The sequence below is a fragment of the Pedobacter sp. A2324 genome (genome assembly GCF_059693705.1).
The window spans coordinates 288,357-346,027 of sequence record NZ_JCASSK010000005.1; the positions used below are offsets into that span (position 1 = coordinate 288,357).

The window sequence follows — 57,671 nt, forward strand, 5'->3', positions numbered from 1 at the left end:
CTGTAAGTATGCGCTACCGCACATGTGTGGATGTGGTACTTGCTGGTAATACAACCAGATTCAACAATGTTTGGGAAATTATTTGTAAAGAACCGGTTCCGGCAAGTTGTAGCTCAGAACTCCCGATTTATGCAGAGGGTAGCACTGGTCTTAATCAATATTATGCATATTCTTATCCATACCGATATGATTATACTATCGTAGAAGGTTATTCGGCAAATACTCAGCCTCCCATGTCTTGTCCTAATTTCGGGGAGGTTCCGCAATTCTGGGGTTGTGTAACCATATACCTTAACGGCCTAGAGCAACATTATTCCAATGTTTGGGTAAATGTTTGCCTGACCAATCTTTATACCAATCCTGGAGGCGGAGGAAATCCATGCGACGTGCCGGTATATACTTTAACGAATGCCGTAGAATATAATGTGAACCAGAACGAGGTTCAACCTTGTGAAGAAACCATGCAATTGCAGGCTGCAAAAAGTGAAAATGACGTAACTGTCGCAGACTATAACAGCAAAACCATTTTTTCTATAAGTACAGAAGAAGTTGAACCTGCAACAGTTTCCAAAGCTGCTGCGCGGACAGCTAAAACAGAACGCCAGCGTTTTGGTGATTATGTTTTAAAACCATATTTTGTTGTAAAAGATACTAAACACAGTTACCGCATTTACAGGAATGTTTATGTGGCAGAATATATCCCGCAGAAAAATTCGGTTAAGGATAAGCTGATCAAAAAACGTGATAGTTTGCAAGCCCTCGCTTCCAGTTATAGCACTTCTGCTGTGGCTTCAAAAAGTAATAACTTATCCGGCGATAGTATTCCTTTAGCATCGAAATATTCGGCGAGAACTGCGTCTGCTATGCGTACCCAACCTGTTATTTCCTGTGAATCAGATTATGTAGTTGATCGTATCGATAATTTTACCTACTCCGTGTCAATGGCATCTGGTTTTTCATGTGCTCAAGATGCCACAGCTAATATTTGGGTGAGCCCCGATGACTACTCAGTGCCTTACGTTTATGCGACTGTCGTTATTCCGGCAGGTTACTATGCTGTAATTGTTAATTCTCCGTACCTCGATAATAATGCCTTCTTGTTTGCGTGTGGTACAACCAATTGTACGCCACCTGTCGATCCACCTGTTGATCCAGGAACTCCATCAGCTAACTGCAGTACACTATACGCAGGGAAAACAAGTCATTTTGACCCGGTAGTTACCCAAACTAATACTAATCCCTATCAGGCCGAAGCCGAGCAGCAGCAAGCCCTTATCAACCAGGTAGCAACAGCAAGCCAGTATCTTTCGGAAACGTGGATGGAAAGGTTAAAGAAGGGCCTTGATTCTTTAGGGGTTGATGAGACTACCCGAAGCATGTTAAGGGCAAACCTGATTGCCTTAAGCAGCAAAGCTGCCGATACACAACACCCCTTTGGTGCAAGTACGCTGGCTCCCGATCAACCTTCAATTGGTATAAACGGAAATCAGGTCAGGAGTTTTGCTGATATTATCCGTTTTTCAGTCCCGGTTAGTCATTTCGATAACCTTATCAACCCCTGGTTGCTTGATGCGCCTTATCCGTATGAGCCGCTTCAGCAATCAACAGCGCTGGTAATTTCCAATGTGAGTGAGGTCCTGCGGATTAAAATTGAATCGTTGCGAAGCTCGGCTGATAATCAGGTATTTTACAACAACCTGAAAGCTACCTATGGCGCTGCCATGGACATGTCGTGGGACGACTTCCAGGTGTTGATTAAGGGTACTACTACCTGCCGTTACCTGCTCGACAAAGACATTAAACTGCCAGTGTTTATGCAGGATGGTACCAAAGGCTGTATTACCTATACTGAGTACATAACGGCGATGCAGGAGCTTAACGCAGCTTTTTACGGCAATATTCAAAGCAGCTGGAGCAATTACCAGACTATTGTAACCAATTTTCTTAACCACAGGTTTGGTTTTTCGCTCACCTTTGATGACTATGCTGCTTTCGCAACAAGACAGGGTACTCTTTGTAATGTAACGCCGTATGATACTGTTGCTGAAGACCCATACTTCTGTGTTAAAGAAGCCATCCAGGCAGCTTATGGCCTGGGCAGCAGGACTTATGATACCTATATTGCAGAAGAACGTCGTAAATTTACGGACTCGTACATTGCCACCTGTGCGTCGGCCAGTGCAAATGTATCCCTTAATGCCAGACAGCAAACTTATCACTACACGCTGTATTATTATGATCTGGCGGGTAACCTGGTTCGTACCGTTCCGCCAGATGGGGTAAGCCCGATCGAAAATGAGGAGGCCCTGGCAGCAGTAAAACGTAACCGTGCGTTCAAAAGCTCCGAATGCGATAATGCCCCCAATAAGCCCGAATCAGATCAGAATACCGCACTCCAGAACCTGAGTAATATTTTCCAAAAAAGCAGTAATAATGCAGTTGAAATGTGGCTGTACTCGGGGCTTGATGGTAGCAAACAATTTGTTGCGGCCACACCAGATATGAAGTATATGCTTCAGGCCTGTGTGAATGGTAACCTGGTTAATGTAGATATTTTTACATTGCACCAAACCGCTACCGATAATGTGAGCATTACCCTTAGCAACCACGTTACGGCCGATGTTAACGGATTACTTCCGTTGTCGCAATGGACCCATGTGGTGGTTCAGGGTGCCGACCTTTCACACGGTGCTTTACAAATATGGGTAAACGGAAAGCAGTTTACTCCGGTTGCTGGAGCACCAACTGCAGGTTGTGGATGGGCCATTTCCAGCAATCCGATTAATATGCCACGAAACTTTACTAACATCAAACACCTCCGTACCTATCACGACAGGCTCATGTCGGCGGGCGAAATTGTCACCAATGCCGGGAGCCCATGTTTTGCTGCGGTGAATGAAGATGCTATTGCCTGGTTTCGCTTCAACCTGCCAATAGCCGGTAGCCCTACACTCCTGGCCGAAAACAGTACACAGGAAACACAGTACACAGGCATGTACCCTGCGCATGTACTTACTACCACTTACGCCTACAATGCCACCAATCAGGTGTTGCAACAGCAAACACCCGATGCTGGTAAAAGTAGCTTCTGGTACGATTACCTGAGCCGCCTGGTGTTTTCTCAAAATGCAAAACAGCAACCAAATAATGATTATAGCTATACCATTTACGATAACCTGGGCAGGATTAGCGAAGTAGGCCAAAAAAATATTACCAGCAGCAGCTATCGGCCTGCCGTACCCTATTTAGACGATGCTACTTATCGTGCTATATTGCAATATCAGGCAGCTAACGACCAGCAGATTACCCAAACTTACTATGATGAGAACCCGCCGGGTTATGCGGGCATTAATTATTCATTGCAACAGGATAACCTGCGTAAACGCGTATCGGCCAGTGTGTACCGCAACAGCCGTAGCGATGCCGGCATTAATGCCAGTTATTACAGCTATGATATTGGGGGCAATGTAAAGCGCCTCTATCAGCAGGTAGCCGGACTGGGATTAAAAACCCTCGATTATGAATATGATCTTGTAAGTGGCAAGGTGAACCTGCTGGCCTACCAGCATGGCGCCGCCGATCAGTTTTACTATCAGTATTTTTATGATGCAGAAAACCGGTTGCTGGAAGCGTGGACAAGCACGCAGGCCAATATCAAAAACTATGGTTTTGGCAGCGAGCTGAACAACAGCTACAAAAGGCTTGATGCCAGTTACCGCTATTACCTGCACGGTCCGCTGGCCCGGATGGAGCTGGGCCGGATGGGCGAAAAAGTACAGGGAGTAGATTATGCCTATACCCTGCAGGGCTGGCTCAAGGGCGTAAACGGAACCTCGTTAAACGATCCTGCGAAGGATATGGGACATGATGGTTCCGAAATCGGGCGTGATGCACTGGCTTATAGCCTCGGTTACTACAATGGGGATTATACTCCTATTATGGGTACACCGGCAGCTTTTGACCATGTTTTTGAAGGTACTAACGGACAGTGGGGCAGCCAGCTGTTTAATGGAAACATCAGCAACAGTACCTATGCCATTTCCGGGTTAAACGATGGTGCAACTTTTGGCTACAGTTATGGATACGATCAGCTGAACCGCATTACGAGTTTCAGGCAGCATGGCCAGCTGGGTAACGGTACCTGGTACCCGGGCAGCGCAACCAATAAATACCAGGAAGATTTTAGTTACGATGGCAACGGAAATATCCTCTCGCTGCAGCGGAACAATGGCAATGGCAACCTGATGGATAACCTGAGCTATGTTTACGAACGTAATGCAGGCCGGTTAAAAACCAACAGGCTTATGCAGGTAAGTGATGCACAGGGGGGCAGTGCAGGTGATTATGACCTGCCTTCCGGACAAATATCGGGCAACTACAGTTATGATAACATCGGCAATATGACCGGCGACAACCAGAGTGGTATTCATGCCATTAACTGGTCTGTTTACGGAAAAATCCTTTCCATCAATAAAGGTAGCAAGGGAATCATCAGTTACAGCTACGACCCATCAGGAAACCGTGTAAGCAAAAATTTTGTAAATGGTGAGACCAATACTTCCAAAACAGAATGGTACGTTCGTGATGCGCAAGGCAATAACCTCGCTGTTTACGACAATGCCAACGGCACTTCGAACTGGAAGGAACAAACACTTTATGGCAGCAGCCGTTTGGGAATGTGGACACCTAATGTTAACTTAGCCTCAGGCAACGGTACCGGTAACTGGAATACCTGGGGCCTGAAGTTCTTTGAGCTAACTAACCACCTGGGTAATGTAATGAGCACCATTACCGATATAAGGGTTAACGATGGTGGAACCTACAAGCCTGCCATAAGCAGTGCAAGCGACTATTATGCTTTTGGCGGACAGATGCCGGGTAGAAGCCTGAGTGCTGGCTACCGTTATGGTTTTAACGGCAAGGAAAATGATAATGAGGTGAAAGGAGCGGGTAACCAGCAGGATTATGGCATGCGGATCTATGACCCGAGGATTGCGAAGTTCTTGAGTGTGGACCCATTGGCAAAAGATTACTCTTTTTACACTCCGTATCAGTTTGCAGGGAATACTCCTATTCAAGCTATAGATCTAGATGGCGCCGAACCGATGTATGTTTTGGATTATAAAAGTAATCCGACTGATTACACAACAAAGGAAAAGAGAGATGGTGGAAAAGCTGCCTTGGTTCAAGTGTTGACAGCCTCCGATGTGAACGATGCTGCTGTATTAGTAACTTGGTTAACAAGAGGTGGGAATGCGATCAATGTTGATGGACAAAAAGCAACTAATTGGGATAAAGGATTTGCGATAGGTGGTGCAGTGATCCCATTTGTCAGCGGTAGCAGTTTGGTTAAGTTAGCCAAGCAGTTCCGCGTCGCTCCGCAAGCAATCTCAAAAGTTGTCAAGTTTGCAGGATTTGGTGGCGATATAATAGCAAGAAATGATAAGATTACCACTGTATTAGGAAGATTCGTTGGAGCAATAGATGGACTTAAGGAAAGTGGTGTTTTTAGAGAACATGGTCTGAGATTTTTAGATGTGCCTAATAAGATTGCCGAAAAAAGCATGGATTTTTTTAAAGAGTTTAATATTCCGTTTTTGGAAAAAGCTATTGAAAAAGGCCAAGATCTCAGGTTTGTTTCAGATCCTACCAATGCGAAAGCAATTTTTCTAAATGGCAAAGATGGAGCCTTAACGACTTTTGGTAAAGAAGTAGAGTTTTTAAAAAGCGAAGGATATGAAATTAAAAAAGGAACTACAAAAATAGATCTCTCAATAAAACCGAAAAAATAATGAAACAACTGTTTGTTGAGGAATATTATAGACTCTTAGACTTATATAAGGGAAATACTTTTTCCGAAATGAATCTACTTTACCATAAACTCAAAGATATCAAGTCCTTAATACCTGTTTCCATTGTAAGACTGAATAGAGGCGAACATGTACTTATGTGTAATGACTTGACGGATTTTTATTTATGGATTAAATTGGATTTTCCTAAGATGGAAAACTATCTGGAGCAGGAGGGTACCCCAACCGTCTTCCGAAATGAACTTTCAAAGTTCGAAGAAACTTCAATTACACCTTTTGAACTAGTGGGAAAAAACTTTGGCAGAATTAAGAAGATAACAATATGGGGCCAAAAACAAAACCTAAAACAAAATTATCAGAAAGTTGAAGAAGTTATTTTTGAAAGTGGTATACTAACCTTTTGCTTGTCCGATAATGCCTTTATGCAAGCATGGGCGCCTAGGATATTGTTGGATAGCGATTATTCATTACAAATAAAGGGATCAACAAAGGTAGTTATTGCGTTGCCAAAGAAAAAAATCATTGAATTTAACATAAGGGAAGACCTCCAAGCGGAAGTTTTTATTAATAAGGAGTTTGAGTCAACTATTGATTGTAGTTCTGTTTTTGCAACAGCAATTGAGATCAGAAAGTAAATTAAATACACTCAACTGGACTAATGGAAAAGAAAAAGGGAGCTATCTAGTTTAATGCCTGAACAGCGGTATCAGGAAATTTCCTACAACTAAAAACCGGTAATGTTACAGATTTACTGATGGCCTCTCTATGGTACTTTAGAAGAGGTTTGGAATTCCAATTGGGTATTAAATAATACAAATTTAAGGTGGGCGGTTGTCCACCTTTTCTATTTCAGATGAAATTACGGATGCTAAATGCTGGTTTTTTCATGTAGTGTTACAGAATTACTGGTGGGATAAAATGGATGGTGTTTTCTGATTAAAATTGCAAGGAGAAATTATAATTAAGTGGCAAGAAAGCTAATTATTTGTTGCCTCAAATGGGATAGTGGATTGATCGAAAGCACTAAAGAATTTTGAGCATTTTGCTTAGGCATAACGGTCTTCAGCCTTCCAACCCTCAGCCTTCTATCTCCACCCCAGCCGTTTGGGAATATAAACACCTAATGTTAACTTAGCTTCTGGCAACGGTACCGGTAACTGGAATACCTGGGGCCTGAAGTTCTTTGAGCTAACTAACCACCTGGGTAATGTAATGAGCACCATTACAGATATAAGGGTTAACGATGGTGGAACCTACAAACCTGCCATAAGCAGTGCAAGCGACTACTATGCCTTTGGCGGGCAGATGGACGGCCGGAATTATGTGTTAAGCGGAGCTACAGGTTACCGTTATGGTTTTAACGGACAAGAGAAAGACAACGATATCAAGGGAGTTGATAATGCCTATGAATTCAAATATAGAATGTATGATAGTAGGTTAGGTAAATTCTTTAGTGTTGACCCTTTATACAAATCTTACCCATGGAATTCAAGCTACGCTTTTGCAGAAAATAGACCTATTGATGGAATAGACTTAGAAGGAAAAGAGTGGAAGGCTAAGACGGGTAATAATGGTCAGACAAATGTATCCGTTAATGTTGACTTTAGCCTAAGTGGGGGCTTGAAATTATCTGAAGAAAAAATCAATGATTATAAATCTGCAATTAGTTCAGAACTAAATAGAGTACTCCGAAACTCATCTGGAGGAAAAGTTACAGGGGAAGTTACTTTTGAGGGAGGAGATCAAAATAAAGTCGGGCGAGTAATTCCTAGTATTTAGCTTGCAATTAAAAATCACGGTAAAAATGCTAAGTATATTATTTCTGCTCAAACCTCAGATCAAAGTATTGGAGTTAATTTAAATAAAAAAGATGGAACACTAATGACTCCAGCGGAGTTAGCTTTGATCTTTACATCAGCTTGTAGTAATGATTCAAGAAATTCTTTTCAAGATTCTTGTTCAAAATCTTTTGAAAATAATCAAAGCATTTATTCTAATGTTGATAAGATGCCTATGTGTAACCCTCCCGGATTTCGAACCGATCTGTTGACGAGAATTCAAATTTATAATATCTGTTCAAATTAATCCAACTTTTTTCAAGTTGGATTAATTTGAACACGCCGCCGGCATGGCTTTATATTCCATGGGCGTTTTACCATTTAGCGCTTCATGCGGTCTGCAATAGTTGTAGTCATGCATCCATTCTTCGGCCAGTACCTGTACTTGCATGGTGTCCTCGAATAAATAGGCATCCAAAATATTTTCCCGGAAGGTTCGATTGAACCTCTCGATATAACCATTCTCCATCGGCCTACTCGGCTGTATGTATTGAATCTCAATATCTTTTCCCGCACACCAGTCCCGAAATTCTTTACTGATAAATTCTGGCCCATTATCTGTCCTAATACGCTTAGGTTTCCCTTGTTCCCTGGTAATTCTTTCCAATAATCTGGTTACCGTAGTTGCGGGCATACTATGGGCAATTTCCACCGCAATGGCCTCTCGGTTATAATCATCTATAACATTAAATGTAATAAACTTTCGCTTGTTGGTTAATACATCACTCATAAAATCCAGGGACCAGGTTACTCCTGGCCCTTCAGGCTGCAACAATGGTTGTTTTACACGCCCGGGAATTTGCTTACGAATTTTCCTGCGGCGGTTCATGCCCAATAACAGATAAACGCGGCGTACCCGTTTATAATTCCATATCAAGCCTTCCCTACGGATACGGCTATAATACAAATCCTGCCCTTCAGTTGGACGCTTTTCCGCGAGTTCCCGAAGCTTCAGAATCGTTGCGTTGTCATCCTTGATTTTCTTATAATAATACATGGACTTAGGCAGGCAAATTACCTTGCAAGCCCTGCAAATGCTTGTATGATGTTGAGCAATCACATAAGCAGCCATATCCTTTCGCTGGCAGGGCTTTAGAACTTTTTTGACAAGACATCCTTAAGGATTTTATTGTCCAAGGCGAGTTCAGCATACATATGTTTTAATCTCCGGTTTTCCTCCTCAAGCTCCTTGAGCCGACGAAGCTCCTGATTATCCATCCCTGAATATTTCTTCTTCCAGTTGTAGAAGGTGGCCTGGTGTACCCCAAGGCTACGGCAGATATCAGCTGCTGTTTTACCTGCTTCATGTTCTTTGATTGCTGCTACGATCTGAGCTTCACTGATTTTTGACTTTTTCATCTTACTGTTTTAAAGTTACGAATTTTCGCCTCTTAAACAGTCCGATATTTAGGAAGGGTTACACATTAAATAATACAAACGGCTTAAATAATTCTGTTAACAGAAGCTTAGGTAAACAGATAAATAATGCAATTAAAAATTTGTCTAAGGGAACGAAAGTAGATAAAGTCATAATAAATTAGTATATTATATATATGATAAATAGTTTTTTAAATCATTTTGACTTTGATGACGAGTCATTAGATAACACTTACTTACCTGGATTTAATGAGATGGTAAATAATGCGGATATACTCTATTTGCTAGAAAATATCGGGGGAAAATCTTTTAACAATGGGATTTATAAAGTGCATTCTTTTGCTTCTTCGAAACAGTGGACCGATCTTGTCAAAGACGCATACCCCGAAGCAACAAATACCTGGATTTTTGGTTATGATTGGCTAGGTAGACAATTTGGAATCTCATTAGATCAGGGAAGACAAATTTCTTTTTTTGATATAGCAACAAATGAAATGTTTAATATACCATGTAATGATATTTTTGAATTTCATAATGTAGAATTGGTCGAATATGAAGATGACGCCCTCGCAAAAATGGATTTTGAAAAATGGATGGTAAAGTGGGTGAAATGTATAGGACTGGAAAGTTGTGTGGGGTACAAAATACCTTTGTTTTTAGGTGGCAAGGATGAGTTTGAAAATTATGAAATAGTAAATACAGAGGTTTTTTGGGATTTAAACATTCAAATAATTAAACAAATAAATAAACTTCCTCCTGGTACTTAAATAGGTGAGATTAAATTAAAGTAACTTTCCTCCCCCTGCTAGTCCGAGCGTTGCAATTAGATAAATTGTGGTGGTGCGTGCTTTTAACTAGTACCAATAAAAAGCTCGATAGCGGTAATGTTACAGATTTACTGATGGTCACTCAAAATACTTCAGAAGCTGTTTTGAGTTTTGATCGAGTATTAAATAAAACAATTTAAAGGTGGGCGGTTGTCCACCTTTTCTATTTTAGATTAAATTACAGGCGCTAAGTGCTGGTTTTTTCATCTGTTGTTACAGAATTACTGGTGATCTGTAATGGGGTATGTTTTCTGCTTAAAATTGTAAAGGAGAAATCATGATTAAGTTGCCTGAAAGCTATTATTTGTTACCTCAATCCGGATAGTGGATTTGGCGCATTTTGCTTAGGCCCTTACCCTAAACCTTCTACCTTTATCACACAATTACTAACGATATGAAATATACTATTTTCGATGGAATCTCCCTGATTAAAAATAGAAAGACAAAACGTGGTAAACAAAAAATGATATGTAGAATTTGCGGTACGTCATCGCTTGATGTTTATATCTATGTTGATTGTCAGGGAATGATTAATCCTTTAATTAGTGTTTTATTTAAAGAAGGTGCGGGTATCAGAAGTAACGACGGCTGTTCTGAACGTCATTGCGAAGCTGGAATTGAGCAAGCTGAAGAAATCCCTTCGATTAAAAACCTTCAAGCATAATTTTATAACTCAAACTCAAGTTGATAGTTAGTTGGTCATTGGAGCAATTGTCTGGGAGCATACCATCTCGAATTTAACAACTTCCAAACCCTTTCATCCAAAAGTCTTCCCCATTCGTGTGTCAGAACCCTCACTTTCGTCAATCCCTGTTTTTTTTATGATTATAAATTTGGATTTTACATTGGTTTGATGTGTTTCGGCATTTTTTTGTAATGTGAGAAGAGATACATGGACCAACCGAATCAAACAAACAATTAGGATGAAACGCATACTCTGTATTGGATTATTTCTAATCCAACCGATGATTTTATTTGCACAAAGCCAGATCCGTGATGATGCTGGACAGCAAGGAGGGATTGCCGGATTTTATGAAACCTACAATCCGATCAATTTTCCGGTTGGTGCAGCAGGTTGGTGGCATTGGCTCGACGTGAGGCACGGCAATGTAAATAATAATTTTTCCATGCAGTTTGCGGGTAGCTTTTATGATCAGAATCTTTGGTTTAGAAAAACTGATAACCTGGCCAACCGTGAATGGTCACGAGTGATTACGGAGACAAATGGCGTTCTTAATGGAAAACTTTATATGAGCACCCCTAATGGTCAGAGCTTTTATGTTGGTCACCAGGCGGGGCCAAACTATACTTATCCGAATGGTATCTTCCGTGCCGAAATGGATAATCCCAGTGGGTTAAATAACACTTATTTCGAGGGGCTTTCGGCGGGGGTAAGACGGTTTAGTGTCAGGGGTGATGGACAAGGCTTATTTGAGGGAAGTGTAGGGGTTGGAACGGATCATCCGGTATATAAACTGGAAGTAGCAGGTGGTGATATCAAAGCCTATAATTACGATCACGCTACAGGCATTTCAATCGGAGCAGAAAGCACCGAACGGCCAAGAATCGGGTTCCACGTTTCGGATAATTCCAGGAGATTTAAACTTGAAGTAAACGGTATCAACAGTACATATGAGCGTTTAGGCGTTTTCTCCACCAACGGTGGGGCTGGAGGCGATACAGAATTAATGAGTTTCAATAAAACTGGTAAAATTGGCATCGGCGAACAAAACCCTCAGTCTGGCTTGCATTTAACTACTGACGGTTCTGGAAAAGATGGCGGAAATAACTATGCATATAACGGCGATGGATTAGTGATTGAGGCTAAAACAGGAGGCCGGAAAATAGAAGCAGGTGCCCAACTCGAGTTTTTGATACCCGCAGGCAGTGCAGGGGATAACCCTTGGGGGCAAGGCAGGATTATTACAGTTGCCGGAAATCCAGATAACACAAATGCCACAGGAAAAATGATCTTAGGTACACGAAGAATGTTCGACAAACTCCATAGCGGACAACAATGGTATTACGGTGATGACATTGTAATCGATGGTTCAGGTAATGTGGGTATAGGAACCTTGCTTCCAAAAGAAAAGCTCTCCGTTTACGGTGGGATTAGAGCAACAGAAGTAAAAGTCTCTGCAACAGACTGGCCTGATTATGTTTTTAATGAGGATTTCAAAGTTGAAAGCCTTATAGACCTAGAAAACTATATTAAAGTAAATAAGCATCTACCGGAAATTCCCTCAGCAAAAGAAGTAGAGAAAGAAGGTGTCGCACTTGGAGAGATGAATAAACTGCTGTTGAAAAAGATTGAGGAGCTAACTTTACATTTGATTGATCAGCAAAAGCAGCTGACTGCTCAGCACGAATTATTAGTAAGGCAATCAGCCCAACTGACAACTCTCGACCAAAAACTCAACAAGAGACTTAAGAAACAATGAAAGATAGACTTATCGTTTGTATAGCCTTGATAATAGGGTGGTGCACAAATTTAGAAGCGCAAAATTTAGGACTGAATCAAGGCAATTATCTCGAAATTTCACAAGTATCGGGGTACACCAACAACCATTTTATGAATAAAAAATGGTTGTATAGAAGCTATTATGGTGATGGATGGACCAGCACAAGATTAATCGACGGAATTAGCGTGGATGTTTCATTTTTAACACCGGGAGTAGATGCACGCACCTGGTGGGATCGCGACCCCACCTCAGAAACCCACAGATGGGGGACTCGTAACTTTACATTTATGACGCTGAATGGTGGCTCCTCGATGCTGGATTTGGAATCGTATAGTGGGGGCTGGACGATTAACAGCAGAACAAACGCAGCTAGTCCCGGTTCTATTAATGGTTTAAAGCTCAGTACTGGTTATCTTGGTGAAGAAAAATGGGCTGGTATTTCGGGAACTGCTGAAGATATACATAGTAATAATACTGCGCTATCACTGTACGCAGGGCAAAGCGAAAAAATGCGAGTTCTTGCTAATGGAAATGTAGGTATTGGCACATTAAATCCTCAGGAAAAACTATCAGTATTTGGCACCATTCGTTCTAGTGAAGTAAAAGTTTCCTCTGCTAACTGGCCTGATTATGTTTTTGAAGAGGGTTTTAAAATTGGCGGGTTGGCCGAGTTGGAAAAGTATATCAAGCTTAATAAGCATCTGCCCGAAATGCCTTCAGCAAAAGAGGTAGAGATAGAAGGGATCGCACTTGGAGATATGAATAGTCTACTATTGAAAAAGATTGAGGAACTCACACTGTACCTCATAGAGAAAGATACACAGATTAATTCGCTACTGAACGCCAATAAAAAAACCAATGAACGCCTGCTTCAACTAGAAAAGCATGTTGTATCAAAAGGAGGAACAGGTAAATGAATAAATGGTTTTTATTGGGCTTTATTTTATTGACATGGTTTGCTGCTCCTACCTGGGCCCAGCAGCGTCCACAATACACCCAATATTTACTTAATCAGTACCTGCTGAATCCGGCGCTTTCTGGTATTGAAAATTACACTGATGTAAAGCTAGGGTACAGGCAACAGTGGAGTGGTTTTGAGGATGCGCCCAACACATCTTTTGCTACTATACACTGGGCTTTGGGTGATGAATATTTGTGGCAGAATCCACTTTCGATGGGTGATGATGGTAAAGACCCAAGATCCCGAAGCTACCTTCAGGATTACAGCGCCTCTCCTTCACATCATGGAGTTGGCGCCTCGCTTGTTAGTGACAAAGCCGGGCAACTTAATATGACCATTATGAACCTCAGTTATTCCTATCACATGCAGATTGGCCAGCGGTTAAACCTCGCCGTCGGAGCTGCGGCCGGTGCAAGCCTAACCGCTATCGATGTAAATAAGCTAATGATGGAAAACCCTGCAGATCCTGCTTTGGCAAATGCACGCAAAACGGTTACCAATCCTGATCTATCAATTGGTTTATGGTTGTATGGTCGCGATTTCTTCGCCGGCTTTTCTGCACAGCAACTGATTCCTGCTAAACTGAATTTCTCGGGTGATGAACTTTACAATACCGGTCGTTTGGTCCCTCATTATTTCCTTACTTCTGGTTATCGGTTGCCGCTGGGAGAAAATATAGATATCATTCCTTCAGTAATGCTAAAATATGCAGCAAATACCCCATTATCAGCTGATTTAAATGTGAAACTAACGTTTGACAAGCGCATTTGGTTAGGGACAGGTTACCGACAGGGTGATGCACTAAGTGTTATGGCTGGTATAAATGTGAGTCACCTGATTAACGTTACCTACTCATACGATTCGACTACTTCTGGCATAAACCGTGTGAGCAATGGGAGTCACGAAATAGTCCTGGGCCTATTGCTGAATAACGTATACAAAGTGGTTTGTCCGCAACGTAACTGGTAATTAATGTTTTAGCGGATGAGGGTTATTGAACCTTTATACCTTACTTCTTTTCCAAAAAGATCGACTCCATCAAATACATAAAAATAAGCACCTACCGGAACCGGGTTGCCCTTTAAGTCTCCCTTCCATGAATCAAAAATATTTTGTGTGAAAAATACCTGATTACCTAAACGATTAAATATCCTCAGTGAAAAATGCTTGAGGTTTGTTACGTTGATATTCAACTCGTCATTTATTCCATCGCCATTGGGAGAAAAGGAATTTGGAATGAGCAGTGCTGCAGCATCTAATAATACCAGATCGTTTAGAATTATACTGTGTGCACACCCGTTTGTAGTGAAGGCGGTTAATGTTACTTGATATTTTCCTGGTTTGGTAAAGGTATGACTGGGGTTAGCTTCTTCTGAATGCTCTCCATCCCCAAAATTCCACAGATAATAATCAGCATTTTTGGAATGGTTAATGAAACCGATAGGCGCCGGAACGGAAAATTTACCGGGAACAACCGGATTTGTAGTAAAAGAAGCTACGGGATTAACGACAATGTTTGGAATAAATATGGAGGCAGTTTCGCTGGCGCAGCTGCCAGAAAAGGCGGTTAATTCGTAATGTCCCCCTTTGGACAGGTTACTTACAGGAAGACGGACATATGACGTATCGGCTTCGAAACCGTCAGGTCCGGTCCAGTGATAACGAAAGCCTTCAACTGGTGTGGTTTGCAATTCGATAACCGAGCCCAGGCAAAAGCTTTCTTGATTTATCCGAATGGCAGGCGTTTCAGGCTTGGCCGATACCTCAAAAGTAAATGTACTGACAGTGGTACATCCCCTCGGGCTTGTGGCCTCGAGGCTTACTGTTTTTATACCGGGACTATTATAACTGAGGCTGAACGGCCCAGGTGTGGAAGCCGTCGCGATACTGGCGCCCGGGCCGAAATTCCACAACAGGCTATTATATCCGGTTGCTTCTGCAGTAAATTTAAAACGCTGATCAGTTGTGCAGGCTGCCTCTAATTCCATGTTTACTGCTGCTTTAGGTCCTATAAATGTTCCGCTCCCATTGAAGGCTAGCGTGAAACCATTATTGCCATTGGAAAAATTATCGATTAACAAAGCATACTGATGACCCGTAATCATATCGATCGATTTCACGAAGCCATCCTGTCCGGCTACACAACCTTGTTGTTCACTAAGATCTGTAGATGAGCTATTCATTCCTGTAACATAATAGCGTGGCACACAATTAACACCGCTTCCTGCTGCACACCTCAAAATATTAGTAGAGCTGGGTAATAACGCGGTATTTGACGGTCCTAAATCAAACAATACCCAGTCGATGTCATCCGTTATGGAAGTTGGGGTAATACTGAAACCAAGGTCGCCATCATTGGCTGCAATCCAGGTATACCATGCTGTATTAGATTCTGTGCTGAGGCAACTTCCCAGGGCTTCGCGATTATTTTCTCCTGCACCACTTACCCTTTGCTCCGTGAAAGTCCTCGTATCACAAAGTAATGCCGCTGTAGTGAAATCTTGCCCCGGCTTTTTTGGAGGAAAATAGTTGTTAGCACAGAGCTTAAATGTGCCTGTCGCATCCTGCTCGGCACTAACCCGGATATAATAAGTTTCACCAATTTCCAGGCCGCCCTTATAGCCTGTGGTAATGTTATTCCCGGTGGTCATTGCGCCAATCTGTTCTGTAAGGGAGTTGTTTTTATAAGTGTAAAAAGCAACCAGTGGATTAAGCAACGATGCTGAGTTAACTGTCGATTTACCTGTAATAGTTACCGTAACGTCGGTTGCAATCGCGGTAAAGATATACCAAACGTCCTTGCCCTCAGAATTCCAGAAGTTTGACTTTTTAAAACCACTTGCCGTTGCGCCTATATTACTATATTGTGTTTCACCAGAACAATAGCCCATAACTGATGGAAGCAATGTTGCATTTTTAACATCATCATTTGCCGGTGCCTGTGCCCTGGAGCTGGAACCGGCAAGGCAAAATAGCATAACAAGAATAGTGTATAGATACCGGTGAATCATTAGAGCATTAAATAATCTTCAAATAAACAAAATTTCTGTGGATTTGGGGTAAGCGCTTGTTTAACTCAGATGGTTGGAGGTAGTTATTTGATCGTTTAAACCCATATATCTTATAAGTAAAATCGGTTTCGTCAAAGGGTTTCCAGTGTTCGTGTGACAGATAGTTGAGTTTCATCAAACTGCATTTTATTTCCAAAACTTTTAGCTCATCTTTAATTGGTTAAATGTTGATTTCAAACAGGTTTCGAATACATATAAGCCAGACCAAACAACACGATGATGAAAAGAATTTTATTAGCGATAGTATCGCTGATTTTGCCATTGCTTAGTATCGCCCAAACTCAAAGCCGGGATGACGCCGGGCAAATCGGAACAACTTCAGGCTTTTACGAGACTGTAAACCCAGTAAACTTTCCTGCAGGTGCATCCAGCTGGTGGCATTTACTAGACGTCAGGCACTCTAATAGAGGAAATAATTATGCCATGCAGTTATCGGGAAGTTTCTTTGATCAGAACTTTTTTCTAAGGAAAACTAACAATAATGCACAGCAACCCTGGGTAAAAATTGTTACCGAAAGCGATGGGCGGGTTGGGATCGGAACCAACCAAGCCCAATCAGCGCTACATGTAAATGGAAACATTTCTTTAGCAGCCTCCACAGATCCGACAAATACTTATCTACAGTTTCAACGCCCTTACGATGGGTACATAGGAGCCAGGCTAGGGAATGTTTATAGCATGAACGGATTTGGTGGACACCTTGTTTTCGAAACTAATAACGGTCTAAACACCGAAAGTATGACAGAAAGAATGAGAATTACGAGCGCTGGTTATGTAGGAATTGGCACCACTAACCCAATCACCTCATTTCATGTTCTGGGCAATAGTTATTTAGATGGAAATTTAAAAATTCAGGCGAAAGGCGAGGCGTGGGCAGAAGGTATAGTGATAGTGAGGCCCAATGGATGGTCGGGTATTCGTTTAGCTAGAAACGATCCTGGAGCGGGGGAGTTTGAAGGGAATTGGGCAATGGGATATTCCGCATTTTCAGGAAATGATTTTACCATTAGTAACAGTACAGGAGGTGTTCAACATGATGCGCTATTACATATACGTTCTGACAATCAATTTGTTGGTATTGGAACATCCACCCCAATGACACGCCTGAACGTTGTTGGCGGCGATATCAAAACCGGTAATTTTGGGAATTTCACAGGCGTTCAATTTGGTGCAGATGCAAATGAACGGCCAAGGATTGGCTTTCATGCATCAGATAACTCCAGGCGTTTCAAGATGGAAATGAACGACATCAATAGTGATGCGGAGCGTTTGGCTGTATTTTCCAGTGGTGGTGGCGCTTACGTCTCCGATACGGAAGTGTTTTCTGTTGGAAAGGGTGGCAGGGCAGAGGTGACTAGCGGTGCCGCCCTTGTGGATGCAAATGCCATGGTGAGTACAGAAGGACTGGTAGTTAAAGCAAAAACCGGAGGGCGCTTTCAAAACATGGGTGCACAAATTGAATTTGTAATACCGGCAAACAGTGACGGAAGCAATTTCTATGGGCAAGGGCGAATTATAACTGTTCCAGGTAACGATCATAATAGTGATGCAACCGGCAAGATGATTCTTGGTACGAAAAGATTAAGTAACAAAGTAAATGCAGGATTGAGCTGGTATTATGGGGATGACCTGGTTATTGATGGAGGGGGTAGAGTGGGAATCGGAACACTAAGCCCTAAAGAGGCCTTATCAGTTAATGGAACTATTCGCTCAAAGGAAATCAAAGTTGACGCACAGAACTGGCCGGATTACGTTTTTGCAAAAGAATATGAACTTAGGCCTTTAGCAGAACTAGCAGCCTACATTAAAACCAACAACCATCTTCCTGAAGTGCCAACCGCAAAAGACACTGAAGAAAATGGTGTTTCGTTGGGAGATATGAATAAAATCCTTTTGAAGAAAATTGAAGAGCTTACACTTCACATTATATCATTAAGCGAAAAAGTAAATAAATTAGAGGGGACATTAAGAAAAAAAACTGATAAATAAGATTAAAGCAACTTATCTGGTGTAATAGGTAGAGACCTTATTCTTTTTCCTGTCGCATTGAAAACTGCGTTGGCAACTGCGGCAGCAACCCCAACGATCCCCACTTCACCAATTCCTTTTACGCCCATTTTATTTGGGATTAAATCTTTCTCATTGATAAACATGGCATCTAAGCTTCCGATATCTAAGTTGGTGGGTACGTGGTAATCAGCAAAGGAGCGTGTGGCAAAATTTCCGTATCTGGGATCGATTACTGATTCTTCTGTTAAAGCCATGCCGATTCCCCAAACGTTTCCGCCGATAATTTGCGATCTGGCAGTTTTTGGGTTCAGTATCTTTCCAGCGCCTGTAACGGCCAGGAAGCGTGTTACCTTTACCATTCCGGTGATGCTGTTTACTCTTACTTCGGCGAAATTAGCGTTGAAACTATGTGCAGAGTATTTATCGGCTTCGGACGGTGCTTTGGAATCAGAACGGGTTTGAAAATCAGGAAAGTTTTCTGAAACCATGAGTTGTGCTGCGGTTGGGCGGACAAAAAACTGCTTGCCCGATTTAGCTAATAGTACGTCGGTGATTTTGATACAGGCATCGTTAACGGCATTTGCGAAACTGGAGGCGCCTACAGAACCAACTGAACCTGCAGCAGGGGGAAGATCGGAATCTCCAAGTTTAACGGTTATCTGGTTTACGGGTACGCCTAACCCGTCGGCAGCGGTTTGTGCCAGTATGGTATTTGTTCCTGTACCCAGATCGGATGCTGCAATTTCTACTGTGGCATATACTATTTTATTTTTTATTGTCAGTTTAATGATCGCCGAACTGTCCCGCTGTCTTGCAGGATAGGTTCCGCAGGCCACGCCATAGCCGATCCAATCATCACCGATTTTATTGGTGCCTGGTTCAGCTTTTCGTTCGTCCCAACCGAATGCTTTTGCGCCTTCTTGTAAACATTTTACCGTTGTTCTGGATGACCATGGTTTTCCGTTTGACGGATCTTTGGACGGTTCATTTTTAATCCTTAATTCAATGGGATCCATTTTGAGTTTGTAAGCCAGCTCGTCCATGGCAGATTCCAAAGCGAAGCTTCCGGTAGATTTTCCGGGTCCGCGGGTATAGGTTGGCAGTATGATGTTCATGGGCACTACCCGGTAAGTGATCAGGCTGTTCGGAACATCATACATGATCTTTGTACAATCGCCACAAGGTTCAATGTATTCATCATTTATTGCGGTGTGCGATATGATTTCATGTGCAAGTGCAACCAGTTTTCCTTCTTTTGTTGCACCAATACTTAATTTCTGCATGTTTCGCTGCCTCAATCCTACAGAGTTAAACATCTGTTGCCTGGTTAGGGCTAACTTTACCGGTCTGTTTACCATTTTAGCAGCCACTGCGGTAAGTACAAGGTTTGCCCATTGACCACCCTTTGAACCGAAACCACCGCCAATAAAAGGAGAGATGATACGTACCTGCTCAGGTTTCATGTTCAATGTAGCTGCTGCTGCCGTTTGCGCGCCGTTAATGATTTGTGAACCATTGTATAGTGTGAGTTTATCGCCTTCCCAAATGGCCACGGTAGAATGAGGCTCCATGGGATGGTGGTGCTCAATAGGGGTTTCGTATAGTTCCTCCACCGTTACTTCCGCGGTTTCCATAGCCGATTTTCCTACGCCCCGCACCTGATCGGCCAGCTCTTTTCCTTTAGGCATTACGGGATTTTCTGCCAGCTTTTCAAAATCTGTTTTTTCTGCTTTCTGATTGTATTCAACTTTTATGAGGTGTGCGGCAGCTGTTGCCTGCTCAAAAGTTTCGGCTACTACCATTCCAATATGCTGACCATGAAAAGTAATTTCGGGTCCTTGCAACAATGCACCGCCTCTCAGGCCACCTTTTACATTTAACTGTGGTGCGTTTTCATGGGTAATTACCTTAAGTACCCCAGGATAAGTTTCAGCCTTGCTGCTGTCGATTTTTGTAATCTGACCGGCGGCAATGGTGCTTTTAAACAACACGGCATAAGCTATGTTTTTGGCCGGATAGTCGGTAGCATAAGTGGCTTTACCTGTGATTTTGAGTATACCATCGATCCGGTCGATACCTTTACCGATAGATTTGGTGCTGTTTTCCATGTTTGATTGTTAATTTATCCTATAAGTGCTAACTGAAGGGCATTGATCAGGGTTTTTTTGCCCATTTCTATTTTAAACTTGTTGTGGGATAAGGCTTTGGCTGCAGTCATTTCCAGTTCTGCGGCTTTGGTAAAGTTGGCGCTTGTTGCTGGTTTACCCTTTAAAAAATCTTCTGCCTGTAACGCTCTCCACGGCTTATGTGCTACTCCTCCCATAGCCAGGTGGGCAGATTGAATGATGTTTCCATTAAGGTTTAAACCTGCAGCAACAGAAACCAGCGCGAAGGCATAGGAATTCCGGTCTCTTACCTTCACATAGGCTGAGTGTGCAGCAAGGTTATTATTTGGAATTTCAATTCCCGTTATGAGTTCGCCATGCTCCAGGCTATTGTCTTTTTCAGGATGGTTAGCGGGAAGCAGGTGAAAATCTTTGAAGGCTATGGTACGTTCTGCATCATTGGTTTTTACTTTTACCGTCGCATTTAATGCCGATAAAGCTACGGCCATATCGGATGGATATACGGCCACGCAATGTTCCGACCAGCCAAAGATCGCATGCATTCTATTGAAACCCTCCAGAGCAGCGCATCCGCTTCCGGGCACCCGCTTATTGCAGGGCATCGAGATATCATAGAAGTAACTGCATCGGGTGCGTTGCAAAAGGTTTCCACCATTAGTGGCCATGTTCCGGATTTGTGCAGAGGCGCCGGCTAATATTGCTTTGCTAAGTAATGGTAAGTGCTTACGTATCAGGGGATGATTAGCCGTTTCTGTATTTTTAGCCAAAGCGCCTAAATGAAACCCGGTGGCAGTGGCTTTAATTTCTTTTAGCGACAGGTTTCCGATATCGATAATTTCATTGGGAAGGGATACATGCTCTTTCATTAAATCGAGCAGGTTGGTTCCTCCGCCCAGAAAAGCAGCTTCTGAATTTTTAGTAAGCCTTGCAACCGCATCGCCTGGGTTAGTTGCCGAAATAAAGTGAAATGGTTTCATAATGGTATGCGGTTAATCGGTAAACAACCAGTTTTGTGGAACATTTTTACCGGTTTGAGCTTCTTTAATGGCTGCTACAATATTGGGATAGGCGCCACAGCGGCAAATATTTCCCGACATCCGCTCTGCGATTTCTTCATCGGAAAGGAGGATAGGTTTCGCATCAGCGCTGATGTGCGTTGTAGCAAAGCTTGCCTGACCTTCTTTTGCTTCTTTCATGAGTGCTACAGCTGAGCAGATTTGTCCAGGTGTGCAAAATCCACATTGAAAACCATCGTGCTTAAGAAAAGCGGCTTGCATGGGGTTCAGCTCATTTTCCTTCGCTAGCCCTTCAATGGTAATCACTGATTTCCCCTGGCAAGTGGCTGCTAAAGTAAGGCATGACAGTACCCGCTGTCCATCGACAATGACCGTGCAGGCACCGCACTGGCCATGATCGCATCCCTTTTTTGATCCTGTGAGACCTATTCTTTCCCGAAGGGTATCGAGTAGGGTCATTCTGGAATCGATAAGTATGCTTTTGGAGCTTGAATTGACTTTGAAGGTAATATTTATTCCATTTTCTATAGCATTGGGGATGAGGTCGGGAATTTCATCTGTTTCAACTGCCCGGGCAAATAGCTGCTCGGCACCTAACGCATAACTCGCCAATAAGCCGGCGCTGGCTAAGCCCATTAGTTTGACGAAGTGGCGTCGGTTGAAACCTGATTGAATGACCTCTTCCAGTTCTTCGGGCATTAGATCGCCGAAGAGCCTGTGTTCTTCAGGGGTAAGCTGTGTTTTGTTTTGTTTCATGTTGCTGTTTTGAAGTTAAAACAGTTAAGATATAGTGAATTAGCAACTATACTGAGATTTAAACAACAGCAAGTAGCTTATGGTTTTGGTTTGATTGAAAAACTGGGAGCTTAATTTTTGGATGCCATGCCCGCATAGGTAAATGTCATATTATTCTCAAACTTACCTTATTGTACTGATCGGTCTAATTAACTTATTATGTTTGTCGACCAATTGGTACAATATATGAAAAAATTAGAAAATAAGGTTGCTCTGGTAACAGGCGCTTCGAAAGGAATCGGGGCAGCAATAGCGAAACAGTATGCTGAAGATGGTGCAGCAGTGGTTGTAAATTACGCCTACTCCAAGGGAGACGCAGAAAAGGTAGTGGAGATCATTAGAGGTAAAGGTGGAAGTGCAATTGCTGTGCAGGGTGATGTTTCAATCGCAGAAGATGTGAAAAGGATTTTGGCAGATACCGTGGAGGCATTTGGCAGAATTGATATTTTGGTTAATAATGCTGGAGTTTATGAATGGGGTCCACTTGAATCGGTTTCTGTTGAAGGGTTTCATCGCCAGTTTAATATCAATGTGTTGGGTTTGCTTCTTGCCTCTCAGGCGGCGGTAAGTTATTTCGCAGAGAATGGCGGTAACATTATTAACATCGGATCTGGTGTATCGACATCTCAGCCGGCCGGGAGTGCTGTTTATACGGCAACAAAAAGTGCTGTAGACTCTATAACAAGGGTACTTTCCAAGGAACTGGGATCAAAGAACATTAGGGTAAATTCTATAAATCCTGGTATAGTTGATACGGAGGGATCAAGGGCAGGTGGGTTTATTGGAAGTGAAATGGAAAAGATGTTTGTGGGGATGACGCCGCTACAGCGTGTTGGAATGCCAGAGGATATTGCATTAATTGCTTCGTTTCTTGCTTCGGACGAGGCCCGTTGGCTGACAGGGGAAATCGTGTCGGCAAGCGGTGGATTGCGTTAGTATTTATGGTCATCCCGGTTTTTCCGGATTAATGAAATAAATCAATAGCTTTGTATGCAGATGCAAAGCTATTGATCATTATGAGAACCAAAGATTTTGATGAAGAAGAGATACTGAGGAAAGCTATCAATATTTTCTGGGAAAAAGGCTATCATGCAACTTCTATCCACGACCTGATAGAGGGGTTGGGAATCGGACGTTCCAGTATATACCACGCCTTTGGAGATAAGCATACACTGTTCTTAAAGGCACTTGAACTTTATCAGTATGGTGGTACTGCCAAAATCATTAAAACCCTTGGCGAGGCACCTTCTTTGAAGCTCGGTATTCGTGCATTGTTAAACGGAGTTGTTGACGATATCTACGTTGATACTTTTCCGCAAGGATGCTTTAAAGTGAATTCGGGAGTGGAGGTAGCCGCACAGGATAAAGCGGTAAATAAGCTGGTATATGATGACGACCTTCTTATAGAAAATGCGCTGTATCAGGCATTCGAGAAGGGGAAGCAAAATGGAGAAATCGGTAAATCAAAAGATTCCCTCGCCCTTGCTCGTTTTTTTTGCAATACAGTTTCTGGTTTGCGCGTTTATGCGAAATTCAGAACGGAAAGAGCTTTTTTTGAAGATATTGTAAAAACTTCACTTTCAGTGCTGGAAGGTAATTAATTGAAGTATAATTAGATTCTTGAATCTAAGCAAACAATTTTGGTTTTTAAGACTTATCATTTGAGGATTATACTTCAACCATCATTGATTCAGATGAAACACCTAAACAAATATCTGCCTGTTGCAAACTTAATTTCACTGATCCTGACCATTGGGATAAACTATTTTTCAAACGCGGGATTGCTGAATGGAAATACGATGAAAGTAATTTCCGACCGTTACGCCAACTATTTTACACCAGCCGGGTATGCGTTTTCGATCTGGGGGCTAATTTATCTCGGACTCCTGGGTTTTGTTTGCTACTCATTAATCAAAAGAAAACAGCCTGAAGTTGAAAGTATATTAAATAAGATAGGCTGGTTATTTGTACTTTCCTGTGCCGCAAACTCTTTCTGGGTGATGGCCTGGCTGAATGATTATATTGGGGCGTCAGTGGTCATTATGATAGTATTATTGCTAAGTCTTATCGCCATCATCAGCCGCACGAGGATGGAACTCGACGCGCATCCGCTCAAAGAATATGTTTTGATCTATTGGCCCTTCGCTTTGTATGCCGGATGGATAACAGTGGCCCTGATTGCAAACGTTTCTGCCTACCTTACTAAGATTAACTGGGATGGCATGGGAATTTCTGAAAATAATTGGGCTGTTATCATGATTGCAATTGCCGGGCTCGTCAATATCATCATGATACTATCGAGGAATCTCCGTGAGTTTGCCTCAGTAGGAATCTGGGCTTTGTTTGCCATTTCTGTAAGAAATCATCAACAACAAAGTACAGAGGTGGTTTATGCCTGTTATATTACCATCTTCGTTATTATGGTATTTATAATTTTTAATGGCATGAAAAAAGGTGAGCGGTCGATTGATAATATGTGACGAGATAAGCTTCGGAAAGCGCTTTCCCCATCGGCAATAAGTTAATACTTCCCTTTAAAAATGACATACATTTAATGATTGCTTGCAACATGATACGATGTTGTACATTAACTTTGATCGTGAAGTTACATTTGAAGCGTGATCGCTTCAATGTAGCATTGAAATGAGTTTGATGATTAGCTATATAAATGAATATGAAAGCAATAGGATTTAAAAAATCGCTGCCAATAACAGAGCAGGATAGTTTTATTGAATTTGAAACAGAAAACCCGTCGCCTGCGGGACATGATTTGCTGGTTAAAATCAATGCGGTTTCTGTAAATCCCGTTGATTTTAAGGTTCGACAGAGCAGCGCAAAGGATAAAATACTGGACACGCCTAAGATTATAGGCTGGGATGCCGTGGGTGTGGTAGAGGCTGTGGGTGAACTGGTATCGCTATTTAAAGTTGGGGACGAAGTTTTTTACGCAGGTGATATTACAAAGCCAGGCAGCAATGCTGAGTATCAGCTGGTCGACGAGCGTATTGTAGGTAAAAAACCGGCAAACTTATCAGTTGCCGAAGCTGCTGCCTTACCTTTGACGGCGCTTACGGCATGGGAAATTTTGTTCGATCGCCTGCGCATCAATGAAAAAGATAAGGGTAAGTCCATTTTGATTATTGGTGGTGCCGGTGGTGTAGGCTCTGTAGCTATTCAAATTGCAAAGAAGCTGCTGGGGTTACGGGTAATTGCTACCGCATCCCGTATTGAAAGCGTTAACTGGTGTAAAAAATACGGTGCTGATGTTGTCGTCAACCACCAGAATCTGATTGCAGAAGTGCGTAATGCGGGTTTCAATCAGGTTGATTTTATCGTTGATTTTGTGGATGTAAATCAATATTGGGATGCCTTTGTAGATTTGATTAAACCGCAGGGCAGCATTGGTTCTATTAGTGATCCGACAGCTGCAGTGAATCTTCGCCAGCTAAAAGGGAAGAGTGTGAGTTTCCATTGGGAATTAATGTTTACCCGATCAATGTTTCAAACCGAAGATATGGTTAAACAGCATCGGATTTTGAACCAGGTAGCAGATTTGCTGGATAACGGAACGTTATTAACGACTTTGAATGAAACCCTCAAGGGTTTCACCACGGCTAATTTTAAAAAAGCCCATCAATTACTGGAAGGTGGCGCTACCATTGGAAAAATTGTTGTTGAGTATTAAAATTCACAACTGTTTATACCAAACCATTCAATGTTTGGTATAAACAGTTCAGTGCGCAATAGGTCTTATTGTAGCATCCCGTACATTTTCTACTACTTCAAAGTAACGTCCAGGTACACCGAATGACGGCCGTAGGTTTCGTAAAAAGGTTTAAAAGCAACATCTCCCACGTTAAAATTTAAGGTTTTCGGATCGCCTGATATCGACTTGCCGATATCTGCAGCATCGAATGTAATTTTGCGCCATTCTTTTCGTGGTTCTGGTTCTTGCGCAGCGAGCAATATGGGGCCGTAAAATAAACTGGCAATGTTTTGCTGATCCATTACACGATCAAGGTGAAACTGAAAGGGCATTTTAAGTTCAATTTTATCGCCATTTTTCCATGACCTGCTGAGCTTGATATAGGTGCCGGGTGTGGCAATTAGTTGTTGCTCTATTCCATTAATTTTTACCGTAAACCCTTTTGTGGCCCACTCAGGTACCCGCACATAAATATTGAACTTCCCGCTGCCATTGATAGTCAGAGCGGTTTGATCTTCATTTGGAAAATTTGTGGATTGTATTAATGTTACTTTTCTTTCATTCCAGTTGAGGGTAGAGGGGATAAACAGGTTAACATAAAGTGATTTATTGTCTTCTGATTTGAAATAAATAGAATTTTGAAGTTTGGTGCTGCTTTCTATTGCTGTACCGTTGCAGCAGGTGAATCCAGTCATGTCAGCATTACTAAATTGTTTAACAGATCCGGGTCTCAGGGATACATGGTAGGTATTCGCCGGACTGTCTTCGGCTACTGAAGCCAGGATATGGTTATACAAACCCCGTTCATAATAATCCATAAATGCTGGATTTTGGTTAACCATAAACAAGTCGCCCGTTAATTTCAGCATATTGTATGTAGCACAGGTTTCATTTTGGCCCCCTTCAGAAAATCCATTTTCATAAAGGGAAGATGGTTGAGAAACGAAGCATTCTGCATTGGCCGGGTTACGTGCACCCGCAACGCCACCGATGCTGTATATGTAATCGTTTACCATTTTATACCAGAAGTTATCGGCAATTTTAAAGTATTCGGGGTTTTTGGAGGCATTGTACATCTCGATGCTTCCCACGATCTGTGGAATGTGCTGGTTAGCATGAAGTCCCCTGAAGATATCTACATTTTTAGCCAATCCGTTTGTATGGGCGGTATCACCATAAAATACTTTGATGTTATCAAACAGGGTTGCTGTGCTCAGGTATTTTGCCTTGCCGGTGATCCTGTACAGATGAGCCATGGACTCATTCATACCACCGAATTCGCCGGCAATGTAGGTATTCCACATTTTGATACGGGTTTCTGCAGGCAATGTACTTAAACGGGTATATACCCAATCGCCCATCCCTGAAGCAATTGCGAGTGCTTTCTTGTTGCCGCTTACCTCGTACACTTCTATCAAGCCTGCCAGTATTTTATGTAAGGTGTAATAAGGTGCCCAGATCTGATTTTTCTGACCACCGTATTTGGCGCCTTTTTCCAGCATAATGAACTGATCAGGAGGATAGGCGCTGATAAAGCCAGTTCCCCAGTTCCAGTAATCGTTTCTGATCCCTGCGTCGCTAAGGTCAGAATCGAAGGCTGACTTTCCGGGCCCGAAAGACACGGCCGCCGGATCGGCTACAAAGGCCTCGCCGGTTTTCCCGGGTTTTCCTGATAGTTGTGAAAGCTGATACAAGGTATTGACCATGTATTCCATTTTATTCCGAAAGTTTTCATGGAGGGCTTTGTCGTAACCAGTGCCCGCATAGGCTTGTGCAATTGCAGTGAGATAGTGCCCGGTGGCATGCCCCCTGAGCTTGGTGTCCTCGCTATCCCAAACGCCCAAAGGAATGGCTCCCGAAGGTTGCTTTTGTCCGAAAGCATGACGAAACATGTATAAAAAAGAATTGGGGTCAGTATTAGCCAGCGTTCTGATGAACTTATCCCGGTTTTCCAGAAATTTCGTCTGGTGGTTTTGCTTATCTGGTTTTAAGCTTACCTGGTTTAAGGGAAAGGGCTGCAATTTAGAAACAACAGAATTAGAATGGTTTGGTTCGTACACTGTTACGAATGCTTTTGGCTGGAAATCCGTTCCTGGAACCTTCCCGGTAATTGTGTATTGGCCAGATTTCAGAACCGTTGTATTATCTGTGGGAGCTGGCCACAGTACCCTTACTTTAGGACCCTTGATTTTATTCCGGTAGGTGCCGGCAACATAGGCTGGCAATCTGGGTAGATTTCCAATTTCAGTACTTACTTTCACATCGCCGACTGCACTAAGGTATGCATTGTAAAGCTGTGGAGTATTTGAAAGGAAAGCGGGTAAATCGTCTTCTTTTTTGGAGGAGGTATTCACTGTGGCGGCCTGTGTACTTTGCTCTGCATTAATGAAAATACCTTCAACCTGCTTAATGCTTAAAGGTACGCGGTAGATACGAAAATCATGCATCATGCCGTTTAAAGCCATTGATTCGGTTGGTTGTGATTTACCGATATACAGCGGCTTCTTTTTTCCGGATGTTGATCCGAAGGTATCAGTAAGGTCAATCGTCGCACCTTTAATTTCTCCTGCAGCTTTGCCATTGATATAGGTGACCATCGATTTTGCAGGCACATTAACAACAATGCAAACGAAAACCCACTTATTTTCATCAATGGGAGAAGAGACAATTTCCATAATTTTCTGATCTTTTCCGGGGATTGCCACTGTGAAATTTTTTCCGCTATTCGATCCCAGATAAGCTGCAAAAGATTTTTTTGGTGCTGTTTGCCCGAAATCAAATAAAGCCTGGCCATTGCTTTGTGACCGGAGGTAAATCCATCCGCATACCGTTAAGGATTCAAGGTCAGTCAGCACTTCGCCCGGAATGGTTAGAAAGGAATTGTTTCCGCCATTGATGGATAATACTGTGCCAAAGCGGTCGTCTTTAACAAAAGTGATTTCAGTGCCATTAATTTTGCCATGGTGATTATTTCTGGACCAATCTTTTACATCGCCATTGAACTGATACCGGGCGCTTAATCCCGTTTCTCCAATACCATCAAGTATTTGATCGCCGTTTTGTGCGTGAACGCTATTTACCGCGGCAATGGATGCAATAACTAAAAATAGGATACGGAACAGCAACTTCAGTTTTTTCATGTTTATCATTTTAACTACTTCTTTCTTATAGCCTGATTAAACGTTAACCGGGAGGCATAGGATTTAAACTGGCATGCGGGAAATGAAGTAATTTACTTTTGCAAATTGCATAAAATTAGATATTATGGACAAAGTTTAGACGCTTTTTTTTAGCTGATTTAACTCTGATTTTATCAGGATTGAGAAATGTTTTTATCTTGTACCCTTAAACTCTACTTACATACTCATGAGAATAGCTCTTGCTTCGCCACCCATTCCAAAATCTCTCGATAATGCTTTAACCGCACTTACAGCACTTGTTAAATCGGCCGCTGAAAGCAAAGCGGAGATTATCTGTTTTCCGGAATCCTATCTTCCAGGTTACCCCGGAATGGGATACTGCGAAAGTGACCGGAGTGCACCTTCGCTCACCAGGGCGTTGGAGCAAGTAACTGCACTTGCCAGGCAAAATTCAATAGCCATCATCGTGCCTATGGATTGGCACAGCGAAGGTGGCCTGCAAAACGTAGCTTTCGTGATTTCTAGTGATGGGGAAGTGATCGGCCACCAAAGCAAAAACCAGCTAGATCCATCGGAAGATGAGATGTGGGTAGCCGGAACTGAACGACAATTGTTTGAAATCAATGGTGTAAAGTTTGGTATTTCCATTTGCCACGAAGGATTCAGATACCCGGAGTCGGTAAGGTGGGCTGCGCAAGCTGGTGCAGCGATTGTATTTCATCCACATTTCACGGGAAGTGATGAAACAGGAAAGGTGATTACCCGCTGGGGAGATCCGGACAGCCCCTATTATGAAAAGGCAATGCTCATGAGGTCGATTGAAAATACAATCTATTTTGCCAGCGTAAATTACGCTTCGAAATATCAGGAATCTGCCACATCGCTGATTGATCCCGATGGTAACTGCATCGCCTATCAAAATTACGGCGAAAGTGGCTTGCTTATCCGGGATATCGATATTAGCCTGGCAACGGGGAGGCTAGCTAAACGGTTTAAAAAGGAGTTGTATTAGGATAACAATTGAGGATTTATACCTGAATTGTTCATTATGCCAAACGTTTTACTGATACACGGGTTGTATGTATAAAACGAAGCTATTAATGGGAAAACCGCTTACCGATAACCACAACACAGAGGATACTACTCACACCTGCTTGGCATCGGCAAGCATTTACCTGAAACGAAAGCTGTTATTTTTTGCAATCAGCATGTGTTGTTCTTTTTGTAGTTTCGGACAGGCTCCCGAATCACAGGGATGGCTTTTCATTACACATCAGCAAAAAATCGGAAAGTCATTCAAAATACTGGCAGATGTCCAGTTGCGCACTGCCGACCGCTATCAGTATTTGAATACGGTGTTGCTGCGCACGGGATTAATGTATGACCTGTCTAAAAAGCATTCCATCGCATTAGGGTATGCATACAAGGGCGACTGGGAAAAGGAAGACTACAATGATGATAAGGCGTATAGTTTTGAAAACCGGATTTTTGAGCAGTTTATTTACGATTTTAAATGGCATAAAACAGAGTTGATGTTTCGCGGCAGGCTCGAACAGCGTTGGGTCAAAGCTGATGAAGTTCAGTTTTCCCAACGTGCCAGGGGAATGCTTGGCGCACAAATTCCCTTGCTTGCAAATCAGAATTTTTCAAGGGGAATTTACATGGGTTTGCAGGATGAATTGTTTTTGAATGTGATGAATAAAAGTAAGGTGAACGGAAGTTTTTTTGATCAGAACCGGGTATTTCTATCTTTTGGCTATCGTTGGAATAAGGCCATTGATACGGAATTGGGCTATCAACACTGGTATCAAAAGGAGGAAACCGGGCGCTATAACCGCCATGTTCTTCAAATACAGATTTCCACCCAGTTTTAGCGTAGCAAAAAGAATGAAGATTAGGATTCTAAAGATCTAATAGTTTTATAGGGGACTAAAAACATTGGTAGCAAAACTAATTGATTTCGTAAGTGTTCCAATATCATGGAAGAATCAGATGCAAAATCAGTAGTTAGTGATGCAGTAGAAGCTTATACCATTGCGATGGGCGATGGCGAAACGCATACTTTTCATGTCAATATCTACCCCCATCACGCACAGTCAACTTGTAGATACAGTGTTTTCCAGGGAGAGAAATTAGTGGCTGCTTTAGCTCCGAACAGCCAGGGGTTTCTCTACATATGTCAGAATCCAGGTGATATCAGAGAAGATCTACTGGATCAGCTTTGTGAGGCTGTGGAATTGAGGCATCCTGACATCATTGATGACGATGACGAGCAGCCTGATCAATCTTAGAATATTATTAAAGCAAATCTTTGATGCATACCTGCATTCTGACCACCAGACTGGATAAAAAAAGCCAGACTTTTTTTGATGATAGGAGAAAGCTATACTTTCCAGCAGAAAGGAATTTTTTAAATGCCCATCTCACGCTTTTTCATAAGCTTCCTGATGATCCGGAGGTGCTGCTACAGCTGGAAAATGTTGTTCATTGTTCTTTCAAAGCCAGTGTTTACGCTTTGAAGAGTATCGGCAACGGGGTAGCTTATATTATCGAAAGCAAAGAATTACAATTGCTGCACCGGCAGTTGCAACAGCAATTCCAGTCAATTCTAATCGCACAGGACAGGCAAACACTGCGTCCGCATATCACGATACAAAACAAAGTAAGTGTGGAGAAGGTCAAAAGTTTGTTAACAAAGTTAGAACCGACTTTCGAGCCGCTCAATATTAATATTGAAGGACTGGATCTGTGGCATTATCTGGATGGACCATGGTCTCATTACCGGTATTTTCCCTTTCAACCATCGAACCCGCTGTTAAATAAGGCTTAAATAAAAGTGTAATTAAATAGGGGACAATTTTTACATTTAAAAGGGTATAGAAACAAAAAAAACCTCACATTTCTGTGAGGTTTTTGTGATCCCGCTGGGATTCGAACCCAGGACCACTACATTAAAAGTGTAATGCTCTACCAGCTGAGCTACGGAATCTACTTTGCTTAAAAACGTTGTCCGTTTCCTTTAAAGTGATGCAAATATAGGGCTCTGATACATCTCCTGCAAATAAAAAAAACTAAAAAATGCTAAGTGTATTGATTTATAAGGGGATTAATTATTTGTGCTGGCTTTTTTAAAGTTATTTGATAATTTTAGCAACCTGAAATAGTCAATATTAAACTATGATTAAATTAAAAATACCAATATATATATCCTTAGTTGCTGTTGTTGTATCTTGTTCGAACAGGAAAAACGGTGAAGAAGTGAAGCGTAAGCAAGATTCTTTAGCGTCGTGTGAAAAAAATCTGCCTGCCAGGTTTGGTTCGGTTCGGGATACATCAAGCTTTGCCAGTAACAAAGTAAGCCATGAAGGTATGGTGTTAATTCCGGGGGGAGCGTTCACGATGGGGGCTTCAGATAAAGAAGGTAGAGATGATGAGTATCCGAAACATGAGGTTAAACTGAATTCATTTTGGATTGATGCAACAGAAGTGACCAATGCGGATTTCAAGCGCTTTGTGGATGGCACGGGCTATGTGACCACTGCGGAGAAGAAACCAGACTGGAAGGAAATGAAAAAGCAATTGCCACCGGGCACACCTAAACCGGCAGACAGTGTTTTTGTTGCGGCCTCTCTGGTATTTCATCAGCCGAAAGCCATTACCAGTTTAAACGATGCATCGCAATGGTGGAGTTGGGTGAAGGGAGCAGACTGGAAACATCCACACGGACCGAAAAGCAGCATTAAGGGAAAAGAAAACTATCCCGTGGTACACATTTCGTGGGATGATGCGATGGCTTACTGCCGTTGGGCGGGGAAACGCCTGCCTACGGAAGCTGAATGGGAGTATGCAGCGCGTGGGGGACTGAAAAATAATCTTTATCCCTGGGGAAACGAAGATATTGAAAAAGGAAAGGCTAAGGCCAATACCTGGCAGGGGAATTTTCCAATCACCAATACGGATTGGGATAAGTTTATTGGTCTTGCTGCTGTAAAACAGTTTGCTGCAAACGGCTATGGCTTATATGATATGGCTGGTAATGTTTGGGAATGGTGCAGTGATTGGTATCGTCCGGATTACTATGCTTCTTTAAAAGGCTTGGCTAAAAATCCGCAGGGTCCGAAAGACAGCTACGACCCTATGGAACCTACTGTTCCAAAAAAAGTTGTGCGCGGGGGATCATTCATGTGCAATGCATCTTATTGTAAAGGTTATCGGGTAACCTCCAGGATGAAGACATCTATCGATACAGGTTTGGAACATACCGGTTTCAGATGTGTCAGCACCGAATAATTTATTTAATAGATTACCAATTTCCTCGGGCATTCACTTTTAGTATGGTAGGTAGGTGTTTGAGTTGATGTTTTGATATTGTTTACGTGATATTTTCATTTAGATGCTTTTTTTATCGCTAAAAGCGCAGAATTTGGAGCTTAATTCTGTTAAATTAAAAATTAAACACACGTTTGCGTAATAAATTCTTAAAATATTTTTATAGTTTGGTGCTTTCAAATCAATCAAACCAAACGTTTTATGGCAATTACTGCGAATCAGGATCGAAAAGGTCCGAACCCTCTCGTTATTATCTGTGCGCTCTTCTTTATTTTTGGCTTTGTTACCTGGGCTAACGGAACGCTGATTCCTTTTTTTAAGTTATCATTTGGCCTATCTAACCTGCAGGCATTCTTTGTAACGTTCGCATCGTATATGGCTTACTTTTTTCTGGCGCTTCCATCCTCATGGATACTTAAAAAAGTGGGTTTTAAAAACGGCATAGTATTAGGCCTTGTTATTTTGGGTTTAGGTTCTCTGATATTTATTCCTGCTGCCCAAACCCGGACTTTTGGTTTGTTTTTGACAGGGATTTTTGTTCAGGGGGCAGCACTTGCTTTACTACAGACTGCCTCAAATCCTTATCTGGCGATTATTGGCCCGATAGAAAGTGCGGCAAAAAGGATTAGTATTGCCGGGATTTGCAATAAGGTGGCCGGGATGATTGTTCCGCTGGTGATGGGCAGTCTGTTTCTTAAAAACGCTTCAGAGGTTGAAAAACAAATTCAAAGCACAACAGGCATAGTTCATGAACAATTATTAAATGATGTTTTGGGTCGTGTAAATATGCCTTACATTGTTTTGGCTATTGTTTTCTGTCTTTTTGCGCTCTTTGTAAAGTTCACCAGCTTACCAGAAGTGGAAGTAAAAGAAGATATTATTGATGAAAGCAAAGGGGCTGTAGTAACACATACCAGCATATTTCAGTTTCCGCATCTTTTTCTGGGGGCATTTTGCATTTTTGTGTATGTTGGAGCAGAAGTCATGGCGGGTGATATCATTGGTATCTACGGACGTGAATTGGGCATTAGTACTGAGATAAGCGGAAAGCTAACATCTATCACGCTGTTTAGTATGCTTATTGGTTATATTATCGGTATTGTTACGATTCCCAAATACATCTCACAACAAAAAGCCCTGCGGATTTGTGCCATTCTGGGTATAGTCTTTACGGTTTTATCCTTTGCCATTTCAAGCTGGTTTGCTGTAATTTTTGTCGCCCTGCTTGGACTTGCCAACTCATTAATGTGGCCTGCGATATTTCCACTGGGTATTAGTCACCTGGGGAAATTTACTAAGATTGGTTCGGCCATTATGGTGATGGGGATTGCTGGAGGCGCTTTAATGCCACTTTTGTATGCGTTTTTAAATGAAAAGCTACACGTTCATTTTCAGCTGGCTTACCTATTAACGGTGTTGCCATGCTACCTATATATCTTATATTTTGCAATTAAAGGGCACAAGGTAGCATTGATTTCAAAATAACCGTTTCCTTAACGATAAGACATCAGGCGCTACAATATTGTAGCGCCTTCACTATTTCCTTATTTCGCTTGTTTTCTTTTGCCAGTAATTTTCGCTTATTTTGGCGAATAATCCGAAGGGGTGTTAATGGTGTCATTTTACCTCATTCGTTTTTCGTATTTATGAATAAAGCTATTTTCCTTGATCGTGACGGCGTGCTGAATCACGAAATTTATGACTATATCTGTCGTGTTGAAGATTTTAAAATTTTAGATTATCAGATTCCTGTTTTGAAGCGGTTTTTTGATGAGGGCTATTTATTAATTGTGATCACCAATCAAGGGGGGATTGCTTTAAAACGCTATTCTGAACAAGAACTGGCGATCATGCATCAGATGCTCAGAAATGCCTTTGTAGCTAAGGGTGCTGACATTGCCGGGTTTTACTATTGCCCGCATCATCCAACAGTGGGAGGAGAATGTAAATGTCGTAAGCCAGCCTCTGGAATGATTTTAGATGCGATTGATATGTACGATATTGATCCTGAGCAGTCTGTGATGATCGGCGATAAGCCAAGAGATGTAGAAGCAGCAAATGGGGCAGGAGTGAAGGGTATTCTAATTGAGCCTGATGAACAGATTGTATATGAAAAGGTGAAGGAAGTGCTCGAAGGAGAGAAAAATTTTTAGCGGATTGCGCGAAATCTAAAAGATTATTCTATATCACAAAAAAGGGTTTTAAATTAAGGGTAGTCAATACGCTTAATTTAAAACCCTTTAATCTAAATTCTACTAATGATTGAATGTGAAACTCAGTCATTTAATTCTATTTTCCAGCTGCTTTAGCATGATCTGCTAAGAAAGTTGCTAAACCACTATCAGTTAAGGGGTGTTTTAATAAACCCACAATTGCAGCTAAAGGAGCAGTAATCACATCAGCACCTAATTTTGCACAATTTACAATGTGCAGCGGGCCACGGATCGAAGCGGCTAAAATTTGGGTTTCGTATCCGTAGTTATCGAAAATCGTTCTGATATCCTCAATTAAAACCAAGCCATCGCTCGATATATCATCTAAACGGCCTAAGAATGGAGATACATAAGTAGCACCTGCCTTAGCTGCTAACAATGCCTGCCCTGCTGAGAAAATTAATGTACAGTTGGTTTTGATCCCTTTTGAAGAGAAATATTTAATGGCTTTAACACCATCTTTAATCATCGGAACCTTAACTACGATTTTCGGGTTTAAAGCAGCTAATGCTTCACCTTCTTTGATGATTTCGTCGAAAGTTGTAGAAATTACTTCTGCACTTACATTATCTTCAACGATATCGCAGATTGCTTTATAGTGATTAATAACATTTTCGTCGCCTGTAATGCCTTCCTTAGCCATTAAGCTTGGGTTAGTGGTTACACCGTCTAAAATGCCAAGATCGTGCGCCTCTTTGATTTGATCAAGATTTGCTGTGTCGATAAAAAATTTCATGTTTATAAATTCTTAAATATTTGAGTTTCGATGATTGAACCCTGAAGAATTTAATTCCCCCTTCAGGGGATTAAGGGAAAAGAAAAAAAGGGCAAGCACCTTCTATCGCACCGCTACAACCTTCTACCCTTGCTATGTTCCCATCCTGGGGGAGTTCAAAGGGAGCTGGTCGTAAAAGACTTGCCCGGCACAAAGGTAGAAAAAGATGTTGTTCTGCAAAACCCATTTATTGTATTTTTCGATAATTATGGCTATCTTGTTGATACCTAAATTAATAAAATTTATCGGCGCTGATCGCAAATCCTTTCAAACTGGCAGTAACGACGGGTTTTTTGCTTAATGAGTATTTATTTGTGAATTTAATTTTTGTAAATAAAGAAATTAATAAAACGGTTTAGTTAGAAATTGATCGAAAATACACTGATTTTTGTAGGATATTATCATTATGATTATTGTAAATTTAAAAGTTATTATTTGCTTAATTTTTAATTATGAGATCAAAAATTGTTTAAAAACTAAAAGTTTTCCAAAAATTATAGCAACTCTGTAATTTAATAATCGTTTTTTGTATCTTAGTGTTTCCTATACACTAACAACTAACGAGCAAAGAATGGAACCAAACAGTGGATTGTACGATGCGCAATTTGAACACGATGCCTGCGGCATTGGGTTTGTTGCGCATGTGAAAGGGCGAAAATCGCATCAAATCATCTCCGATGCACTTACTATTTTAGAAAACCTAGATCATAGAGGGGCATGTGGAGCAGAACCAAATACAGGTGACGGTGCCGGTATTATGATTCAGTTACCTCACGAATTTTTTTATGATGAATGTTTAAAAGCTGGCTTTAGCCTACCTGAAACCAACAATTATGGTGTGGGTCAGCTGTTTATGCCAAAAGACATCCGGTCGAGAGAAGAGTGCAGAGAGCTGATTTACCGTGCTGCAGAGAAATTAGGGCTTGAAATACTTGGATTCAGAAAGGTTGACGTAGATACCACTGACATTGGCAACATGGCACTTTCTGTAGAGCCTGAAATTGAGCAGGTATTTATTGCGCGTCCGTATGCGATTAATCCGGGTGCAGACTTCGAGCGTAAACTTTATATTTTTAAAAATTATCTGATTAAGTTAATTACCAATACCGTTCATGGTGGTAAAGACTTTTATATTGTGTCGTTATCGGCACAAACCATCATATATAAAGGTCAGTTAACTTCTTTACAGGTTCGTACATATTTCCGCGACTTAAGTGATAAACGTGTGGTATCAGCATTAGGACTGATTCACTCGCGTTTTGCTACCAATACCTTTCCTTCGTGGAGACTGGCTCAGCCGTTCCGCTTTATTGCGCACAACGGGGAAATCAATACCCTGCAAGGTAATTTGAACTGGTTTAGAGCTGGCGTAAAATCATTGGCATCTTCTTATTTTACACCGGAAGAACTGGATATGCTTTTACCGGTAATCGATGAAACCAATTCTGATTCAGGCTGTCTGGATAACGTAATTGAACTGTTGTTTCATGCAGGAAGAACCCTGCCTCATGTATTGATGATGCTGGTGCCTGAAGCCTGGGATGGCAATGAAGATATGGATCCGGTTAAGCGTGCGTTTTACGAATTTCACGCTACCTTGATGGAACCATGGGATGGGCCGGCTGCAATTGCCTTTACCGATGGCAAGCTGATTGGTGCAACATTGGATCGTAACGGTTTACGTCCTTCGCGTTATGCCATTACCTCTGATGACAGGGTAATTATGGGTTCTGAAGCGGGTGCTTTGGCAATTGATCAAAGTACTGTTATTGAGAAAGGGCGTTTAACTCCGGGTAAAATGTTTGTCGTAGACATGGAGCAGGGAAGGATTATTAGCGATGAAGAAATCAAAACCCAGGTTTGTAGCAAAAGCCCTTATGCAGACTGGATTAATCAATATCAGATCCGCCTGGAGGAATTGCCTGATCCACGTGTAATGTTTACCGGTTTATCGGAAGAATCTATATTTAAATATCAACAGGTTTTTGGTTACAGCAGGGAAGATGTTGATTTGTTGCTTAAGCCGATGGCGATCGACGCTAAAGAGCCAATCGGTTCGATGGGTACGGATACGCCTCTTGCGGTTTTATCTAAACGCCCTCAGCATTTATCCAATTATTTCAAACAGCTGTTTGCACAGGTAACCAATCCACCTATCGATCCTATTCGTGAGAAGGTGGTGATGAGTCTGGCAAGTTTTATGGGAAGTAACGGGAATTTGCTCGACGAAAATCCAAAACAGGCGCACTGCGTAGCCATAAAACATCCGATATTAACCAATCAGGAATTAGAAAAACTAAGGAGTATTGATACAGGTGTATTCCAGGCGAAAACCTTACAGACTTATTTTAGGGCTGACGGAAAACCTGGTGCAATGGCTAAAGCTTTAGATCGTTTGTGTCGTTATGCGGTAGATGCCGTGGAAGATGGCTTTCAGGTTATTGTGCTTACAGACAGGGCTATTGATTCGGAGCATGCCGGAATGCCATCATTGCTTGCCGTTTCTGCTGTTCACCATCACCTGATCCGTAAAGGTTATCGTGGTGCTGTAGGTATTGTGGTTGAAGCTGGCGATATCTGGGAAGTGCATCATTTTGCAACCCTATTGGGATTTGGTGTTACAGCCATTAATCCATATCTGGCTTTGGAAACGATTAATGGATTCCAGAAAGAGTCAGGCTTATCAGCAGAGAAACTAACGAAAAATTATATTTATGCTGTAAATAATGGCTTGCTGAAAATATTCTCTAAAATGGGAATTTCAACGTTGCAGTCTTACCAGGGTGCACAGATTTTTGAGATTTTAGGTCTGAATAAGAAAGTTGTTGATACTTATTTTACTGGTGCTGTTTCCCGTATTGGTGGATTAGGACTGGATGAAATTGCGAAAGAAACATTAATTAAACATCACCGTAGCTTCGGGCCGATTACACAGACAGAAAATCTGTTGCCGGCAGGGGGGACCTACAAATACCGCCGTCGTGGAGAGGCACACCTGTTTAACCCGCAAACTATTCACCTGTTGCAAAATGCAACACGTAAAAACGATTATAATATTTTTAAACAATACTCCAAACTGGTAAATGAGCAAACACAGCAAGCTTATACCATCCGTGGATTATTTGATTTCAATTATTGTCGCCCTTCTGTATCCCTGCAGGAAGTAGAATCAGCCGAATCAATTTTGAAGCGCTTTGCTACAGGAGCGATGTCATTCGGATCGATTTCTCATGAGGCACACTCAACGCTGGCAATTGCAATGAACCGTATTGGTGGAAAAAGCAACACCGGCGAAGGTGGCGAAGATGAAATGCGTTATACCAAAATGGCTAACGGCGACAGCATGCGTTCGGCCATTAAACAAGTTGCATCAGCACGTTTTGGTGTAACCAGCTACTATTTAACGAATGCAGATGAACTTCAGATTAAGATGGCTCAGGGTGCTAAGCCAGGAGAAGGCGGGCAATTACCGGGAGACAAAGTGGATGACTGGATTGCAAAAGTTCGTCATTCTACGCCTGGTGTAGGTTTAATTTCGCCGCCACCGCACCATGATATTTATTCAATTGAAGATTTAGCTCAATTGATATATGACTTAAAAAATGCTAACCGTGCTGCACGAATCAATGTTAAACTGGTTTCTAAGGCGGGTGTTGGAACGATTGCCGCAGGTGTTGCAAAAGCTCATGCTGATGTAATTCTGGTTTCAGGCTTTGATGGTGGAACAGGAGCTTCTCCTCTTACCTCCATACAACACGCGGGTTTACCCTGGGAGCTTGGTTTGGCTGAGGCTCACCAGACATTGGTCAAAAATAAATTACGTAACCGTATTGTGCTCCAAACTGACGGTCAGTTGAAAACGGGCAGGGATATCGCTATTGCGGCTCTATTAGGTGCTGAAGAATGGGGTGTTGCTACGGCAGCTCTGGTTACGGCAGGTTGTATCATGATGCGTAAATGCCATTTGAATACTTGTCCGGTTGGCGTTGCAACACAGGATCCTGAATTGCGGAAATTATTTAGCGGTGATGCGGACCATGTTGTGAATTTATTTCACTTCCTGGCAGAAGAGCTACGTGAAATTATGGCTGAACTTGGTTTCAAAACAATTAATGAAATGATTGGTCAGGCTGATATTTTGAAAGTGCGGGAATTACCTGATGAAGACTGGAAGTTGAAATTCCTGGATTTATCGGCTATTTTGTACAAAGCTGAAAATAATGGTTTACCATTGTATAATACTGAACAACAGGATCATGGTTTGGCAAATGTTTTAGACCATCAGTTGATTGCAGCAGCGAAGCCTGCCATTACGAATAATGAACCTGTTTTCGCAAGCTTTAAGGTTATCAATACCGACCGTTCACTGGGTACCATGTTATCTAATGAAATTTCAAAAGTGCATTTAGGCGCAGGTTTGCCGCCTGATACCATCAACTTCAAGTTTGTAGGTTCGGCAGGGCAAAGTTTCGGGGCATTTAATACCCGTGGCGTTACCTTATCTCTAGAGGGTGAGGCGAATGACTACGTTGGTAAAGGTTTATCGGGAGCGCGCCTGGCCATTTATCCTTTTAGCAATTCTACATTTGTTCCTGAACAGAATATTATTATTGGTAACGTTGCTCTATATGGCGCAACATCAGGAGAATTATTTGCCCGCGGAAAGGCTGGAGAACGCTTTGCCGTACGAAATTCTGGTGCAACGGCTGTAGTTGAAGGTGTAGGGGACCACGGCTGTGAATACATGACTGGAGGTGAGGTACTGATACTTGGTGATACCGGAAGCAACTTTGCTGCCGGAATGAGTGGTGGTGTAGCCTGGATATACGACCCAAATACCACATTTGCACGCAGATGTAACAAAGAGATGGTAGATCTTGATCCATTACAGACGGAAGATGAGGAGCGCATTTTAGCATTGCTAAAAACCCATATTCGTTTAACAGACAGTAAGGTAGCTGAATTTATCTTAAGTGACTGGAAAACACAGTCTAATCATTTTGTTAAAGTATTCCCTAAAGAATACAAAGCGGTATTAAGTAAAAGAGCATCACAAGTTAAAACTCACTAGGTTATGGGAAAAGTAACAGGATTTCAAGAATACGATAGAGTTGCGCCCACCAGAGAAGCGGTTGCAACACGTGTAAAACATTATGGCGAGTTCCTGAACGAACTGCCATCAGAAGAATTAAACAGACAAGCTGCCCGTTGTATGGATTGCGGCGTTCCATTTTGTCAATCAGGTTGCCCGCTGGGCAACGTGATCCCGGAATTTAACGAAGCTGTTTACCAGGCAAAATGGGAACTCGCTGCAAATATATTATTGAGTACCAATAATTTCCCTGAATTTACGGGTAGGATTTGTCCGGCGCCATGCGAGTCGGCCTGTGTATTAGGCATTAACCGCCCTCCGGTATCAATTGAGGAAATTGAAAAGCATATCATAGAAATTGCGTTTGAAAAAGGGTATATCAAAGCAAAAGCACCTTTAATCAGAACTGGTAAGAAGGTGGCTGTTATTGGATCTGGCCCTGCCGGATTGGCTGCTGCAGCTCAGTTAAATAAAGTTGGGCATGAGGTAACTGTTTTTGAGCGTGATGATGTTCCGGGTGGATTATTGAGATATGGCATTCCCGATTTTAAATTGCAAAAAAATGTGGTAGATCGCCGCATTGATTTGATGAAAGAAGAAGGTATTATTTTTAAGTGTAATGCCAATGTTGGTGAAAATATCGAAATCAGTACCGTACTTCGCGATTACAATGCTGTGGTACTCGCCGGAGGATCTACCATCCCGCGTGATTTGCCGATTCCCGGTCGTGAAGCTAAAGGTGTCCACTTTGCAATGGATTTTCTGAAGCAGCAAAATAAACGGGTTGCAAATCGGGGAATTGTTGCAGAAGAGATTTTAGCCAATGGTAAGAATGTAATTGTTATTGGTGGTGGCGATACAGGCTCTGACTGTATTGGTACTTCAAACCGCCAGGGAGCTAAATCGGTTACGCAATTCGAAATTATGCCAATGCCACCTCAGTTACGCAATGCAAATATGCCGTGGCCTACTTACCCGATGCTTTTGAAAAATACTTCTTCGCATGAGGAAGGTGCTCAAAGAGCCTGGTCGGTAAATACGAAAAACTTTATTGCTGATGAAAACGGAAATCTGAAAGCTTTAAAAGTTGTCGATGTGGAATGGGAAATTGATGCTGCCGGACGCCCTGTTTCATTTAAGGAAGTGGCCGGAACAGAAAGAGATCTTCCTTGCGAACTGGTTTTTCTTGCAATGGGATTTCTGCATCCGCAAAAAGAAGGATTGATAGAGAAGTTAGGTGTTGAACTTGACAACAGGGGTAATGTAAAAGCATCAGAGCATACCTACCAAACCAATATTGCCAAAATTTTCGCCGCAGGCGATGTTAGACGTGGTCAATCGCTAGTGGTGTGGGCTATTTCGGAAGGCAGGGAAGCCGCGCGTAAGGTAGATGAATATTTGATGGGGGTAACTAAACTGGCATCAAGAGATGCAGTAGCTTACGCTTAAGATAGTTTATAGTTCTATAGTTCAAGGTCGCGACTCAGGTTGCGACCTTTTTTCATTTATAGTTTAGCCATGCTTTGTACAAATCCTGGTATGACCCAGATTGCAACATAAAGTTTAACATAAAAAGCAAATGCGCAAATTTTTACAACGTTTAATGGGCGACTGGGTAATTCGAATGTCGAACAGATTCGGCTCACGGCCTGATGCTGCACGCATCCATGATGCTTTAACAAAGCTTTTCAATACCATACAGGAAGAACCCGGTAAGCGTGGTTTGATTTTGGAAATGACCCGGGAAAACAAGTATATTATCTTTTCCGATCAGCATAAAGGCGCAAGGGATTTTGCCGATGATTTCTCTTTGTCGGAAAAAAATTATTTATCCGCTTTGAAACACTACAATGCCGCGGGCTTTCATTACGTTAATCTGGGCGATAGTGAAGAGCTTTGGGAAAACTTGATGGAATCGGTTATCAAGCATAATAAAGAGACATTTGAGCATGAAAAATGGTTTATTAACCGGAATGCCTTTACCAAAATATTTGGTAACCATGACCTGTATTGGGATAATGATCCCCTGGCCGGATTCAATTTAAACCGGATTTATGGCAAAAAAATCTCGGTATACGAAGGCCTGATTTTGAAAAGCCAGATAGGGGATAACATACTTTGCATTTTTCTTACACACGGACATCAGGGGGATTTACAGAGTGATGGGAACTGGTTCAGTAAATGGTTTGTGAGTACCATATGGGCTCCATTACAATCATACCTTCAGATTAATCCAAATACACCAGCTTATGATAATCAGTTAAAAACTGTTCACAATAATTTGATGTACAGCTGGCAGGCTGCGCAACATCATACTGCACTCATCACCGGACACACCCATCAACCCGTGTTCGCCTCGCTCACTCATCTGGAAAGGATTTATCTTAAACTGAAGGCAGCCACAACAGACAACGATCAGGCATCTATAAGGGCATTAAATGAGGAGTTGAAAAAACGTGTGAAAGAAGGGGATAAGGCGCCCGAATTTAAAGCTTACAGTCCCGGATACTTTAATAGCGGCTGTTGCTGTTTCAGTGACGGTGACATCACGGGAATTGAAATTGAATCAGGATTGATCCGCCTGATTAAGTGGTCGTTTCATAAAACCGGGTCTCAGGAACGGATATTACTTGAAGAAATGAAGCTGGAAGATTTAATGGAAGCTACTTAACCGGTAGCTCCACAAAGAATGTAGTACCCTGGTTTTTTCCCAGGCTTTCTGCCCAAAGTTTTCCCTTGTGCATCTCCACATACATTTTCGCAGCAATAAGGCCCAAACCATTTGAGGGCTCACCATTTGTTGGCTTTGTGCTGAGGGGAGCAAATTTAATGAAGAGGTGTTCCAGGTCTTCTTCAGAAAGGCCCTGTCCCTGATCGGCTATGGCTATTGTAATCAGGTTTTCGGTTCGTTCGCCTGTAATCGTAACGGTGGTATGTTGACGGGAGAATTTGATTGAATTATCCAGCAAATGAAAGAATAGGTGACTTAATTTATTGGGGTCTCCAAAAATCTCCATTTGGTTTTCAATGTCAACTACTATGGTTTGATTTTTGTTTTCAGCCGCTAACCTGAGGTTATTGATCGCAAGTGCAAGGATTTCTCTGATGTCAATTTTTAACTTTTGAGGCTTGTAGGAACCCTTTACCTTTTTTGCACCAGTTAGAATTTCATTTAGATTCTGCAGCATTCTTTTCGACTGCAGATTAATTTTTTCGGCAATAATACCTGCTCTCTCACTGATTTCGGGGATTCTACCTAAAAGTTCAGACTGGAGTGAAATCGTTGTCATCGGATTCTTTAAATCGTGAATTAATACATGCAAACGATCATCCTGAGCAGTCATGGTTTTTCTAACAGACATCCTGGTCTCGAGTTGATTGATCACCATTTCGGCGAGTTTTCTCAACATCTCAAGCTGACGGAGAGTTGTTGTTATTTCATTTTCTCCATAAAGGACAATAAAACCCATATGGTAACCTTCGGGAGATGTGAGGGCTTGGGTTATGAAAAACTGATTAGTTAAAGTTTGGTTCGGTAAAGCGTTGCTTTCATTTGCATTTGCGAGAGAAAACAATTCCATGATTTGATCAGCTGGCAATGGGAATCCGAATACCGACTTTAAAAATACCTCTCGTTCGCCAGCAAATCCAATAAAGGCATTAGGAACGTTGAATACCCCGGCAGACAGATTTACAATATGATCAAAAAAATGTTCTGCTGGGCTATCTATTATATCGTAATCATTTAATTTCTGCAAACGTAATTCTTCTTGGCTGGGAGCATTGTTAACTGAAGTATGATTGATATCCATTATAATTGACTACTGATTGATAGTGGCTTTAAAGGTAAAATAATATCATTAAATCACTAAATAATATAAACAATTAAGTAGTAAATTTAGTTAGTATACTATTGCAATTTGTTGTAAAAAGTATACCATAAACGCACCCAAATATTTAGATAATGAGGATATACATTGAACGTAAACCCGTTAAGGTTAACCCTGATACCAAACGGGTAATTGCCCGTTTTTTTTTTAATGGAGAAGAAAGAGCCCTTGAGGTAATCAGGAAAGTTTTAGAGTTTTCTGATGAAAAAGTTTTTTCGCTCATTTCGCCGATATTGCAGGAATATTCTAAACGTCACCGTAACATCACCAAGATTTTAAACAGGCATTGTAAAAAGCTGAAAAAACAGTTAGCGATTCTGAATGTGGACCTGGAAGATTTAGATCAGTATACCAGACTGTTAATTGGTGCATATTTTACCCATGAATATTCTATTGAATCTGCAGCATTTTTCAATCCCAGTATTGTAGATGATCCGGATCAGTCTGACCTGGTTGAGGGAGAAAAGCGTGTGATCATTAGTTTTAGGGCAGTAGGCGAAGGGCATATTTCTTCGATCGTTTTCAGAAGGGCATTAATTGATAAGCACAACAATATTGAGGTTTTACCAGTAGGAAATTATGTTGATGAGGCTGAAGTAGTTAAAAATGCCATTTATGTTAAAAAGTTATTCCTCAAAAAAGCTGCTTACGCGCAAATTGACCCCTCGGTTCTGGAAGAAATAGAAGCAAAACTAGACGAAAAGTTTGAATATACCAGCTTGAGTAATATCATTAAAGACTCAAAAAGTTTACATCAGGAAAATCCTTCACGCCTGATTGAATATGACAAAGTTCTCTGGTTATCGGATACTTATCATACCATTTCATTTTCAAAAGATACAGATATATCAGACCGTGTGATTTTTCCGATTTCCGAGTTTGAAAGAAAAGGTATTGAAGATGCGAGATTCGTAAAGTTTGTTAAAGACGATGGAAAAGTTTTATACTATGCCACCTATACAGCTTTTGATGGTTCACTGATTATTCCCAAACTGGTACAAACAGAAGATTTTTATGAGTTTAAAGTGATTCCGCTGTATGGTGATGGCGCTCAGAATAAAAATCTGGCTTTGTTTCCCCGTAAAATAAAAGGAAAATATGTAATGATGAGCAGAATTGATGGCTGGAATAACTATTTAATGTTTTCGGATAAAGTAAATGTGTGGGAGAATCCTATACTGCTGAAACAGCCACGTTATGATTGGGAACTGGTTCAGATCGGAAATTGTGGCTCGCCTATTGAGACTGATAAAGGCTGGCTGGTGATGACCCACGGTGTTGGACCGATGCGGAGATATTGTATAAGTGTGGTGCTGCTGGACTTAGAAGACCCAAGTAAGGAAATCGGACATTTGAAAGAGCCTCTCATTATACCTAATGGCGATGAGCGCGAGGGTTATGTACCGAATGTGGTTTATTCTTGCGGGTCAATCATCAGTAATGGTGAATTGATTATTCCTTATGGTCTTTCGGATTACAGCTCATCGTTTGCTACTGTTAATTTGGAAATGTTGCTAAACAAGCTTTTGGAAAACGGATCGGCATAAAATAACTTACCGGCTTTGTTTATGGTTGCTAACCCTGAAAAACGTTTCGGGGTTAGCAACTTTTATAGTTTCTAGCCCAGTGCCTGTTTCAGATCGGCGATGATATCATCGACATGCTCCAGGCCAATGGAAATTCTTAGTAAGTTTTTGGGCGTAGCACTGTCAGGACCTTCAACCGAATAGCGGTGTTCTATTAAACTTTCTACCCCACCCAAACTCGTAGCCTGGGCAAATAACTGAACTTTATTGACTACTTTACTTGTGGCGGCCACATCTCCCTTTACTAAAAAGGACATCATTCCACCAAAATCCTTCATCTGTTTTTTAGCAATTTGATGTTGCGGATGCGTTTCCAGTCCGGGGTAAAATACTGCCTCTACCCGCGGATGATGGGCCAAATACTGAGCAACTTTCTTCGCGTTTTCGCAGTGACCTTTGATGCGATATGCCAGAGTTTTAATGCTTCTGCAAAGCAGAAAGCAATCAAACGGGGAGGGTACGGCGCCGCCTGTTTGCTGAATATTTTTGATCTTTTCCCAAAAATCATCTTTTTTTGCGGTGACTAAAATGCCACCCAAAACATCACTGTGTCCGCCAAGATATTTTGTGCTGCTGTGCAAAACAATATCGGCTCCAAGAAGAATGGGGTTTTGCAGTATTGGAGAGGCGAATGTGCTGTCGCAAACAAGTTTGAGCTGGTTCGCACGTGCTATTTTTGCTATTTCCTCAATATCAGTGATTTTTAAGAGGGGATTTGAAGGCGTTTCAATCCAGATCAATTGGGTGTTTTCTTTAATTTTAGATTTTATCAGCTCCAGATCTGTCTGATCAACAAAATCGAATTTAAGGATTTCGTTGTATATAGTTAGAAGCTGCTTTTTTATACCCCAGTACATGTCGTCAGGCGCGATGATGTGACTTCCAGGTTTTAATGCCTGAAATAAACTTAGCCCACAATTATTACCCGACGCGAAAGCTGCTGCATCTTCACCGTATTCTAATTTAGCAACAGTGTTCTCTAAAGCAGACCTGTTAGGGTTGCTTACCCGACTGTACATATGCCCGCCTGGATAACCGCCCTGCTCATCGCGAAAAAAAGTTGTCGATAAATTTATTGGAGGGGTAACATCTCCTGTAACATTTTTAACAAGATTAGAGGCGTGAATAGCAAGGGTTTCAGGTTTCATGATGATTATCGTTTTTATCGGTTGGCAAAAATGCAATTTAATAATTTGGCGCTAATTTAAGCTTGTTAATTGTTTTGGCAAGATTTATGTAATTAGTTTCCCGAAAATAAAATTAAACTAAAATGAAAAGATTATTTATAGCTATCGCGATAGCATGTTCTACTTTAGTAATGTTACAAAGTTGTTCTTCAACAAAAAACGCTACAACAGGTATTAATGGCGGTAGAGGTACTATCACGGGTACCTGGGTATTGAACAATGTCAGTTTAGAAGGCCTTCCTGATCAGGCAGTTCAGGGGCTGTTTGGAGAAAAATCATACAAGTGTTTTCAGGGCAGTACCTGGAAGTTAACCAATAGTGGTAACGGATCTTATACCTTACCTGCATCCAGTGCATGTGGTTCGGTAATGCAGACTATTTTTTGGTCAGCAACCCCTGCAGATGAAACTTTTCAATTTAAAAAAATCTATGAAGGCGATAAAGCGAAAAACGTTACTGAAGGTTATCGTTTAGTGCTTACCCAACTTTCTAAAGGAAGTATGGTGATGAAATCGCCTATCGAGTTTGGTGGAAAGACAGCTAATATTGTGCTGACATTTTCTCCTGCCGCAAACTAAGCATTACCTACGAAAAACATACAGCGAGAACACTTCCGGAAGGAGGTGTTTTTTTTTGCATTATTAAAGGATTGATTGTTCCAGTTCGAGCGGTCACCCGTATTGATTTTAAAACCAGGAGTGAGGTTCTTCATGCAATTGAAGCGACTACTATACAAAGAACTATTAATGTTTGTTACAAGAAAATGATTTTCAAATCCCCTCAATATTGTATTTTTGTTCAAAATAAATCAGGAATGAATACAACTGAACAGGTTGAAAAAATATTAGCTGATACTTCATTATCAACTGAACTACAAAACATAGCACACAAGGTACTCCATCACGAACGCATTACATTTGAGGAAGGCGTGTACCTTTACGAACATGCAGAATTAGGTTATTTAGGCGTGTTGTCCAACTTCATCCGTGAAGAAAAGCATGGCGATCATACTTATTTTAATAGAAATTTCCATTTGGAGCCTACAAATCTCTGCGTTTACGATTGCAAATTTTGCTCATATTCCCGTTTAATTAAACAAAAGGAAGAAGGCTGGGCTCTGACCATGGATCAGATGCTTGACATTGTTAAAAAGTACGACAATGAGCCAGTTACTGAAGTGCACATTGTTGGCGGCGTTTTACCCCAGTATGATGTAGCTTTTTATACCTCTTTGTTTAGCGCAATCCGCGATCATCGCCCTGATTTACATGTTAAGGCATTAACACCTGTTGAGTATCATTACATATTTAAGAAAGCTAAAATTGACTATGCAGCAGGCATGAAGTTGATGAAGGAGGCTGGTTTGCAGTCGATGCCTGGCGGAGGTGCAGAGATCTTTCATCCGGAAGTAAGGGATCAGATTGCTAAAGACAAGTGTACCGGGGAACAGTGGCTGGCTATACATGAAGAGTGGCATAAATTAGGGATGAGGAGCAATGCAACCATGCTCTATGGTCATATTGAGGAATTTCACCATCGCGTAGATCACATGGATAAGCTACGTGATTTACAGGACAGAACGGGAGGTTTTCAGACTTTTATACCATTAAAGTTCAGAAATCAGCACAACCAAATGAGCAATGTTCCTGAATCATCAGTGATTGAGGATCTCCGGAATTACGCAATCGCCCGTATTTATCTTGATAATTTTGATCACATTAAGGCCTACTGGGCTATGATTAGCCGCGAAACTGCACAGCTATCGCTTAATTACGGTGTTGATGATATTGACGGAACTTTGGACGATACAACAAAAATTTACTCTATGGCAGGTGCTGAAGAGCAAACACCGGCAATGAGTACACATGAGTTGGTTAACCTGATCAAACAGGTTGGCAGAAAAGCCATTGAACGTGATACTTTGTATAACGTGGTAACCGACTTTGAACATGTGGTATTTGAAGAAGAGAAAAAACCACAGTATTATAAATTACCGGTAATTAATTAATGATAGATGATTGAATCAGTCAGTCAATAAATTGAAAATGAAGCAAATTTACATCATCCGCCACGGCGAAACAGAACTCAACAGACAAGGAATAGTACAAGGCAGGGGTATAAATTCAGATTTAAACGATACCGGCAGGGCACAGGCTGAGGCTTTTTATCATACTTATAAAGAGATTCAATTCGATAAGATTTACACCTCAGATTTAAAGCGGACATGGCAAACGGTTCAGAAATTTATCGATTCGGGTTTACCGTGGGAGCGATTATCTGGACTCGACGAATTAGCCTGGGGTGTTTGGGAAGGCAAGTCAAATACGGAAGATTCCCGTGATGCCTTTCGTGAGATGTTAGAGACCTGGCAGAATGGTGACTATACTGCTCATTTTGAAGGTGGGGAAAGCGTGCAGGATGTTTACGAGCGCCTGAAGCATCCGATGGAAATCTTATCAACCAGACCGGAAGAAAAAACAGTACTGCTTTGTATGCACGGAAGGGCAATGCGGGTTTTTCTTTGCCTTTTACTTGGGAAACCATTAAGTGAAATGACTGAGTTTCCTCATCAAAATACAGTTTTGTACAAAATGGGTTTCGAGAACGGAAAATTTAGCGTGCTTGAATTTAACAGTGCAGTTCATTTGGATGGTTTAGTGATTGAATAGGTACACGTTAGAAGTCTTGAATTATTACAATTATAACATTGGATAAAATAAAAATATCGGCTGTTGCTTACACCAACACCAAAGCATTTATATACGGAATTGAACACTCAGATATTATTAATAAAATTGATTTAAGTTTAGATATTCCTTCAGATTGCGCAGCTAAAGTAATTAGTGGTGAGGTAGATATGGGGTTAATGCCTGTCGCGGCAATTCCTCTTGTACCTAATGCAAATATCGTAGCAGATTACTGTATCGGCAGCGACGGGGCTGTGAATTCTGTATTCATTTTCAGTGATGTGCCTGTAGAAGCGATTAAAACCCTAAGACTGGATTCACATTCCAGAACATCAAATAATCTGGCCAAGGTGCTGCTTAAGTTTTACTGGAAACATGATGTAGAATTTACGACAGATACGAGCGTGAAAACAGATGCAATTGTTTTAATTGGCGACCGTACCTTTGGTAAGAAAAATGATTTTCCTTTTGTTTATGATATGGGTGAAGAGTGGAAAAATTTTACGGGATTACCCTTTATGTATGCGGCTTGGGTAGCTAATAAAGATATTCCAAAGGAATTTAAAGATGAATTTAATGCTGCATTAAAACTTGGTTTAGAACACAGACAAGATGTGCTGAACGATCTTCCTCATACCGATAACTTCGATCTGGAAGACTATCTGTACCATAAGCTTCAGTTTGAAGTGACCGATGACCGAAAAAAAGCATTGAACATGTTTCTTTCTTTTATTCAAGAACTTGAGAAAGAGAAAGTTTAATCCTCACGAAATCTTCAGCACAGAAATGCCCCAGAAGTAATACTGTACTTTGGGGCATTTATTTTAATGTGATTTCAACTTTCCGCTGATGGTTTCTAATTTGCTCTTTAATTTTGTTAAAGCGCCTGCTATTGCTAAATCGTAGTTATTTCCAAGGTTAGTTACAGCAATTGGTTCCTTTCCTGTAATTTTAGCTTCAATCAAACAACGCTTGTCATCTAATCCATCTTTACTGCCATTCTCGTCAGATAAATGTACTTCTAAACGGGTGATTAAGTCGGCAAAACGGCTTAAGGTATCTGTAATCTGGGTTTGAATTTTATCTTCGTATTCCTGATGTATTGTTAAATTTTTGTCGGTATTTAATTGAATCGTCATCATAAAAATATTAGGTTAAATTATATCTGATAACAGACAACTGGCGGAAACGTTTTGAAATTCCAGCCTTTACCGCTAATTAACTGATCTTGAGCTCAATTTTTTGCAGGTGTTGATTTGAAAGAAATTATCAGTCTCTGTGCATATCTTTACCATAATCAAGATAAATACAGAGATTTCTTTCAAGATCAGCTATGCTATTTAATCTGACTGATTCTTTGTTTCTTCAGAGAAAAAATAGGAAACTTAACAGTCTAAAAAAAACTTTTAACTTTTCAACAAAACAACTATAAAATGGCTAATCGTACTATCTTTATAGCTTTTGCAAATTAATTTCAGTTTTGGCTAAAGATACGAATAAAGAAACCCCGCTCATGCAACAGTACAACGCTATTAAGGCGAAGTATCCGGGGGCACTTTTACTTTTTAGGGTTGGAGATTTTTATGAAACCTTTGGCGAAGATGCCATAAAAACGGCCCAGATTTTAGGCATTGTACTCACCAGACGGGGTACTGGCCCCAATGGGGGGGCACTTGAACTGGCAGGTTTTCCCCATCACTCTCTTGATAATTACTTATCCAAACTTGTGAGGGGTGGCCAGCGGGTAGCCATTTGCGATCAGCTGGAAGATCCGAAAGCGACCAAGACCATTGTGAAACGTGGCGTAACAGAATTGGTAACACCAGGGGTAGCCTATGGTGATAATATCGTTAATCAAAAATCAAACAACTACCTGGCTTCGATTTTCTTTGATAAAATTCACATTGGCGTTTCTTTTCTTGATATATCTACAGGTGAATTCCTGATTGCCCAGGGCAATAGCGATTATATAGATAAGCTTTTGCAAGGGTTCAAACCAACGGAAGTTATTTTTCAAAAATCGAAACGTCAGATTTTTATGGAACAGTTTGGCGACAGGTTCTATACCTTTGGGCTTGATGAGTGGCCTTATACTTCAGATTATGCTGAAGAAACGTTAACTAAGCATTTCGATGTTGCATCGCTTAAAGGGTTCGGCATCGAGCGACTGCAAAGTGGAATTGTGGCTGCCGGAGTTGTATTGCACTATCTTGGCGAAACTGAGCACCGGAATTTACAACATATTACCTCTATTAGCCGGATTGAAGAAGATCGTTTTATGTGGCTGGACAGGTTTACCATTCGCAATCTTGAATTGGTAAATTCTGCTAACGATAATGCAGTAACGTTGTTTGATATTCTTGATCATACATGTACTCCAATGGGTGCCCGCCTGTTACAGAAGTGGATCATTATGCCACTGAAAGAATTAAAACCTATTCAGGAGCGATTGGGAATGGTTAATTTTTTTGTTCAGCAACATGATGTTCAGCAGGAATTTTTAACACACATCAAGCAAATTGGCGATATTGAGCGACTGATTTCTAAAGTCGGTTTACAACGTGTTGGACCTCGTGAGCTGGTGGCTTTAAAAAGAGCTTTAACTCATATTGATGCAGTCAAAAACCTGGCTGCTAATTCAAAAAATCCTTTTCTGATTAAAATTGCCGACCAGCTGAATCCGTGTATTGCTATTCGGGAAAAAATTGAAAGAGAGATTCAGCCTGAACCTCCGGCCTTGCTGATTAAAGGTAATGTGATTAATGATGGAATAGATGAAGAATTAGACCGTTTGCGTAAAATTGCCTTTGGTGGTAAAGATTATCTGGTGCAGATTCAAAAGCGGGAGGCTGAGGCTACCGGCATTCCATCCCTCAAAATATCTTTTAACAATGTTTTTGGGTACTATTTGGAAGTAACCCACACACATAAAGATAAAGTGCCTGAAGGCTGGATCCGTAAGCAGACGCTGGTTAATGCAGAGCGCTATATTACCCCGGAACTTAAAGAATATGAGGAGCAGATTTTAGGTGCTGAAGAGAAGATCCAGGCTATAGAAATCCGTTTGTATAATGAGCTGATGTTTGAAACTGCGAGTTACATTAAACCTATACAGCTCGATTCTTTTCTAATTGCCCAGCTCGACTGCCTGCTTTGTTTTGCACAACTGGCAGAAAAAAACCATTACGTTAAACCCAGTGTAAATAAGGAAAAAGTGCTGGATATTAAGGGTGGCCGCCACCCGGTTATTGAAAAGCAGCTGCCTGTTGGACAGGAATACATTACAAATGATGTTTACCTGGATACCGAATCGCAACAGATTATCATGATCACGGGGCCAAACATGGCGGGTAAGTCAGCAATTTTAAGGCAAACTGCCCTTATTGTACTGATGGCCCAAATGGGAAGTTTTGTACCGGCAAAAGCCGCCGATGTTGGCCTGGTGGATAAAATCTTTACACGCGTAGGTGCCTCTGATAACATTTCTTCAGGGGAAAGTACGTTTATGGTGGAAATGAATGAAACGGCCAGTATTCTAAATAATATATCGGATAACAGCCTCATTCTCCTGGATGAAATTGGCCGTGGTACAAGTACTTACGATGGTATTTCCATTGCTTGGGCAATTGCTGAATTTCTGCATCAACATCCCACATCCCGACCGAAAACACTTTTTGCGACCCATTATCATGAACTGAATGAGTTAGCCAACACAATGCCCCGCATTAAAAACTTCAACGTTTCGGTCAAAGAAATGACGAATAAAGTTATCTTTCTGAGAAAATTAGTTCCGGGAGGTAGTGAGCACAGTTTTGGTATTCATGTAGCTAAAATGGCTGGCATGCCACCGAAGCTGATCGGTAGGGCAAACGAGATTTTGAAAAAGCTGGAAATTGACAGAACTGAGGGGCAGAGCATCAAAGATAGCATTAAGAAGGTTCAAAATCAGGCTTATCAGCTACAGATGTTCGCAGTTGACGATCCTGTATTGGTCAAGATTCGTGATACACTGAATAACTTAGATGTTAATGCACTTACCCCCGTTGAAGCGCTATTAAAGCTTGATGAAATACAGCGCCTGATAAAAAATTAACGGATTCCTGTATAATTAATCAGGGAATGCAGAAATTGCTTAGAGAGATTGTGATGATAAAGACAAAATTGCTTTACTGTTATTGGATTGTTTTATTTTTAGTGGTCGTGCTAGCCTCTTGTGGTTCACGCAAATACATTGCTAAAAGCGATACGAAAGCCGCTAAAGCAGCTGACGCAATGGCTAACTTAAAGAGTAAACAGCTCTACAGGTTTATTACAGAGTGGACGGGTGTTCGGTACCGTTTCGGTGGCTTAGATAAGAATGGTATTGATTGTTCTGGTTTTGCCTTTCTACTGGAAAAAGAAATATATGGAGTCACCTTGCCCCGAATTTCGCGCGATCAGGCCAGTTTTGTCAAGCGTAAAAACGTTGACAGTTTAAAAGAGGGGGATTTACTTTTCTTTTCTTTCGGCGGCAATGATGTTGATCATGTTGGCGTGTATTTGAACGGTGGCTTTTTTGTGCATGCAAGTACCAACAGGGGAGTGATTGTTGATGATTTAAATCTACCTGCTTACCAAAAGGTTCTGGTAAAGTCTGGTTCAGTTAATTAACCAATTATAATGTTCAGATCGTTATAGATTCTTTTATAAAGTGCGATCAGCGGGCTAATCCAAGGGGAAGAGCAGCTTGATCGCCTAACACGACTGTTTGCGCCAGCAAAAATAAGAAAAGGGATAATTACTTATCCCTTTTCAATAATATTATCGTTAGTCAAAATTTGTAGCAGTAGCCAACGACTCCCAGTTTTTCATATCATTTTGTACATCGCTGATTTTTGCATTCGCAACAGCATAAGCATCCGGCCCTAGAAAAAGATGTAAGGGAGCAGTTTCACTTGCTGCAGCGGCAATTATAACATCAACAGCTTTAGCCGGATCGCCTGGTTGCTGGTTATTAATGTCGTTTTGGTGCGCAGCTTGCGAATCCCGTACTTCCTTGTATGCATTAATCGGATTTGCCGGAACTGCCAGGGAGCCCGATGTAAGAAACTCCGTTCTGAAATAGCCTGGTTCAACAACGGTTGCTTTTATGCCCAGCGACTTAACCTCTGCAGCCAGCGATTCTGTGAAACCCGATACCGCAAATTTGGTAGCGCAATATATTCCAAAACCAGGAAAGTTTCCGGAGAAACCGCCAATAGATGAAATGTTGAAGATATGTCCAGATTGTTGCTTCCGCATTTGAGGCAAAGCCTTTCTGATCACGTTTAGTGAACCAAAAACATTTATGTCGAAATTTTCGCGAGCTTCCTGATCACTGAGTTCCTCCAGCGCCCCAAGCATTCCGTAACCAGCATTGTTAACCACCACATCGAGCTGTCCGAATCTGCTAATGGTTTGGCTAATGGCTTCTTCAACACTGCTTTCTTCAACCAGATTAACAGAAAGAGGCAAGAAGTTTTCATGCTTACCCACTGCCTTTTCCAAATCAGCTATGCTTCTTGACGTTGCGGCTACACGTTCTCCGATAATTAATAATTTTTTTACCAGCGTTAGTCCAAGTCCCTTTGAGGCACCCGTAACAAACCATACTTTTATATTTTCCATGATTCTTGTTTAAAATGTTTTTAAATGATTTTATTTTGATTAAAAAGGTTTGCACATGTCACAACCTTAATATGTGGCATTTTTAATAATCGGTAGATATGGTAATTGCCTTCCAATCCTGATACTCCTTTTTTAGTGTATCGATTTTAGCGTTTGCCCTTTGTAAAGCATCATTCCCCAGGAGTAAATGTACAGGCGGGTGCGGCATACTGGCTAGTGAGATCATCGCTGCAGCAGCTTTTTCGGGATCACCGGCCTGATTGCCATTCATTTGCAGGTATTTCGCATGCATCTTGCGTACGTCATCATAAGCTTCAATAGGGTTCTTTGCCAGTAGGAGCGATTCTTCTGTTAGGAAACTGGTTCTGAATGCCCCTGGAGCAACGACGGTTACTTTAATGCCGAAAGCTTTAAGGTCTTCAGCTAGTACTTCAGATAAGGCTATTACTGCTGCTTTTGTAGCTGCATATACCGACCAACCCGTTGCACCAGCGATGCCGGCAATGGAAGCAATATTGATGATATGACCTGAGCCTTGTAATCTTAGTTGTTTACTTACCTTTCTGATGACGTTAATAGTGCCGAAAACATTAATATTAAAGCTGTTCCTCGTTTCTTCGTTAGTAAGCTCTTCGATACTGCCCCCAATGCCGTAGCCAGCATTGTTTATCACTACATCAATTCTTCCAAACCGGGCAACAGCTGCGTTTATGGCATGTTCAACGCTTGCTTCGTCAGCAAGGTCTACCGCCAAGGGAAGAAAATGGTTAGAATCAGCATTTACGGCGCTAGCCAGATCAGGCAGATTTCTGGAAGTCGCAGCAACAGCTTGACCTGCTTTTAACAACTGGTTAACCAAACTTAAGCCTAACCCTTTGGAGGCTCCGGTTATAAACCAAACTTTTTTAAGTCCCATAATTTTATCCTTTTTGTTAAGACAAAATTAGGACAGAATTTGAAGACAGTTATTACGTCAATCAAACTGATGCTTACGAAATTCAAACAATCCGGTATGATGTAGGGGTATGGCTGGTTAACTTTTTGAAAAAGTTGTTGAAGTGGGTAGGTTCTTCGAAGCCGAGGCAATAACCGATTTCTGAAATGTTCCAGTCTGTATGCTTAAGCAG

General features: G+C 41.5%; 44 protein-coding genes, 1 tRNA gene and 1 other RNA gene (2 of these 46 cut by a window edge). 30 read left to right on the forward strand and 16 right to left on the reverse strand.

Translation table 11 applies throughout. The features are described 5' to 3' along the window. From AC570I_RS16385 to AC570I_RS16395, 3 genes are all read left to right on the forward strand, one after another. Positions 1 to 5,792, forward strand: the 3' portion of a protein-coding gene (locus tag AC570I_RS16385) for an RHS repeat-associated core domain-containing protein (protein WP_497406326.1). Its footprint begins 3,331 nt before the window's first position; the window shows 5,792 of its 9,123 coding nt (coding positions 3,332-9,123); its start codon lies off the left edge, out of view; the stop codon is at positions 5,790 to 5,792. Then, positions 5,792 to 6,445 (forward strand): hypothetical protein, encoded by a 654-nt coding sequence (locus AC570I_RS16390; RefSeq protein WP_497406327.1) that lies wholly within the window; start codon positions 5,792 to 5,794, stop codon positions 6,443 to 6,445. Before AC570I_RS16385 ends, AC570I_RS16390 begins: the two co-directional genes overlap by 1 nt. 577 nt (positions 6,446 to 7,022) lie before the next feature. Further along, positions 7,023 to 7,589: an RHS repeat-associated core domain-containing protein gene (locus tag AC570I_RS16395; protein ID WP_497406328.1), complete on the forward strand. Its 567-nt coding sequence runs from the start codon at positions 7,023 to 7,025 to the stop codon at positions 7,587 to 7,589. A gap of 327 nt (positions 7,590 to 7,916) precedes the next feature. On the opposite strand, the gene AC570I_RS16400 is transcribed toward AC570I_RS16395, so the two are convergent. Together AC570I_RS16400 and AC570I_RS16405 are read right to left on the reverse strand one after the other, a co-directional pair. Further along, positions 7,917 to 8,720, reverse strand: a complete 804-nt coding sequence (locus AC570I_RS16400) for an IS3 family transposase (protein ID WP_497406329.1) — start codon at positions 8,718 to 8,720, stop codon at positions 7,917 to 7,919. 20 nt (positions 8,721 to 8,740) lie between these two features. Then, entirely contained in the window at positions 8,741 to 9,007 is a 267-nt protein-coding gene (locus tag AC570I_RS16405; RefSeq protein WP_497406330.1) for a transposase, read from the reverse strand. Between the two features lie 194 nt (positions 9,008 to 9,201). Here AC570I_RS16405 and AC570I_RS16410 point away from each other — a divergent pair, with 194 nt between their 5' ends. From AC570I_RS16410 to AC570I_RS16430, 5 genes are all read left to right on the forward strand, one after another. Beyond that, entirely contained in the window at positions 9,202 to 9,792 is a 591-nt protein-coding gene (locus AC570I_RS16410; RefSeq protein ID WP_497406331.1) for a hypothetical protein, read from the forward strand. A gap of 454 nt (positions 9,793 to 10,246) precedes the next feature. Beyond that, positions 10,247 to 10,516: a hypothetical protein gene (locus AC570I_RS16415; RefSeq protein WP_497406332.1), complete on the forward strand. Its 270-nt coding sequence runs from the start codon at positions 10,247 to 10,249 to the stop codon at positions 10,514 to 10,516. Positions 10,517 to 10,775: 259 nt separating this feature from the next. After that, a complete protein-coding gene (locus tag AC570I_RS16420; protein ID WP_497406333.1) occupies positions 10,776 to 12,293 on the forward strand; it encodes a hypothetical protein in 1,518 nt (505 codons plus the stop codon). Beyond that, positions 12,290 to 13,231: a hypothetical protein gene (locus AC570I_RS16425; protein ID WP_497406334.1), complete on the forward strand. Its 942-nt coding sequence runs from the start codon at positions 12,290 to 12,292 to the stop codon at positions 13,229 to 13,231. The genes AC570I_RS16420 and AC570I_RS16425 overlap by 4 nt, the downstream gene beginning before the upstream one ends. Then, positions 13,228 to 14,244, forward strand: a complete 1,017-nt coding sequence (locus tag AC570I_RS16430; protein ID WP_497406335.1) for a PorP/SprF family type IX secretion system membrane protein — start codon at positions 13,228 to 13,230, stop codon at positions 14,242 to 14,244. Before AC570I_RS16425 ends, AC570I_RS16430 begins: the two co-directional genes overlap by 4 nt. Positions 14,245 to 14,252: 8 nt before the next feature. Here AC570I_RS16430 and AC570I_RS16435 read toward each other — a convergent pair whose 3' ends face one another. After that, positions 14,253 to 16,253: a PKD domain-containing protein gene (locus AC570I_RS16435; protein ID WP_497406336.1), complete on the reverse strand. Its 2,001-nt coding sequence runs from the start codon at positions 16,251 to 16,253 to the stop codon at positions 14,253 to 14,255. A 309-nt stretch (positions 16,254 to 16,562) separates the two neighbouring features. Here AC570I_RS16435 and AC570I_RS16440 point away from each other — a divergent pair, with 309 nt between their 5' ends. Beyond that, positions 16,563 to 18,335, forward strand: coding sequence for a hypothetical protein (locus AC570I_RS16440; protein WP_497406337.1), 1,773 nt, complete (start codon positions 16,563 to 16,565; stop codon positions 18,333 to 18,335). Positions 18,336 to 18,337: 2 nt separating this feature from the next. Here the strand turns inward: AC570I_RS16440 and AC570I_RS16445 are convergent, their stop codons facing one another. Genes AC570I_RS16445 through AC570I_RS16455 form a run of 3 tightly spaced genes read right to left on the reverse strand, consistent with a single transcriptional unit; the run spans position 18,338 to position 22,254 of the window. Then, entirely contained in the window at positions 18,338 to 20,464 is a 2,127-nt protein-coding gene (locus AC570I_RS16445) for a xanthine dehydrogenase family protein molybdopterin-binding subunit (protein WP_497406338.1), read from the reverse strand. A 14-nt stretch (positions 20,465 to 20,478) separates the two neighbouring features. Then, complete coding sequence (locus tag AC570I_RS16450) at positions 20,479 to 21,459, reverse strand: FAD binding domain-containing protein (protein WP_497406339.1); 981 nt, start codon at positions 21,457 to 21,459, stop codon at positions 20,479 to 20,481. Positions 21,460 to 21,471: 12 nt separating this feature from the next. Further along, positions 21,472 to 22,254 carry a (2Fe-2S)-binding protein gene (locus AC570I_RS16455; protein ID WP_497406340.1) on the reverse strand — a complete coding sequence of 261 codons (783 nt, stop codon included), beginning with the start codon at positions 22,252 to 22,254 and terminating at the stop codon, positions 21,472 to 21,474. 225 nt (positions 22,255 to 22,479) lie between these two features. On the opposite strand from AC570I_RS16455, the gene AC570I_RS16460 reads away from it, so the two are divergent. The 4 genes from AC570I_RS16460 to AC570I_RS16475 all read left to right on the forward strand — a co-directional run bounded on the left by AC570I_RS16460 (position 22,480) and on the right by AC570I_RS16475 (position 25,978). Next, positions 22,480 to 23,229 carry an SDR family NAD(P)-dependent oxidoreductase gene (locus AC570I_RS16460; RefSeq protein ID WP_497406341.1) on the forward strand — a complete coding sequence of 250 codons (750 nt, stop codon included), beginning with the start codon at positions 22,480 to 22,482 and terminating at the stop codon, positions 23,227 to 23,229. Positions 23,230 to 23,309: 80 nt separating this feature from the next. Then, positions 23,310 to 23,894 (forward strand): TetR/AcrR family transcriptional regulator, encoded by a 585-nt coding sequence (locus AC570I_RS16465; protein WP_497406342.1) that lies wholly within the window; start codon positions 23,310 to 23,312, stop codon positions 23,892 to 23,894. A 93-nt stretch (positions 23,895 to 23,987) separates the two neighbouring features. Continuing rightward, the gene (locus tag AC570I_RS16470) at positions 23,988 to 24,773 is read left to right on the forward strand and encodes a TspO-related membrane protein (protein WP_497406343.1); all 786 of its coding nucleotides are present in this window, start codon (positions 23,988 to 23,990) and stop codon (positions 24,771 to 24,773) included. A gap of 194 nt (positions 24,774 to 24,967) precedes the next feature. Beyond that, positions 24,968 to 25,978, forward strand: a complete 1,011-nt coding sequence (locus AC570I_RS16475) for a zinc-binding alcohol dehydrogenase family protein (protein ID WP_497406344.1) — start codon at positions 24,968 to 24,970, stop codon at positions 25,976 to 25,978. Between the two features lie 92 nt (positions 25,979 to 26,070). On the opposite strand, the gene AC570I_RS16480 is transcribed toward AC570I_RS16475, so the two are convergent. Beyond that, a complete protein-coding gene (locus AC570I_RS16480; RefSeq protein ID WP_497406345.1) occupies positions 26,071 to 29,139 on the reverse strand; it encodes a beta-L-arabinofuranosidase domain-containing protein in 3,069 nt (1,022 codons plus the stop codon). A 226-nt stretch (positions 29,140 to 29,365) separates the two neighbouring features. On the opposite strand from AC570I_RS16480, the gene AC570I_RS16485 reads away from it, so the two are divergent. The 4 genes from AC570I_RS16485 (at position 29,366) to AC570I_RS16500 (ending at position 31,969) form a co-directional block, all read left to right on the forward strand. Further along, positions 29,366 to 30,151 carry a carbon-nitrogen hydrolase family protein gene (locus AC570I_RS16485; RefSeq protein WP_497406346.1) on the forward strand — a complete coding sequence of 262 codons (786 nt, stop codon included), beginning with the start codon at positions 29,366 to 29,368 and terminating at the stop codon, positions 30,149 to 30,151. Between the two features lie 88 nt (positions 30,152 to 30,239). Continuing rightward, positions 30,240 to 31,013: a DUF2490 domain-containing protein gene (locus tag AC570I_RS16490; RefSeq protein WP_497406347.1), complete on the forward strand. Its 774-nt coding sequence runs from the start codon at positions 30,240 to 30,242 to the stop codon at positions 31,011 to 31,013. A gap of 105 nt (positions 31,014 to 31,118) precedes the next feature. Further along, a complete protein-coding gene (locus AC570I_RS16495) occupies positions 31,119 to 31,430 on the forward strand; it encodes a hypothetical protein (protein ID WP_497406348.1) in 312 nt (103 codons plus the stop codon). A 23-nt stretch (positions 31,431 to 31,453) separates the two neighbouring features. Next, on the forward strand, positions 31,454 to 31,969 hold the full coding sequence (locus AC570I_RS16500; protein ID WP_497406349.1) for a 2'-5' RNA ligase family protein: 516 nt from the start codon (positions 31,454 to 31,456) through the stop codon (positions 31,967 to 31,969). 86 nt (positions 31,970 to 32,055) lie between these two features. Here the strand turns inward: AC570I_RS16500 and AC570I_RS16505 are convergent. Beyond that, positions 32,056 to 32,128 (reverse strand) — tRNA-Lys (locus tag AC570I_RS16505). Positions 32,129 to 32,316: 188 nt separating this feature from the next. Between AC570I_RS16505 and AC570I_RS16510 the strand changes: the two genes are divergently transcribed. The 3 genes from AC570I_RS16510 to AC570I_RS16520 all read left to right on the forward strand — a co-directional run bounded on the left by AC570I_RS16510 (position 32,317) and on the right by AC570I_RS16520 (position 35,621). Next, positions 32,317 to 33,429 (forward strand): formylglycine-generating enzyme family protein, encoded by a 1,113-nt coding sequence (locus tag AC570I_RS16510; protein ID WP_497406350.1) that lies wholly within the window; start codon positions 32,317 to 32,319, stop codon positions 33,427 to 33,429. A gap of 240 nt (positions 33,430 to 33,669) precedes the next feature. Then, positions 33,670 to 34,953, forward strand: a complete 1,284-nt coding sequence (locus AC570I_RS16515; protein WP_497406351.1) for a sugar MFS transporter — start codon at positions 33,670 to 33,672, stop codon at positions 34,951 to 34,953. A 161-nt stretch (positions 34,954 to 35,114) separates the two neighbouring features. After that, complete coding sequence (locus tag AC570I_RS16520) at positions 35,115 to 35,621, forward strand: D-glycero-alpha-D-manno-heptose-1,7-bisphosphate 7-phosphatase (protein WP_497406352.1); 507 nt, start codon at positions 35,115 to 35,117, stop codon at positions 35,619 to 35,621. 136 nt (positions 35,622 to 35,757) lie between these two features. Here AC570I_RS16520 and fsa read toward each other — a convergent pair whose 3' ends face one another. Together fsa and ffs are read right to left on the reverse strand one after the other, a co-directional pair. After that, the gene (fsa, locus tag AC570I_RS16525) at positions 35,758 to 36,417 is read right to left on the reverse strand and encodes a fructose-6-phosphate aldolase (RefSeq protein WP_047800559.1); all 660 of its coding nucleotides are present in this window, start codon (positions 36,415 to 36,417) and stop codon (positions 35,758 to 35,760) included. Positions 36,418 to 36,503: 86 nt separating this feature from the next. Continuing rightward, positions 36,504 to 36,603: signal recognition particle sRNA small type (ffs, locus tag AC570I_RS16530), an RNA gene on the reverse strand. 424 nt (positions 36,604 to 37,027) lie between these two features. Between ffs and gltB the strand changes: the two genes are divergently transcribed. From gltB to AC570I_RS16545, 3 genes are all read left to right on the forward strand, one after another. Next, a complete protein-coding gene (gene gltB, locus AC570I_RS16535; protein WP_497406353.1) occupies positions 37,028 to 41,527 on the forward strand; it encodes a glutamate synthase large subunit in 4,500 nt (1,499 codons plus the stop codon). A gap of 3 nt (positions 41,528 to 41,530) precedes the next feature. Continuing rightward, positions 41,531 to 42,997: a glutamate synthase subunit beta gene (locus AC570I_RS16540; protein ID WP_497406354.1), complete on the forward strand. Its 1,467-nt coding sequence runs from the start codon at positions 41,531 to 41,533 to the stop codon at positions 42,995 to 42,997. Between the two features lie 130 nt (positions 42,998 to 43,127). Then, entirely contained in the window at positions 43,128 to 44,219 is a 1,092-nt protein-coding gene (locus AC570I_RS16545) for a metallophosphoesterase (RefSeq protein WP_497406355.1), read from the forward strand. Here the strand turns inward: AC570I_RS16545 and AC570I_RS16550 are convergent. Further along, positions 44,212 to 45,360, reverse strand: a complete 1,149-nt coding sequence (locus AC570I_RS16550) for a sensor histidine kinase (protein WP_497406356.1) — start codon at positions 45,358 to 45,360, stop codon at positions 44,212 to 44,214. The two genes, AC570I_RS16545 and AC570I_RS16550, sit on opposite strands and share 8 nt — an antisense overlap. Positions 45,361 to 45,512: 152 nt before the next feature. On the opposite strand from AC570I_RS16550, the gene AC570I_RS16555 reads away from it, so the two are divergent. Beyond that, positions 45,513 to 46,985, forward strand: coding sequence for a glycoside hydrolase family 130 protein (locus AC570I_RS16555; RefSeq protein ID WP_497406357.1), 1,473 nt, complete (start codon positions 45,513 to 45,515; stop codon positions 46,983 to 46,985). Positions 46,986 to 47,056: 71 nt separating this feature from the next. Here the strand turns inward: AC570I_RS16555 and AC570I_RS16560 are convergent, their stop codons facing one another. Then, the gene (locus tag AC570I_RS16560) at positions 47,057 to 48,172 is read right to left on the reverse strand and encodes a trans-sulfuration enzyme family protein (protein WP_497406358.1); all 1,116 of its coding nucleotides are present in this window, start codon (positions 48,170 to 48,172) and stop codon (positions 47,057 to 47,059) included. Positions 48,173 to 48,294: 122 nt separating this feature from the next. Here AC570I_RS16560 and AC570I_RS16565 point away from each other — a divergent pair, with 122 nt between their 5' ends. The 4 genes from AC570I_RS16565 (at position 48,295) to AC570I_RS16580 (ending at position 51,659) form a co-directional block, all read left to right on the forward strand. Continuing rightward, positions 48,295 to 48,789: a hypothetical protein gene (locus AC570I_RS16565; RefSeq protein ID WP_497406359.1), complete on the forward strand. Its 495-nt coding sequence runs from the start codon at positions 48,295 to 48,297 to the stop codon at positions 48,787 to 48,789. Between the two features lie 236 nt (positions 48,790 to 49,025). Continuing rightward, a complete protein-coding gene (gene mqnE / locus AC570I_RS16570) occupies positions 49,026 to 50,219 on the forward strand; it encodes an aminofutalosine synthase MqnE (RefSeq protein ID WP_497406360.1) in 1,194 nt (397 codons plus the stop codon). 37 nt (positions 50,220 to 50,256) lie between these two features. Beyond that, positions 50,257 to 50,880, forward strand: coding sequence for a histidine phosphatase family protein (locus AC570I_RS16575; RefSeq protein ID WP_497406361.1), 624 nt, complete (start codon positions 50,257 to 50,259; stop codon positions 50,878 to 50,880). Between the two features lie 38 nt (positions 50,881 to 50,918). Then, the gene (locus tag AC570I_RS16580) at positions 50,919 to 51,659 is read left to right on the forward strand and encodes a menaquinone biosynthetic enzyme MqnA/MqnD family protein (RefSeq protein WP_497406362.1); all 741 of its coding nucleotides are present in this window, start codon (positions 50,919 to 50,921) and stop codon (positions 51,657 to 51,659) included. Positions 51,660 to 51,722: 63 nt separating this feature from the next. On the opposite strand, the gene AC570I_RS16585 is transcribed toward AC570I_RS16580, so the two are convergent. Further along, on the reverse strand, positions 51,723 to 52,040 hold the full coding sequence (locus AC570I_RS16585; RefSeq protein WP_231582701.1) for an HPF/RaiA family ribosome-associated protein: 318 nt from the start codon (positions 52,038 to 52,040) through the stop codon (positions 51,723 to 51,725). A gap of 371 nt (positions 52,041 to 52,411) precedes the next feature. Here AC570I_RS16585 and mutS point away from each other — a divergent pair, with 371 nt between their 5' ends. Together mutS and AC570I_RS16595 are read left to right on the forward strand one after the other, a co-directional pair. After that, positions 52,412 to 54,991 (forward strand): DNA mismatch repair protein MutS, encoded by a 2,580-nt coding sequence (mutS, locus tag AC570I_RS16590; RefSeq protein ID WP_497406363.1) that lies wholly within the window; start codon positions 52,412 to 52,414, stop codon positions 54,989 to 54,991. 26 nt (positions 54,992 to 55,017) lie between these two features. Then, complete coding sequence (locus AC570I_RS16595) at positions 55,018 to 55,548, forward strand: C40 family peptidase (RefSeq protein ID WP_231582700.1); 531 nt, start codon at positions 55,018 to 55,020, stop codon at positions 55,546 to 55,548. Between the two features lie 156 nt (positions 55,549 to 55,704). On the opposite strand, the gene AC570I_RS16600 is transcribed toward AC570I_RS16595, so the two are convergent. The 3 genes from AC570I_RS16600 to AC570I_RS16610 all read right to left on the reverse strand — a co-directional run. Next, entirely contained in the window at positions 55,705 to 56,544 is an 840-nt protein-coding gene (locus AC570I_RS16600; RefSeq protein ID WP_497406364.1) for an SDR family oxidoreductase, read from the reverse strand. A gap of 82 nt (positions 56,545 to 56,626) precedes the next feature. Continuing rightward, the gene (locus tag AC570I_RS16605) at positions 56,627 to 57,460 is read right to left on the reverse strand and encodes an SDR family NAD(P)-dependent oxidoreductase (protein WP_497406365.1); all 834 of its coding nucleotides are present in this window, start codon (positions 57,458 to 57,460) and stop codon (positions 56,627 to 56,629) included. 82 nt (positions 57,461 to 57,542) lie between these two features. Next, positions 57,543 to 57,671 carry the 3' portion of a helix-turn-helix domain-containing protein gene (locus AC570I_RS16610; RefSeq protein WP_497406366.1) on the reverse strand. The gene runs 786 nt beyond the window's last position, so 129 of the gene's 915 nt are visible here — the last part of the coding sequence; its start codon lies beyond the right edge, outside the window; the stop codon is at positions 57,543 to 57,545.

Bases quoted from the DNA above. Each gene is read 5' to 3' on its own strand.
- AC570I_RS16390 (WP_497406327.1), top strand. From the start codon at position 5,792: ATGAAACAACTGTTTGTTGAGGAATATTATAGACTCTTAGACTTATAT.
- AC570I_RS16395 (WP_497406328.1), top strand. From the start codon at position 7,023: ATGAGCACCATTACAGATATAAGGGTTAACGATGGTGGAACCTACAAA.
- AC570I_RS16400 (WP_497406329.1), bottom strand. From the start codon at position 8,720: ATGGCTGCTTATGTGATTGCTCAACATCATACAAGCATTTGCAGGGCT.
- AC570I_RS16405 (WP_497406330.1), bottom strand. From the start codon at position 9,007: ATGAAAAAGTCAAAAATCAGTGAAGCTCAGATCGTAGCAGCAATCAAA.
- AC570I_RS16410 (WP_497406331.1), top strand. From the start codon at position 9,202: ATGATAAATAGTTTTTTAAATCATTTTGACTTTGATGACGAGTCATTA.
- AC570I_RS16415 (WP_497406332.1), top strand. From the start codon at position 10,247: ATGAAATATACTATTTTCGATGGAATCTCCCTGATTAAAAATAGAAAG.
- AC570I_RS16420 (WP_497406333.1), top strand. From the start codon at position 10,776: ATGAAACGCATACTCTGTATTGGATTATTTCTAATCCAACCGATGATT.
- AC570I_RS16425 (WP_497406334.1), top strand. From the start codon at position 12,290: ATGAAAGATAGACTTATCGTTTGTATAGCCTTGATAATAGGGTGGTGC.
- AC570I_RS16430 (WP_497406335.1), top strand. From the start codon at position 13,228: ATGAATAAATGGTTTTTATTGGGCTTTATTTTATTGACATGGTTTGCT.
- AC570I_RS16435 (WP_497406336.1), bottom strand. From the start codon at position 16,253: ATGCTATTTTGCCTTGCCGGTTCCAGCTCCAGGGCACAGGCACCGGCA.
- AC570I_RS16440 (WP_497406337.1), top strand. From the start codon at position 16,563: ATGATGAAAAGAATTTTATTAGCGATAGTATCGCTGATTTTGCCATTG.
- AC570I_RS16445 (WP_497406338.1), bottom strand. From the start codon at position 20,464: ATGGAAAACAGCACCAAATCTATCGGTAAAGGTATCGACCGGATCGAT.
- AC570I_RS16450 (WP_497406339.1), bottom strand. From the start codon at position 21,459: ATGAAACCATTTCACTTTATTTCGGCAACTAACCCAGGCGATGCGGTT.
- AC570I_RS16455 (WP_497406340.1), bottom strand. From the start codon at position 22,254: ATGAAACAAAACAAAACACAGCTTACCCCTGAAGAACACAGGCTCTTC.
- AC570I_RS16460 (WP_497406341.1), top strand. From the start codon at position 22,480: ATGAAAAAATTAGAAAATAAGGTTGCTCTGGTAACAGGCGCTTCGAAA.
- AC570I_RS16465 (WP_497406342.1), top strand. From the start codon at position 23,310: ATGAGAACCAAAGATTTTGATGAAGAAGAGATACTGAGGAAAGCTATC.
- AC570I_RS16470 (WP_497406343.1), top strand. From the start codon at position 23,988: ATGAAACACCTAAACAAATATCTGCCTGTTGCAAACTTAATTTCACTG.
- AC570I_RS16475 (WP_497406344.1), top strand. From the start codon at position 24,968: ATGAAAGCAATAGGATTTAAAAAATCGCTGCCAATAACAGAGCAGGAT.
- AC570I_RS16480 (WP_497406345.1), bottom strand. From the start codon at position 29,139: ATGAAAAAACTGAAGTTGCTGTTCCGTATCCTATTTTTAGTTATTGCA.
- AC570I_RS16485 (WP_497406346.1), top strand. From the start codon at position 29,366: ATGAGAATAGCTCTTGCTTCGCCACCCATTCCAAAATCTCTCGATAAT.
- AC570I_RS16490 (WP_497406347.1), top strand. From the start codon at position 30,240: ATGGGAAAACCGCTTACCGATAACCACAACACAGAGGATACTACTCAC.
- AC570I_RS16495 (WP_497406348.1), top strand. From the start codon at position 31,119: ATGGAAGAATCAGATGCAAAATCAGTAGTTAGTGATGCAGTAGAAGCT.
- AC570I_RS16500 (WP_497406349.1), top strand. From the start codon at position 31,454: ATGCATACCTGCATTCTGACCACCAGACTGGATAAAAAAAGCCAGACT.
- AC570I_RS16510 (WP_497406350.1), top strand. From the start codon at position 32,317: ATGATTAAATTAAAAATACCAATATATATATCCTTAGTTGCTGTTGTT.
- AC570I_RS16515 (WP_497406351.1), top strand. From the start codon at position 33,670: ATGGCAATTACTGCGAATCAGGATCGAAAAGGTCCGAACCCTCTCGTT.
- AC570I_RS16520 (WP_497406352.1), top strand. From the start codon at position 35,115: ATGAATAAAGCTATTTTCCTTGATCGTGACGGCGTGCTGAATCACGAA.
- fsa (WP_047800559.1), bottom strand. From the start codon at position 36,417: ATGAAATTTTTTATCGACACAGCAAATCTTGATCAAATCAAAGAGGCG.
- gltB (WP_497406353.1), top strand. From the start codon at position 37,028: ATGGAACCAAACAGTGGATTGTACGATGCGCAATTTGAACACGATGCC.
- AC570I_RS16540 (WP_497406354.1), top strand. From the start codon at position 41,531: ATGGGAAAAGTAACAGGATTTCAAGAATACGATAGAGTTGCGCCCACC.
- AC570I_RS16545 (WP_497406355.1), top strand. From the start codon at position 43,128: ATGCGCAAATTTTTACAACGTTTAATGGGCGACTGGGTAATTCGAATG.
- AC570I_RS16550 (WP_497406356.1), bottom strand. From the start codon at position 45,360: ATGGATATCAATCATACTTCAGTTAACAATGCTCCCAGCCAAGAAGAA.
- AC570I_RS16555 (WP_497406357.1), top strand. From the start codon at position 45,513: ATGAGGATATACATTGAACGTAAACCCGTTAAGGTTAACCCTGATACC.
- AC570I_RS16560 (WP_497406358.1), bottom strand. From the start codon at position 48,172: ATGAAACCTGAAACCCTTGCTATTCACGCCTCTAATCTTGTTAAAAAT.
- AC570I_RS16565 (WP_497406359.1), top strand. From the start codon at position 48,295: ATGAAAAGATTATTTATAGCTATCGCGATAGCATGTTCTACTTTAGTA.
- mqnE (WP_497406360.1), top strand. From the start codon at position 49,026: ATGAATACAACTGAACAGGTTGAAAAAATATTAGCTGATACTTCATTA.
- AC570I_RS16575 (WP_497406361.1), top strand. From the start codon at position 50,257: ATGAAGCAAATTTACATCATCCGCCACGGCGAAACAGAACTCAACAGA.
- AC570I_RS16585 (WP_231582701.1), bottom strand. From the start codon at position 52,040: ATGATGACGATTCAATTAAATACCGACAAAAATTTAACAATACATCAG.
- mutS (WP_497406363.1), top strand. From the start codon at position 52,412: ATGCAACAGTACAACGCTATTAAGGCGAAGTATCCGGGGGCACTTTTA.
- AC570I_RS16595 (WP_231582700.1), top strand. From the start codon at position 55,018: ATGCAGAAATTGCTTAGAGAGATTGTGATGATAAAGACAAAATTGCTT.
- AC570I_RS16600 (WP_497406364.1), bottom strand. From the start codon at position 56,544: ATGGAAAATATAAAAGTATGGTTTGTTACGGGTGCCTCAAAGGGACTT.
- AC570I_RS16605 (WP_497406365.1), bottom strand. From the start codon at position 57,460: ATGGGACTTAAAAAAGTTTGGTTTATAACCGGAGCCTCCAAAGGGTTA.